This window comes from Bradyrhizobium sp. UFLA05-89 (genome assembly GCF_059803475.1).
In genome coordinates, this window is record NZ_JBANBA010000021.1 from 56358 (window position 1) to 98604 (window position 42247).

39 protein-coding genes, 1 tRNA gene and 1 pseudogene (1 of these 41 running past the window's edge) are annotated in these 42247 nt (G+C 63.4%); 20 read left to right on the forward strand and 21 right to left on the reverse strand.

The annotated features are described in order from the left end of the window. Positions 1 to 2856, reverse strand: the 5' portion of a protein-coding gene (gltB, locus tag SO139_RS14000) for a glutamate synthase large subunit (RefSeq protein ID WP_449377544.1). It extends 1872 nt beyond the left edge of the window; the window shows 2856 of its 4728 coding nt (coding positions 1-2856); its start codon is at positions 2854 to 2856; its stop codon lies beyond the left edge, outside the window. Positions 2857 to 3348: 492 nt separating this feature from the next. Here gltB and SO139_RS14005 point away from each other — a divergent pair, with 492 nt between their 5' ends. Beyond that, positions 3349 to 4113, forward strand: coding sequence for a hypothetical protein (locus SO139_RS14005; protein ID WP_449377543.1), 765 nt, complete (start codon positions 3349 to 3351; stop codon positions 4111 to 4113). A 261-nt stretch (positions 4114 to 4374) separates the two neighbouring features. Here the strand turns inward: SO139_RS14005 and SO139_RS14010 are convergent, their stop codons facing one another. Together SO139_RS14010 and SO139_RS14015 are read right to left on the reverse strand one after the other, a co-directional pair. Next, positions 4375 to 5145, reverse strand: coding sequence for an alpha/beta fold hydrolase (locus SO139_RS14010; RefSeq protein WP_449377542.1), 771 nt, complete (start codon positions 5143 to 5145; stop codon positions 4375 to 4377). Positions 5146 to 5309: 164 nt separating this feature from the next. Further along, positions 5310 to 5774: an Hsp20 family protein gene (locus tag SO139_RS14015; RefSeq protein ID WP_449377541.1), complete on the reverse strand. Its 465-nt coding sequence runs from the start codon at positions 5772 to 5774 to the stop codon at positions 5310 to 5312. A 207-nt stretch (positions 5775 to 5981) separates the two neighbouring features. Here SO139_RS14015 and SO139_RS14020 point away from each other — a divergent pair, with 207 nt between their 5' ends. Then, positions 5982 to 6929 carry an alpha/beta fold hydrolase gene (locus SO139_RS14020; RefSeq protein ID WP_449377540.1) on the forward strand — a complete coding sequence of 316 codons (948 nt, stop codon included), beginning with the start codon at positions 5982 to 5984 and terminating at the stop codon, positions 6927 to 6929. Between the two features lie 95 nt (positions 6930 to 7024). Here SO139_RS14020 and SO139_RS14025 read toward each other — a convergent pair whose 3' ends face one another. Continuing rightward, positions 7025 to 9790 carry a di-heme-cytochrome C peroxidase gene (locus SO139_RS14025; protein ID WP_449377539.1) on the reverse strand — a complete coding sequence of 922 codons (2766 nt, stop codon included), beginning with the start codon at positions 9788 to 9790 and terminating at the stop codon, positions 7025 to 7027. A gap of 182 nt (positions 9791 to 9972) precedes the next feature. After that, positions 9973 to 11769: an adenylate/guanylate cyclase domain-containing protein gene (locus SO139_RS14030; protein ID WP_449377538.1), complete on the reverse strand. Its 1797-nt coding sequence runs from the start codon at positions 11767 to 11769 to the stop codon at positions 9973 to 9975. A gap of 221 nt (positions 11770 to 11990) precedes the next feature. Here SO139_RS14030 and SO139_RS14035 point away from each other — a divergent pair, with 221 nt between their 5' ends. Next, on the forward strand, positions 11991 to 12626 hold the full coding sequence (locus SO139_RS14035) for a LysE family translocator (protein ID WP_449377537.1): 636 nt from the start codon (positions 11991 to 11993) through the stop codon (positions 12624 to 12626). A gap of 75 nt (positions 12627 to 12701) precedes the next feature. On the opposite strand, the gene SO139_RS14040 is transcribed toward SO139_RS14035, so the two are convergent. Beyond that, complete coding sequence (locus SO139_RS14040; protein WP_449377536.1) at positions 12702 to 13454, reverse strand: sulfite exporter TauE/SafE family protein; 753 nt, start codon at positions 13452 to 13454, stop codon at positions 12702 to 12704. Between the two features lie 89 nt (positions 13455 to 13543). Here SO139_RS14040 and SO139_RS14045 point away from each other — a divergent pair, with 89 nt between their 5' ends. Together SO139_RS14045 and SO139_RS14050 are read left to right on the forward strand one after the other, a co-directional pair. Continuing rightward, complete coding sequence (locus SO139_RS14045) at positions 13544 to 14443, forward strand: LysR substrate-binding domain-containing protein (protein ID WP_449377535.1); 900 nt, start codon at positions 13544 to 13546, stop codon at positions 14441 to 14443. Next, entirely contained in the window at positions 14444 to 15091 is a 648-nt protein-coding gene (locus SO139_RS14050; protein WP_449377534.1) for a glutathione S-transferase family protein, read from the forward strand. It abuts the gene before it with no gap. Positions 15092 to 15093: 2 nt separating this feature from the next. Here SO139_RS14050 and SO139_RS14055 read toward each other — a convergent pair whose 3' ends face one another. The 3 genes from SO139_RS14055 to SO139_RS14065 form a co-directional block, all read right to left on the reverse strand. After that, positions 15094 to 16071 (reverse strand): Bug family tripartite tricarboxylate transporter substrate binding protein, encoded by a 978-nt coding sequence (locus SO139_RS14055; protein ID WP_498540170.1) that lies wholly within the window; start codon positions 16069 to 16071, stop codon positions 15094 to 15096. Between the two features lie 20 nt (positions 16072 to 16091). Beyond that, on the reverse strand, positions 16092 to 16874 hold the full coding sequence (gene hisN / locus SO139_RS14060) for a histidinol-phosphatase (protein WP_449377532.1): 783 nt from the start codon (positions 16872 to 16874) through the stop codon (positions 16092 to 16094). A gap of 554 nt (positions 16875 to 17428) precedes the next feature. Continuing rightward, positions 17429 to 18319 carry an N-formylglutamate amidohydrolase gene (locus SO139_RS14065; protein WP_449377531.1) on the reverse strand — a complete coding sequence of 297 codons (891 nt, stop codon included), beginning with the start codon at positions 18317 to 18319 and terminating at the stop codon, positions 17429 to 17431. Positions 18320 to 18635: 316 nt separating this feature from the next. Here SO139_RS14065 and cpdR point away from each other — a divergent pair, with 316 nt between their 5' ends. From cpdR to SO139_RS14085, 4 genes are all read left to right on the forward strand, one after another. Next, positions 18636 to 18995, forward strand: a complete 360-nt coding sequence (gene cpdR, locus SO139_RS14070; protein WP_254105854.1) for a cell cycle two-component system response regulator CpdR — start codon at positions 18636 to 18638, stop codon at positions 18993 to 18995. A gap of 72 nt (positions 18996 to 19067) precedes the next feature. Beyond that, positions 19068 to 19142: transfer RNA gene (locus SO139_RS14075), tRNA-Val, on the forward strand. A 216-nt stretch (positions 19143 to 19358) separates the two neighbouring features. After that, positions 19359 to 19574, forward strand: a complete 216-nt coding sequence (locus SO139_RS14080) for a hypervirulence associated TUDOR domain-containing protein (protein WP_449377530.1) — start codon at positions 19359 to 19361, stop codon at positions 19572 to 19574. A 104-nt stretch (positions 19575 to 19678) separates the two neighbouring features. After that, positions 19679 to 20143: an L-2-amino-thiazoline-4-carboxylic acid hydrolase gene (locus SO139_RS14085; RefSeq protein WP_449377529.1), complete on the forward strand. Its 465-nt coding sequence runs from the start codon at positions 19679 to 19681 to the stop codon at positions 20141 to 20143. Between the two features lie 4 nt (positions 20144 to 20147). On the opposite strand, the gene SO139_RS14090 is transcribed toward SO139_RS14085, so the two are convergent. After that, the gene (locus tag SO139_RS14090; protein ID WP_449377528.1) at positions 20148 to 20333 is read right to left on the reverse strand and encodes an SANT/Myb-like DNA-binding domain-containing protein; all 186 of its coding nucleotides are present in this window, start codon (positions 20331 to 20333) and stop codon (positions 20148 to 20150) included. Between the two features lie 105 nt (positions 20334 to 20438). Here SO139_RS14090 and SO139_RS14095 point away from each other — a divergent pair, with 105 nt between their 5' ends. Both SO139_RS14095 and SO139_RS14100 read left to right on the forward strand, forming a co-directional pair. Further along, a complete protein-coding gene (locus SO139_RS14095) occupies positions 20439 to 20765 on the forward strand; it encodes a hypothetical protein (protein ID WP_449377527.1) in 327 nt (108 codons plus the stop codon). Between the two features lie 170 nt (positions 20766 to 20935). After that, positions 20936 to 21127, forward strand: coding sequence for a hypothetical protein (locus SO139_RS14100; protein ID WP_449377526.1), 192 nt, complete (start codon positions 20936 to 20938; stop codon positions 21125 to 21127). 44 nt (positions 21128 to 21171) lie between these two features. Here the strand turns inward: SO139_RS14100 and SO139_RS14105 are convergent, their stop codons facing one another. The 4 genes from SO139_RS14105 to SO139_RS14120 all read right to left on the reverse strand — a co-directional run bounded on the left by SO139_RS14105 (position 21172) and on the right by SO139_RS14120 (position 26601). Next, positions 21172 to 21879 carry an HAD hydrolase-like protein gene (locus tag SO139_RS14105; RefSeq protein ID WP_449377525.1) on the reverse strand — a complete coding sequence of 236 codons (708 nt, stop codon included), beginning with the start codon at positions 21877 to 21879 and terminating at the stop codon, positions 21172 to 21174. Positions 21880 to 21916: 37 nt separating this feature from the next. Then, positions 21917 to 22510, reverse strand: coding sequence for a DUF1349 domain-containing protein (locus SO139_RS14110; protein ID WP_449377524.1), 594 nt, complete (start codon positions 22508 to 22510; stop codon positions 21917 to 21919). 168 nt (positions 22511 to 22678) lie between these two features. Next, positions 22679 to 25213 (reverse strand): MASE1 domain-containing protein, encoded by a 2535-nt coding sequence (locus tag SO139_RS14115; RefSeq protein ID WP_449377523.1) that lies wholly within the window; start codon positions 25211 to 25213, stop codon positions 22679 to 22681. Positions 25214 to 25509: 296 nt separating this feature from the next. Continuing rightward, positions 25510 to 26601 carry an enolase C-terminal domain-like protein gene (locus SO139_RS14120; protein WP_449377522.1) on the reverse strand — a complete coding sequence of 364 codons (1092 nt, stop codon included), beginning with the start codon at positions 26599 to 26601 and terminating at the stop codon, positions 25510 to 25512. Between the two features lie 190 nt (positions 26602 to 26791). Between SO139_RS14120 and SO139_RS14125 the strand changes: the two genes are divergently transcribed. Next, the gene (locus tag SO139_RS14125) at positions 26792 to 28354 is read left to right on the forward strand and encodes an adenylate/guanylate cyclase domain-containing protein (protein ID WP_449377521.1); all 1563 of its coding nucleotides are present in this window, start codon (positions 26792 to 26794) and stop codon (positions 28352 to 28354) included. A gap of 9 nt (positions 28355 to 28363) precedes the next feature. Here the strand turns inward: SO139_RS14125 and SO139_RS14130 are convergent, their stop codons facing one another. The 4 genes from SO139_RS14130 to SO139_RS14145 all read right to left on the reverse strand — a co-directional run bounded on the left by SO139_RS14130 (position 28364) and on the right by SO139_RS14145 (position 31755). Beyond that, positions 28364 to 29584, reverse strand: a complete 1221-nt coding sequence (locus SO139_RS14130; protein WP_449377583.1) for an ABC transporter substrate-binding protein — start codon at positions 29582 to 29584, stop codon at positions 28364 to 28366. A gap of 148 nt (positions 29585 to 29732) precedes the next feature. Then, a complete protein-coding gene (locus SO139_RS14135; protein WP_449377520.1) occupies positions 29733 to 30662 on the reverse strand; it encodes an alpha/beta hydrolase in 930 nt (309 codons plus the stop codon). A gap of 192 nt (positions 30663 to 30854) precedes the next feature. Beyond that, positions 30855 to 31343: a hypothetical protein gene (locus tag SO139_RS14140; protein WP_449377519.1), complete on the reverse strand. Its 489-nt coding sequence runs from the start codon at positions 31341 to 31343 to the stop codon at positions 30855 to 30857. A 1-nt stretch (position 31344) separates the two neighbouring features. Next, positions 31345 to 31755 carry a DUF3606 domain-containing protein gene (locus tag SO139_RS14145; protein ID WP_474798427.1) on the reverse strand — a complete coding sequence of 137 codons (411 nt, stop codon included), beginning with the start codon at positions 31753 to 31755 and terminating at the stop codon, positions 31345 to 31347. A 173-nt stretch (positions 31756 to 31928) separates the two neighbouring features. Here SO139_RS14145 and SO139_RS14150 point away from each other — a divergent pair, with 173 nt between their 5' ends. Further along, on the forward strand, positions 31929 to 32075 hold the full coding sequence (locus tag SO139_RS14150; protein ID WP_254098688.1) for a hypothetical protein: 147 nt from the start codon (positions 31929 to 31931) through the stop codon (positions 32073 to 32075). A gap of 7 nt (positions 32076 to 32082) precedes the next feature. Here SO139_RS14150 and SO139_RS14155 read toward each other — a convergent pair. Next, positions 32083 to 32613: pseudogene (locus SO139_RS14155) on the reverse strand (sensor histidine kinase); the annotation flags it as partial. Between the two features lie 150 nt (positions 32614 to 32763). Next, entirely contained in the window at positions 32764 to 34218 is a 1455-nt protein-coding gene (gene hydA / locus SO139_RS14160; RefSeq protein WP_474798429.1) for a dihydropyrimidinase, read from the reverse strand. A 261-nt stretch (positions 34219 to 34479) separates the two neighbouring features. Between hydA and SO139_RS14165 the strand changes: the two genes are divergently transcribed. The 4 genes from SO139_RS14165 (at position 34480) to SO139_RS14180 (ending at position 37421) form a co-directional block, all read left to right on the forward strand. Continuing rightward, positions 34480 to 35541: an amidohydrolase family protein gene (locus tag SO139_RS14165; protein WP_449377516.1), complete on the forward strand. Its 1062-nt coding sequence runs from the start codon at positions 34480 to 34482 to the stop codon at positions 35539 to 35541. Between the two features lie 68 nt (positions 35542 to 35609). Then, positions 35610 to 36722, forward strand: coding sequence for an amidohydrolase family protein (locus tag SO139_RS14170; RefSeq protein WP_449377515.1), 1113 nt, complete (start codon positions 35610 to 35612; stop codon positions 36720 to 36722). A 7-nt stretch (positions 36723 to 36729) separates the two neighbouring features. Further along, positions 36730 to 37143: a Rieske (2Fe-2S) protein gene (locus tag SO139_RS14175; protein ID WP_449377514.1), complete on the forward strand. Its 414-nt coding sequence runs from the start codon at positions 36730 to 36732 to the stop codon at positions 37141 to 37143. A 71-nt stretch (positions 37144 to 37214) separates the two neighbouring features. Continuing rightward, positions 37215 to 37421: a hypothetical protein gene (locus SO139_RS14180; protein ID WP_449377513.1), complete on the forward strand. Its 207-nt coding sequence runs from the start codon at positions 37215 to 37217 to the stop codon at positions 37419 to 37421. 163 nt (positions 37422 to 37584) lie between these two features. Here the strand turns inward: SO139_RS14180 and SO139_RS14185 are convergent, their stop codons facing one another. Further along, a complete protein-coding gene (locus SO139_RS14185; RefSeq protein ID WP_498540171.1) occupies positions 37585 to 38436 on the reverse strand; it encodes an SDR family NAD(P)-dependent oxidoreductase in 852 nt (283 codons plus the stop codon). Positions 38437 to 38634: 198 nt separating this feature from the next. Between SO139_RS14185 and SO139_RS14190 the strand changes: the two genes are divergently transcribed. The 3 genes from SO139_RS14190 to SO139_RS14200 all read left to right on the forward strand — a co-directional run bounded on the left by SO139_RS14190 (position 38635) and on the right by SO139_RS14200 (position 42056). After that, positions 38635 to 40131, forward strand: coding sequence for an aldehyde dehydrogenase family protein (locus SO139_RS14190; RefSeq protein WP_449377512.1), 1497 nt, complete (start codon positions 38635 to 38637; stop codon positions 40129 to 40131). 119 nt (positions 40132 to 40250) lie between these two features. Next, positions 40251 to 41378 (forward strand): alkene reductase, encoded by a 1128-nt coding sequence (locus SO139_RS14195; RefSeq protein WP_498540172.1) that lies wholly within the window; start codon positions 40251 to 40253, stop codon positions 41376 to 41378. A 174-nt stretch (positions 41379 to 41552) separates the two neighbouring features. Beyond that, positions 41553 to 42056, forward strand: coding sequence for a GFA family protein (locus tag SO139_RS14200; RefSeq protein WP_449377510.1), 504 nt, complete (start codon positions 41553 to 41555; stop codon positions 42054 to 42056). Positions 42057 to 42247 lie beyond the last annotated feature (191 nt).

Below are 42247 nucleotides of genomic sequence, written 5' to 3' on the forward strand. Positions count from 1 at the left end.
TTCCTCGCCGCCTTCGCCGGTGTTCGACTTGCCGCCGATCCGGTTCATGGCGATCGCGAGCGTCGTGTGCGCCTCACGTGAGATCGAGCCGAACGACATTGCACCGGTGGCGAAACGCCTGACGATGTCCTTGGCCGGCTCGACCTGGTCGAGCGGCACGGGCTTGCGCTTCTCTTCCTCCGCGCTCTTGATCCGGAACAGGCCGCGCAGCGTCAACAGACGCTCGGACTGCTCGTTGAGGATCTTCGCGAAGGCGCGATAGCGCTCCTGCGAATTGCCGCGAGCGGCGTGCTGGAGCAGCGACACCGACTCGGCCGTCCACGCATGGTCCTCGCCGCGGGTGCGATAGGCATATTCGCCGCCGACATCGAGCGCCGTCTTGTAGACCAGTGCTTCACCGAACGCGTCGGCGTGACGGCGCACGGCCTCTTCGGCGATCTCGGCGAGACCCACGCCCTCGATGCGCGTGTGGGTGCCGGCGAAGAACTTGGACACGAAGTCCGCCTTGAGGCCGACCGCATCGAAGATCTGCGCGCCGCAATAGGACTGGTAGGTCGAGATGCCCATCTTGGACATCACCTTGAGAAGGCCCTTGCCGATCGACTTGATGTAGCGCTTGACGATCTCGTAGTCGTCGAGCGAGCCGGGGAGGCGCTCCTTCATCGCGATGATCGTCTCGAACGCGAGGTAGGGATTGATCGCTTCCGCGCCGTAGCCGGCAAGGCAGGCGAAGTGATGCACTTCGCGCGGCTCGCCCGACTCGACGACGAGGCCCACCGAGGTACGCAGACCGGTGCGGATCAGATGATGATGCACGGCGGCGCAGGCCAGCAGCGAGGGGATCGGTACGCGATCGGTGCCGACCATGCGGTCGGACAGGATGATGATGTTGACGCCTTCGCGCACCGCGGCTTCCGCACGCGCGCAGAGTTCGTCGAGCACCTGGTCCATGCCGGCCGCGCCGAGGCCGGCGTGGAAGGTGGTGTCGAGCGTGCGCGACCTGAAGTGGGAATCGCCGAGATCGGCGATGGAGCGGATCTTTTCGAGATCCGCATCGGTCAGGATCGGTTGGCGCACTTCGAGGCGCTTGGTGGTGGCGAGGCCTTGCAGGTCGAACAGGTTCGGCCGCGGTCCGATGATCGAGACCAGGCTCATCACCAGCTCCTCGCGAATCGGGTCGATCGGCGGGTTGGTGACCTGCGCAAAATTCTGCTTGAAGTAGGTGAACAGCGGCTTGGGCTTGGCCGACAACGCCGAGACCGGCGTATCGTTGCCCATCGAGCCCGTGGCTTCCTCGCCGGTCGAGGCCATCGGCGTCATCAGGATGCTGATGTCTTCCTGGCTGTAGCCGAACGCCTGCTGCCGATCGAGCAGCGACAGGTTCGAGCGCACGCCGGTGGTCGGTGCCTTCGGCAGTTCCTCCAGCACGATCTGTGTGCGGTCGAGCCACTCCTTGTAGGGATGGCTCTTGGCAAGCTCGGCCTTGATCTCGTCGTCGGGAATGAGGCGGCCCTGCTCGAGGTCGACGAGCAGCATCTTGCCCGGCTGGAGGCGCCACTTGGTGACGATCTGGTCCTCCGGAATCTTGAGCACGCCCATTTCGGACGCCATCACGATGCGGTCGTCCTTGGTCACGAGATAGCGCGCGGGCCGCAGGCCGTTGCGGTCGAGCGTGGCGCCGATCTGGCGGCCGTCGGTGAAGGCGATCGCGGCCGGACCGTCCCACGGCTCCATCAGGGCGGCGTGATATTCGTAGAACGCGCGGCGCTTCTCATCCATCAGGGGATTGCCGGCCCATGCCTCCGGAATCATCATCATGACCGCGTGCGGCAGCGAGTAGCCGCCCTGCACCAGGAATTCGAGCGCGTTGTCGAAGCAGGCGGTGTCGCTCTGCCCTTCATAGGAGATCGGCCAGAGTCGGCTGATGTCCTTGCCGTAGAGCTCGGAACTCACGGACGCCTGACGCGCCGCCATCCAGTTGACGTTGCCGCGCAGCGTGTTGATCTCGCCGTTATGCGCGATCATCCGGTAGGGATGCGCCAGCGACCAGGTCGGGAAGGTGTTGGTCGAGAAGCGCTGATGCACGAGCGCGAGCGCGCTCTCGAAGTCCTTCTCGTGCAGGTCGGGATAGTACTTGCCGAGCTGGTCGGCGAGGAACATGCCCTTGTAGATCACGGTGCGGCAGGACATCGAGCAGGGGTAATAGCCTGCTAGTCCCCGCTCACGGCGCTGGTAGATCGCCTGCGAGATCGACTTGCGCAGGATGTAGAGCTTCCGCTCGAACTCCTCGTCGGTCTTGGCGGCGCCGTTGCGGCCGATGAACACCTGCATGTGGTTCGGCTCGGTCGGCTTCACGGTGACGCCGAGTGAGGAGTTGTCGGTCGGCACGTCGCGCCAGCCGAGCAGCTTGAGGCCTTCGGCCTTGATCTGATCGGCGATGATGCTCTTGATGACGTTGCGCCAGGCGGTGTCGCGCGGCATGAACAGGGCGCCGATGGCGTACTCGCCGGGCTTGGGCAGCGAGAAGCCGAGCTCCTTGGTCTTGCGTGCGAAGAAGGCGTGCGGGATCTGCACCAGGATGCCGGCGCCGTCACCGGCGCGCGGGTCGGCGCCGACCGCGCCGCGATGTTCGAGGTTGCAGAGGATGTTGAGCGCGTCCGAAACGATCTCGTGCGACTTCTTGCCCTTGATGTTGGCGATAAAGCCGACGCCGCAGGAATCCTTTTCCATGCCGAGATCGTACAGACCTTCGGCGGGCGGGCGGAACGTGTGCTCGCGATCGGCGGTTTTCGAGGCGACCGTCGCCGACAGTTCTTCTGCCACGATGTTTGCGCGCTCGAATTGCGACCCGTTCATTGTTCCTGTCCTCTCCATGCGGCAAGCTGCCTCACCGCCATCTTCGGCGCACCTTGGGCGTTCCGCGGCACCCGCTCTTTGGGCCACCGCTCGTCCGTTGCGAGCCGCATTTTCTTAAATTCAGGCCTGGGCGTTCCACGTCCCCGAGAACGGCTTTAGCCTGCAGCTTCCTGGCGCTCGAGAGCGCCGTTTTTCGTTGCAATCCCTGTGCCGGGATTACAAGAAAATTGAGACAGGTTTCCTGTCCTAACCATCACCTTGCCAAAATTTTGTCTAGCACACAAGCACGCAAAAGTCCCGATTCCCAAGGTGTCAATCACGCGCTTTCCCGCATCGGGTCCGCCCCGGATTTGAGGCAAACGCGCCGCGATCCGGCCCTGAGTCGGTCGGAATCCCGGGGGAAGCTTCGGATCAGCCCTTCGAAAGGCGCGCCATGGCCCACAGCCGAAAGAGCGCATGCCGTCCGGGGGGCCCGACAGGAGCGTATCGACCATGAAGTTGTTCACAGGATGGGTGGCTGCCGCCGCATGTGTGCTGGCGGTATCTGCTGCCGACGCGCAGGGGCTGGCGAATGGAGGGCTGCGCGGGCCCACCACGGCGGTCTCGGATTTCGACGGCCCCTATGGTCCGCCGGAGGCACCGCCGCCGCGTCCCTATGGATACGGCTACGAGTATGAGCGCGCGCCTGCGCCTGCGCTGCTGCCGGCAACCGAGGTCTATGCCGTGCTGCGCGAAAACGGCTTTTCGCCGCTCGGCATCCCGCGTCTGCGTGGGGTCGTCTACACCATCGCGGTGGTCGACCGCCGCGGCGACGACGGCCGGCTCGTGATCGACGCCCGTGACGGGCGGATTTTGCGCTTCGTGCCGGCCTTCGGTCCTGGCTTCGGCATGGGGCCGGCCTATGAGGAAGGTGCGGTAATCCCTTACGGCCCACATGGCGCTCTGCCGCCGCCGACCGTGATCCGCAGCGCCGCGCCGAGGCCGCCGGCTCCGATCCCGCATGTCGCAAGCCGCACCGTCCCGATTCCAAAGTCGGCCCCGTCGCGCGGCGAGGCGCCCGTGGCCGCCGCCAGGCCGGCAGCATCCGAGGCCGCGCCACAGCAGGCTCGGGCCGAAGCCTCGCAGCAGGCTGCAGCCGCGCAGGCCAAGCCCAGCGAGGCCGCGCCGCAAGCAAGCGCGCCGACCGTCGGCCAGACCAAGCCCGCCCCGACCATCCTGCCGACGCAGGGCATGCCGGCCGCGCAGGGGCTCGAATAACGGCGTGAGGCGCGTTGGTAGCGACGGCGCGCATCCCACCAACGGTGTCGTCCTGGCGAAAGCCAGAACCCATACCGCGAGGTCTATCGATTGCGCGCGCCGGACGACGAGTATTCGCCGAACTCCCCCTGGGGAAACCGCGACGAGCGCAAGCGCTCGCGCGGGGGGGTTGGCGTTCGCCACGACGACTGCAGGAGAGGCGGTGCGAAACAAAAACGCTCCGGTTGTCCGGAGCATTTTTCGCGTTGAAGTCAGGCAGCCTCAACTCGGTCCATAGCCTGCCGCCTGCAGGATCAGCTTCGCCACGTCCTTCGGATGCGACACCAGTGACAAGTGGCCCGCATCGAGTTCGACCGTCGTTGCGTTCATCCGCTTGGCGAGGAAGCGCTCGAGGTCGGGATTGATGGTGTCGTCGTTGTTCGACACCGCATACCAGCTCGGCTTCGCATGCCAGGCCGCCTCCGTCGTGCGGCCGGCGAAGATCGAGGCCGCGGTCGGCCACTGCACGGCGTAGAGCTCCTTGGCCTTCTCCGGCGCGACGCCGTTGGCGAAATACTTCAAGAATGCGTCCTCTGAGAGCTTCGTGAAGCCGTCGCGCTCGACGATGCCGGCGCGCACCGGGCCGGTCGGGAATTGCTTTGACAGCGCCACGAAATCCTCGTTCGCATCTGGCGCTCGCGCGGCGATGTAGACGAGACCGGTAACCTTCGGATCGGTGCCGACCTGGCTGATGACGGTGCCGCCCCAGGAATGCGCAACCAGCACGGTCGGGCCGTCCTGTTCGGCCAGCGCGCGCTTGGTGGCCTCGACGGATTCGGAGAGCGACGTAAGCGGGTTTTGCACGGCCGTGACATGCAATCCTGCCGCCTGCAGGATCGGGATGACCTCGGACCAGCTCGAACCATCAGCCCAGGCGCCATGCACCAGCACGACATTCTTCGCCTTCACCGGGGCCGTCGATTGCGCGTGGGCAAGGGTGATGGGCGCGGCCAGCAGGCTCGCTGCGACGAACAGGGTGCGCCAGACTTTCATGTCCATTCTCCGTCTGTCTTGGTCCGATGCCGGGAAGGACGGATCGCGCTGCAGCCTCGTTACGTCTCTTCACCGCTCTGTGATGCAGTGCAGAAAAGACAAACAAAAACGCCCCGGGGCACCGGGGCGTTTTCGCAACTTGAAAGTCGAATGTGATGAACGCCTCAGGCGGCGGCCTTCTCGCCCTCGATCACCTGCGTGGCCTGCGCATTGGTGTTGATGGCGATCTGGCGCGGCTTCTTGGCCTCGGGGATTTCGCGCACGAGGTCGACATGGAGCAGGCCGTTCTCGAGCGAGGCGTTCTTCACCTGCACGAAATCGGCAAGCTGGAATGCGCGCTCGAAGGCGCGTGCGGCAATGCCGCGATAGAGCACTTCGGACTTGCTGTTCTCATTGGCGACTTTCTCGCCCTTGATCGTCAGCGTGTTTTCCTTCGCGACGATGGAAAGTTCGTCCTTGGAGAAGCCGGAGACCGCAACGGTGATGCGGTAGGCGTTCTCGCCGGTGCGCTCGATGTTGTAGGGGGGATAGCCGGGGCTGCCGTCCGAGGTCGTCTGGTCGAGCAGGTTGAAGAGACGGTCGAAACCGACGGTGGAACGGTAAAAGGGAGTAAGGTCGTAGGTACGCATGGTTAGTCCTCCATTGAGCGACTGATCTGGTAACCCGCCCGCCAATCGGGCCGGGCTTTAGTCTGTGTGCAGCCTGATGCTCGGGTTCCCGAAGCACTGGTAGCGGCCTGCACGAAAATGATATGGGTGGGATGAAACAGCGTTCAAGAGGGCGATAGCAACGCCTTTTCGGCGCTGCCGTCCCTTGAATTTCAGCATTTCCTGTCCATGACGCTGGTCTCGATTCCCGCCAATCCCGTTCCCGAAAACGTCGTCAGCGGCACCCTCAAGACGCCCGACGGTGCCGAGCTGCGCTTTGCGCGCTGGGCGCCGCCGGCAGGCCGCAAGGGCACGGTCTGCGTCTTCACGGGCCGCAGCGAATCCATCGAGAAATACTTTGAGACGGTGCGCGACCTGCGGGACCGCGGCTTTGCGGTGGCGATGATCGATTGGCGCGGGCAGGGTCATTCCGCGCGCCGGCTGCGCGATCCGCGCAAGGGCCACGTGCGCGCTTTTTCCGACTACGAGATCGACGTCGAGACGTTCGTGCAGCAGGTCGTGCTGCCGGATTGCCCGCCGCCTTTCTTCGCGCTCGCCCATTCCATGGGCGGCGCGGTGATGTTGCGGATCGCGCATGCCGGCAAACGCTGGTTCGATCGCATGGTGCTGTCGGCGCCGATGATCGATTTGCCGGGCCGCTCCACGTCATTTCCGGCGCGCGCGCTGCTCATGACGTCGCGGCTGTTGGGCCAGGGTGGCCGCTACGTTCCCGGCGGAAGCGATCGTCTCACCGGCATGGATCCCTTCATCAACAATCCGCTGACCAGCGATCCCGTGCGCTATGCGCGCAATGTCGCCATCCTCGAGGAGGATCCGACGCTCGGCCTCGCCTCGCCGACGGTCGCGTGGGCCGACACCGCGTTCCGCGCCATGCACACCTTCAAGGGCATGTCCTATCCGTCCGAAATCCGCCAGCCGATCCTGATGCTGGCGGCCTCCAACGACACCATCGTCTCGACCGCTGCAATCGAGGAGTTCGCGTATCACTTGCGTGCCGGCTCACACCTCGTGATCGCCGGCGCCAAGCACGAGATCCTCCAGGAGCAGGACCGCTACCGCGCCCAGTTCTGGGCAGCTTTTGATGCCTTTGTGCCCGGCACGCCGTTGTTTGGGTGACCAGCGGGCACTTCTGACATTATTGTGTCATCCCTCGAGACGCCCCTTCCGGCGGGCTCCTCAAGGTAAGGGCGGAACGCCTGTGAGAGAGCGAACTACAGCGTCTTCAGATATTCGATCAAATCGAAGCGCTCTTCGTCGTTCTTGAATATACGGCCGATCACGCCGGGGCGCTTCGGTTCGCCTTCCTTGAGCTCGAAGGAATGGCCGAGCACGCTGTTGCCCTGGATAGGATCCTTCTCCGACCCCGCCGAGAATTGCGTTTCGCCCGTCTCGCAGCGCTCGTCGGCGGTGACCGCAAAACCGACGGTCACGGGATCATAGTCGCGGCGGCCCATGCAGAACTTCGTCGGGCGCTCGCCTTGCGGCTTCAGCAGCCAATACAGCGAAGGCACCGAACCGTTATGCAGATAAGGCGCCGTCGCCCAGATGCCGTTGAGCGGCCGCGCGCGATAGCGTGGCCCGGGCGCCGGATTGAGACAATTCTTGCGCGCGAGATTCCACAATTTCGCCCGCTCGGCTTCCGGGGTCTTGTCGTCGTCCATCCACTTGCGGGCGACGAGGTCGACCACCGTCATGAGGCCGAGCGCATACACCATCTCGGTCGGCGAGCTCGCGGTCGGGATGTCGCATTGCCACCACGTCTTGAGGTCGGCCGTATTGACCTTCAGGAAGCCGGGCACATCGACAATCCTGTTGGTGAGCACGAGGGACTGTTCGGGATCCGTCTTGATTTCGTCGAGGGGAATCGTCACCGCGTTCAGCACCTTGCTGTCGCCGCTTGCCTCCCAATGCCCCGAGGACCAGAAGGCCGGGGTGTCGGCGGCTGGCAGGTGGCATCCGGAGCACATCTCGGCGTAGATCTTGCGGCCATTGTCGATCTTCTTCTGATCGAGCCGCCATGCATCGCCGAGAATCTGCGAGGGCCATTTCGGTGCCAGAAGGCCTCCGAATCTCGGGCCGCCAGAGGGATCGGATGGCTTGAATGGATCGGGGCCCCTGAGCAGGTCCTCGATCCAGCCGAGGGTCTTGATGTGAGCCGAGGACCGCCAAAGCGTGTCCTCCGGATAGGCATCGGATAGATTGAGCAGCGCCGTCACGCCGAGGGCTTCGCCGGCATTGCGGATCAGCGGCTGCTCGATCGAGGCGTCGTATTGGGCGAATTTGAACCACGGTACGGTCCAGATCGCGGGATAGCTGACGGGCGCGTCCTGGGCGTGCAGATTCTTCTCGAAGCCGCTGACCCCGCTCAACGCGAGATCCTGCGAGAAAACCTGGTTGCCGATGCGATTGAGCGCGTCGAGACGGCCGAACCCTTCCTCGGTGTCCTGCTGCTTCTTCTTGTCCCAGGTCAGCTTGTGCTCGATCGTGTCGTTGTACTTGTTCTGCCAATCGATCAGAAACTTGCCGATTGCGCTGAGCTTCTGCTTGAGCGCGTCGCGCTCCGCCTTGCTGGCTTCGGGCCCGAGCACGCGATCGGCAAAGCGCTGGAAGCGGAACGGGACGTACAGGGTGTAGGCGATCGACAGGCCGGTGGAGAGCTCGAGCTTCTTCAAATCGGTCATGGCCGGGCCGCCATCGAAGCGCACGTCCACGCCTTTGTAGTGGATCTGGCCTGTATGGCAGGCCGCGCAGGTCAGCCCGATCTTGTCCTCTTCGCGACGGCCCGTCGCAGGATCGACGACACCGGTCATCCGTGCAAAGCCGACCGGCAGGCCGTCGACGTTCTCCGCCGGCGTCCATCTGGTCGACCAGTCCGCCACCTGCGTCGTCTCATACACATTGGCGTAACCGAAGCGGCGCAGCGTTGTCACGTCGGTCTGGATCGACTGCGGACTGGGGATGAAGCCGAAGCGCTCGAGATAGGCGCTGTCCTTCATCATGCCCGGCCGCGAGAACAGATGGAGTCGCGGCTGCTCGAGTGCCATGAACCAGGTATAAGGCACCGGAAACGTCGCGGTGCCCTGGCTGGCGTGGTGGAACCAGTGCCGGTCCTTCAGCGACCAGTTTTGCTCGAGCCAATAGGCTGCCGTCGTCTCCGGGAGCGTGGGCAAGGGCGGCGGCAGAAGCTGCGCGAGTACTCCCTTCTGCGGCAGCATGGCGCGGACCTGGTTGGGGAATTCGGCGACCGCGACGAAGCCGGCGAGGCCGAGCGCAGCGATGAGCGCTCCGAGCGCGAACGCCCAGCGAAACCTGAGCTGGCAGGCCGACAGCAGCGGCTGCGTCAGGATGCGCTGGTTGATCCGGTTCGGAAATTTGCGCTCGTTGAACAGCGTGCGCACGTCGTCCACGCTGAGATAGCGGTCCTCGCCCTTGCCCTTACCCATGATCTTCAGGAGGATGGGCCATTCGAACTTCATCAACAGGGGGTAGTACCAGCGTGCGGCGCTGCCGGCGCGCTTGAGGTTGTCGCGCATGAAGGTTTTGATTTCCGACGCGTTGAGACCTCGCTCGGTATTGCCGCCGTCGGGATCGGTGTAGGTACGGCCGAAGCTCTCAAGCCGTGTGATCTCATCCTCGTTGACCTTGCCGTCGACGCTGAGGATGCGCGAGCCGGCGCCGAGCTTGTCCAGCGGGCTACCACGCAGCGCGTCGAGCTGCGCGCCCGACCAGATGCTCTTCAGGATGTGGCGGAAGCCGTTGGCCATGAGTGCCACCCCGCGGACCTGGATGCGGGCCGAGACCTTCTTCAGCCCCGTTTCGCCGCTCGCATTCGCAACGGTCTGCGACAGCGGGATGAGCGGCACAGTCCCGCCGTCGACGAAGCCTTCGCCGACGAGGCCGCGCAGGAACGGACAGGGATTGTTCGGCGAGACCTGGATCGAGGGGTCGAAGGGGGGCTTCGAAGCGGAGTCATCCATGGCCCAAATCCTGAAAACAACGAATCGTGAAAAGCAACGCGCCGATAGAGCGCGCAAAGTCCTAACAAACCGACAGCACGCTATACTACTTCAGCGTGTGACGAAGTGTGTCTGAATTCACTGTCGTGTCAACAAGAGCAGGCGGGAGGTCGAAGAACTGCAGAGGGAGGGTGGCCTGCCCTTCAGGAATCTGCGGCGCGTTTGACGTCGCTCTGGACGAGGCTGAGCTTGACGAGCGGGACGCCCGCTTTCAGGAGCCCTTCGCGGTAATGGGCGAGGTCCGGAGCCTGCTTCCAGTGAAAATTCCTCAGATGCCGTTCGACTGTCAGGCTCGGGTAGTTGCTCATCAGCACCTCGGCAGCCTCAGTGGCTTCCTCGGTCCGTCCGAGCTGCGCCAGTGCCGCGGCTCGGATCGCGAGCGCCTGCATGTGGTTCGGATTGATGTAGAGCTGCTCCCGGGCCCACGACAACGTCGCGTCATATTGGCCCAGCATGTAATGGCTGAATGCGTTCAGCGCCGCCCATTGATAGCGCGGATCGCTGTTGCCGCGCTGCGCCGCCATCGAGAACAGCTCGATCGCCTGGCGATGCTCGCCGATGACGAAGTGGCAGATGCCGAGCACGCCGCGTGCACCCATGTCGTAGGGATTGAGCGTGACCGCGCGCTTGGCAGCGTCCATCGCAGCCTCATAATGCCCGTCCTGTGCATGGACCCAGGACAGGATCGAGAATGCGAAGGAGGAGCGCGGGTCGAGCCGGACGCTGGTCTCAGCCAGATACATCGCCGCGACCCACATCTCGCGCGAGCCCTTGACCCAGCCGAACTGGATGCTCTGGAGCTGGATCGTCGCGAGATAGGCGTGCGCGATCGACAGCTTGGGATCGAGCGAGATCGCCTCCTTGAACAGCGCGATGGCCGTGTCGAAGTCCTCCTTGGTCTGCCGGTAGTAATGTGACAGCCCCTTCAGGAAGCGGTCCCAGGCGGTCACGTCGTTGGTCTGGCGCGCCGGGGCGGAGGCTTCCGCGCGGAAGATCTCGGTCGCGATCGCAGCCGACAGGCTGGTCGTGATCTCGTCCTGCATGGCGAAGAGGTCGCCGATGTCGCGGTCGTAGCGGCCGGTCCAGAGCTGCTCGCCGGTCTCCGGCGCGATCAGCTCGGCCGTGACGCGGATCTTGCTGCCGCCGCGCCGCACCGAACCCTGAATCAAGTAGGTCGCGTCGATCTCCCGCGCGATCAGGCGCGTCGAGATGTTCTTGCCTTTGAACGCGAAGGTCGAATTGCGGCTGAGGACGCGATAGAAGGATTGCAGGGCAAGCGCGTGGATCAGATCCTCGGTGAGGCCGTCGGAGAAATATTCGTCGCCGGCGTCGCTCAAATTGGCAAAGGGCAGCACGCCCACGATCGCGGTGCGATATTGCTGCGGCAGTGCGGAGACCTCTTTGGTCTGCATCGCCTGCGCGGACGTCCCGTCCGGCGTCCAGGTGAAGACGCCGACCGGCTCCTTGATGTTCTTGAAGCGGTGCGTGCCGGCATTGGCCAGTGGCACGTTGAGGTGCCGGCCTGCTTCGCCATAGGCCTTGGCCGAGATCGCGAAGCCCCCTGGGCTTGCCACGGATTCGAGGCGGACGGCGATGTTGACGTCGTCGCCAAACACCTCGTCCTCGTCTGCGATCACGTCGCCCATGTGGATCCCGAGCCGGAACTGCATGGCGCGGTCGGCGGGCAGGTGGTCGTTGCGCTCCGCCATCAGCATCTGCATCGCGATCGCGGCCTCAGTGGCGCCGACGATGCTGGGGAATTCGAGCAGGAAGCCGTCGCCGGTGTTCTTCACGACGCGGCCGCCATGATTGAGGATGATGGGATGGATCGCGCTGCGGTGGGCCTTGAAGGCGGCATGGGTGCCGGCCTCGTCGGTGCCCATCATGCGCGAATAGCCAGCGACGTCGGCGCAGACGATGGCGGCCAGGCGTCTTTCCATATCGTCGCGGGCTCCAAGGGATCGGGCACCAGCCACCGGCGTGGCCGTCTTCCGCGAATCCGTGCATTTCCAGAACCTAACCCTTATAGAGCACGCGCAGGCAAGCGGAAGTGTGATCCGCATTGCAATTTCGTCGCAAATCCTACGCAAATCCGGTGGTGGACGCAGCTCGGCGAACCAACTAAGCCAGCCGCTTGGGGTGGCGGTGAGGGACGCGAGACATGCTCGGCATTCACGAACTCTTGCTCTTCGTTCTCTCCGGCGTGCTGCTCAACATCACGCCGGGACCGGATACCGTCTACGTCATCGGGCGCAGCATGCAATTGGGCTGGCGCGCCGGTGCGTTGGCTACGCTCGGCATCAGTTGCGGCTGCTTATTCCACGTCACGGGCGCGGCAATCGGTCTCTCGGCGCTCTTGATGGCTTCGTCCACCGCATTCTCGATTGTAAAGCTGGTTGGTGCGGCCTATCTCGTGCTGACCGGCTTGCAGATGCTGTGGTCGCGGCCGGTGCTCGCGGGGTCCCTGACGCGCGAAGATGGGCGGACGCCGCTCCGGCGGGTTTTCCTCCAGGGCGTCTTCACCAACGCGCTCAATCCCAAGGTCGCGCTGTTCTTCCTGGCCTTCCTGCCGCAATTCGTCGCAGCCGATGCCCCGCAAAAGCCACTCGCCTTCCTGACACTTGGCCTGATCTTCATCTGCACGGGCACGCTGTGGTGCCTGTTCGTGGCGGCGTTCGCAGCGCGAGCGGCGCACCGGCTGCGGCAGTCCGAAGGCGTCATCGCATGGATCAACCGGTCGCTCGGTGGGCTCTTCGTCTATCTCGGCTTCCGCGTCGCGATGCTGGAAGCCCGTTAGAGCATCATCCGAAACCAGCGGCTTTCCCTCGCGACAAACGCGGTACGCGTTTGCGCGGAGATGCTCTACTGAGAATCAGGCAAACTCCTTCGCAAGCGCGCTACCGATGAGGTAGAGGCCGAGCAGGATCATCGCGATCAAGAACCAGCGGCGAAATGTCTCGGCCGGCATCTTCGAGCGCAGCGACTGGCCGATGAACATGCCGGCAAAGGCGCAGGCCATGGCGACGATGCCTGGCACGGCGTTGGCCGACGTCAGCAGCCCGCCCGCGGTGAGGTTGAAGGCGAGCGCGAGCGTTGCCACCGTGAAGAACACGCCGAGCGCCTGCACCAGCTCGTCCTTCTCCATCCCGATCGCCTGCATGAACGGCATCGATGGAATCACCTGCACGCCAGTCGAGGCCGAGATCACGCCGGTGACGACGCCCACCGCTCCGCCGACCCATTTCTCGTTCCTCGGCGCGACACGAAACTGGAACTTGTTCAGCCCGATGATCGCATAGATCACGAGGAGCAGGCCGAGCACCACCGTGCCGTAGCGCGAATAGGGGCCGGTCAGCGCGCCGGCATTGAGCCAGCTTCCGATTACGGTGCCGAGCATCAGCGGCCACAGCCGTCTGAGGATGTCGAGCAAATAAGGGCCGACGAAGGTCTGCCAGATGTTGGTGATGATTGCCGGCACGATGACAATGGCAATTGCCCGGCCGGGCGCCATGGTCACCGCGAGCAGGCCCATCGACACGGTCGGCAGGCCGAGCCCGATCACGCCCTTGACGAATCCAGCGAGCAGGAAGACGGCGGCAATCAGAACGATAAGCGGGTCGATCATGCCGGCAGATTGACCAATCGGCCGGGAAGACACAATCTGGAGGTTACGGAGTTAGCCTTCGTTCAACGCGAAGGCTGAAGGAGATGCCCGTGCGATTCGACCTTGTCGACCTCCAGCTCTTCATCGCGGTGGCGGATCAGCGCAGCATCACCCGCGGCGCCGAGCGCTCGCACCTGGCGCTGGCCTCGGCCAGCGCCAGGATCAAGGGCCTCGAGGACGCGTTCGGCGTCGCACTCTTGAAGCGTGGCCGGCGCGGCGTTGAGTTGACCGCCGCGGGTGAAAGCCTGCTCGATCATGCGCGCCTCGTCATCCACAATGTCGAGGCACTCCAGGGCGATCTCGCCGCCTATGCCAGTGGCGTGCGTGCGAGCGTGCTGTTGCTCGCCAACACATCGGGGCTGTCCGAGCACCTGCCGCGGGCGCTCGCGGCCTTCCTGCGCGAGCATCCCGACATCAATGTCGACGTCGAAGAGCGCGAGAGCGCCGATATCGCGACCGCGATCGCGAGCGGCGCTGCCGATCTCGGCTTCGCGGCCGAGCACGCTTTGCCCGACAGCATCGAGCGATTTCTGTTCAGCGAGGACCGGTTGACCCTGGTGGCCGCCCGGCGCAGCGAGCTCGGTAGTCGCCGTCAGATCGATTTCCAGGAGGTGACGGATCGCGATTTCGTCGGGCTCACGGCCTCGACCGCATTGCAGGTTCATATTTCCCGGCATGCGGCGAAGCTCGGCGCGCGTCTGCGTGTCCGGGCCCGCTTGCGCGATTTCGACGCGATCTGCCAGATGGTTGCCGCCGATGTCGGGGTCGCCGTCGTTCCGGAGACTGCGGCGAAGCGCTGCGCGCGGTCGATGCCGATCGTGCCGATCCGAATCCGCGATGGCTGGGCCAATCGGAGGTTGACGATCTGCGCCCGAAGCTTCAAGGCATTGCCGCGCCCCGCCAAGCAACTGGTGGAGTACTTGCGCGCCGCAGTTCGGAGCGGAGATTAGATGTTGAAGGTGTGGGGACGACGCAGCTCGTTCAATGTGCAGAAGGTGATGTGGCTAATCGGCGAACTCGGTCTCGCCCACGAGCACATCGATGCCGGGGGCTCGTTTGGCGGCCTCGATGCGCCGGAGTTTCTGGCGATGAATCCCCACGGCCGGGTTCCGGTCATCGATGATGGCGGGACTATCGTCTGGGAATCGCATGCGATCCTTCGCTATCTCGCGGCACGCCACGGAGCGGAGCGCTTTTGGTCGGAGGATCACGCTGTGCGGGCGCGCGTCGACGGCTGGATGGACTGGTCGCAGACGGCGCTCCAGCCTGATTTCCTGACCGGCGTATTCTGGGGGTTCTTCCGCACGCCCGAAGATCAGCGCAATTGGCCCGCGATCCGCACGGCCCTTGCCCGCTGCGCGGAGCATTTTGCCAAGCTGGACCGGCTCCTCGAACAGCGGCCGTTCCTGCTCGGTGCGGAGCTATCGCTTGCCGACATCACGGCCGGTACGTCGCTCTACCGCTATTTCGAGCTCGAGATCGAGCGGCCCGCATTGCCGGCGGTCGAGCGCTGGTACCGCACGCTGCGGGGGCGCGAGGCGTTTCGCACCCATGTGATGATCCCGTTCGGCGAATTGCGCGGCCGGCTTGCTTATTAGAGTCACTTCGCCGTCTCGACGCCGGCGTCCTTGATCACCTTGGCCCATTTCGCAGTCTCGTCTGCGATGAACTGTCGAAAATGCTCGGGGCTATCGCCGATCAGCGTCGCGCCTTGCGCGGCGAGCTTCTCCTTCACAGTCGCATCGGTCATCGCTTGCGTCGCGAGGCGGTGCAGCTTGTCGACGATCTCTTTCGGCGTACCCTTCGGCGCCACCATGCCGTACCAGTTCTCGATGCGTAGGGCCGGGAAGCCTGCTTCCGCGGTGGTCGGCACATCGGGCGCGGTCGGCGCGCGGTCGGGCGAGCCGACGGCGATCGGCCGGAGGCTGCCTGCTTTGATCTGCGGCAGCAGCACGGGAAGATCGAGGAAGGTCATTTGCACCTGCTGGCCCAGGAGATCGTTCACCGCGGGCGCAGCTCCGCGATAGGGCACGTGCACGATGTCGATCTTTGCGGTCAGCTTGAACAATTCGCCGGCAAGATGTGGCAGGCTGCCGGGTCCTGAGGACGCGAAGTTGAGCTTGCCCGCTTGAGCCTTCGCGAGCGCGACCAGCTCGCTCATGTCTTTCGCCGGCACGTTGGTTGCGACGACCAGCATCTCCGGCACGGTTGCGATCAGCGTGACCGGCGTCAGATCGGCGAGCGTATCATAGACCACCTTCTCCATGCTCGGGCTGATCGCGAGCGCCCCGGCGCTGGAGATCGCGATCGTATAACCGTCGGGAGCGGCCTTTGCGACCGCATCGGTGCCGAGCACGCCGCCCTGGCCGCCGCGATTGTCGATCAAGACCGGCTGGCCCGCTATCTCGGACATGCGCTGGCCGATCACGCGCGCGATGATGTCGTTGGGGCCGCCGGCCGGGAACGGCACGATCAGCTTGATCGGCTTGGCGGGGAAATCGCCGGCCATCGCCAGCGACGGCAGGAGCAGCAGCAAACCCAGTAGCAATTCAAGGAGAAGCCTGCGTGAGACGGTCATGCAAGCCCTCCGCTCGCTTGTTATTGGTTGAGGAGTTTCAGCGCTTCTTCGTGCACGCGGGGATCACCGGCGGCGATGATGCGGCCGCCGCCTTGAGCCGGCTTGCCTTCCCAGGTCGTGACGATGCCGCCGGCACCGGTGACGATCGGAATCAGCGCAGCAATGTCGTAAGGCTTCAACTCGGTCTCGACCACGAGGTCGACGTGGCCGGCCGCCAGCATGCAATAGGAGTAGCAGTCGCCGCCATAGCGCGACAGCCGCGCGCCCTTCTCGATGCGGCCGAAGATGGCGCGGTCGCGCTCGTTCATCAGAAGCGGGCTCGTGGTGTAGGTCGTCGCTTCGGCAAGCGAGGCGCAGCGGCGGACCTGCAGACGACGCTCGCCGGAGGGGCCTTTATAATTGGCCGAGCCGTTGTCGCCGGAAAACCGCTCGCCGATGAAGGGCTGGTGCATCATGCCGAACACCGGCGCGCCCCGGTACAAGAGCGCGATCAGCGTGCCCCAGATCGGGAAGCCGCCGATGAAGGACTTTGTGCCGTCGATCGGATCCAGCACCCACACATAATCGGCGTCCTCCCGCTCATTGCCGAACTCCTCTCCGACAATGCCGTGCTGGGGGAAGTTAGCCTTGATCAGCCGCCGCATCACCGCCTCCGCGGCGCGGTCGGCCTCGGTGACGGGGTCGAAATCCTTGGTCTTGCTCTTGTCGTCGATGGACAGCGAGGTGCGGAAGAACGGCAAAATGGTTTCGCCGGACGCGGTGGCAAGCCGTCCAATGAAGGCTGAGAAATCGATCACCGTCACAGGGCCTGTCCCTTGAACCCGAAAGCCAAACGAATGCTGGCTATTGCCTAGCTCAAATCGAGACGCTCGGGCAGCGCTCTCTTGAATTGCACCCTGGTATTTTGGATCCAGTCCCCCGGCGCCTCCTGTCGAGCCATCCGCTGACCAAATATCGATCATGAGTTTGAGAGTTTAGTTCCGGGCATGCCTCGTTGGTATGCAAACGATAATCAACCCATTGAAATTCCTTATTAAAGAAACTGAATCCGGGTTTCTGCGGGGGCATTGGAGCTCTGTGTTTTTTGCATGGGAAATGGCTCAAAAGCCCTTGCACTTTGTGCAGCGCAGTCGCATATTGTTGCGGTGCGGTAGCGCCTCGCGTTACCGCTGCCCTCCTTGGGCGTTTCCTCCCTAGACTTGGGCCGCTTGCTCATAACAAGCGGCCCTTTTTTCTTGCCCGCGTGCAGTGTCGATGGTTTTCATTTCGATGCGCGCATCGACGCGAAGCGAAAATCGGATCGCGTGTCGATGCGGCCGCCGTCGCGACCTGCGACAGGTACGAGAAAGACTGCCGCTTATTCGGCCGCGGCCTGGAACGGGCCGAGATCGCCGAACCGGATGGTCGTGGCGAGCACGTCCGACAGTATCGCGAAATCCGCTGCAACCTGGTCGAAGCGCGGGCCGCGCTCGCGCCGCCGCTCGTCCATATAGATCGCGCGGTTGAGCTCGAGCTGCACCGCGTGCAGGCCGCTCGCCGGGTTGCCGTAGTGCTCGGTGATGAAGCCGCCGGCATAGGGCTTGTTGCGCCCGACCGAATAGCCGAGCCCGCTCAGGGTCTCCTCGACCCGGTCGGGAAGCAGCGGCGTGCAGCTCGTGCCGTAGCGGTCGCCGATTACGACGTCGGGCCGGCGCGGCTCATCGCGGGAAACGCCGACCGAGGGCATGGAGTGGCAGTCGACTACCACCACGGTGCCGAACATCTGGTGCACCTTGTTGATCAGCCGCCTCAGCGCGCGGTGATACGGCTTGTAGAGCGTCTCGATTCGCGCCAGCGCGTCGTCGACCGCGATGCGCTCGCGATAGATCTCCTGGCCGTCGCCGACGACGCGCGGGATGGTGCCGAGCCCGCCCGCAACCCGCATCGAGCGGGTATTGGCAAAGCTCGGCAGCCGGCCCGAGAACATCCGCGGGTCGAGCTCATAGGGCTCTCTGTTCACGTCGACATAGGAGCGCGGGAAATTGACGCGCACGACCGGAAAGCCGCGGGCGCTCAAATGCCCGATCAGCTCGTCCATGAAGGAATCTTCCGAGCGGCGGAGCGTCGGCAGGTCGATGCGCGAGGCCGCCAAAAAATCGTCCGGATAGACCGAGCCGGAATGGGGCGAGTTGAAGATGATCGGCGCCCGCCACTCAGTGGGCTCGATAATCTCGAACGGTGGCGACAAGTCGCCGTCAAACCGGGTCATCTTGGTCAGTTTCGTCCCTCTGTATCCGCGACAATCCGGATTGGACTCGAACAGGCCGGCAAAGCGAGGCTCTTATGTGCGGTCATTGTCAGGAATCGCAACCATTCTGCCAAGTGAAAAGTACGGGTGCGGCGTTGGAACGTGTCTTAACCGTGCAGGCATGGCGGATGAGGGGCTCGATTGATTCGTGCCCCATTCCGGTTCACAAAGGGCGCACTGTGTGCGGCCGAGGGGCGCATTTTTCACCCGAAATTTACCCTCTGTCAGGCTTACTGAACTCTAGTAGTGTGTATCCGGGGATTCGACGTTTCCTGCCATGCCAAAAATCCTGCTCGCCGAAGATGACAACGACATGCGCCGCTTCCTGGTCAAGGCGCTGGAAAACGCCGGCTTTCAGGTCTCCTCCCACGACAATGGCATGTCGGCCTATCAGCGGCTGCGGGAAGAGCCGTTCGAGATGCTGCTGACCGACATCGTGATGCCGGAGATGGACGGCATCGAGCTCGCCCGCCGGGCATCGGAACTCGACCCCGACATCAAGATCATGTTCATCACCGGCTTCGCTGCCGTGGCGCTGAACTCGGATTCGGAGGCCCCCAAGAACGCCAAGGTCCTGTCCAAACCGGTCCATTTGCGGGAATTGGTGAGCGAAGTGAACAAGATGCTGGCGGCCTAAATCGGCCGCCTTCCGTCCTTGCGCGCGCTCCCCTGAGCCGTTATAGGGACCCCACCCGACTTTGGACATCTAGGGCACGTAGCTCAGCGGGAGAGCACTACCTTGACATGGTAGGGGTCACAGGTTCGATCCCTGTCGTGCCCACCATCCTTCGCTCGCGAAGCGAGAGAAGGATGCCGCGCCGAAGCCCATCGGGCGGAGGCGGGCTTTTGTCGCGAGCTACGGCTCGGCAAGCCACGATGTTACCTTGGGGTAAGCCAATTCCATCAGTGCGAAGTGTGTCCGGCGCAGCTTGAGCGAAGCGAAAGCGCAGACGGACTGGGGCCGCTGGAACAGGCCGACGGCAACCGGCATTGGTTCACCATGCCGAAAACCTTCAAGACGGGCGATCACGTGAGCTGGAATTCCGAGGCCGGCCGGGTGCGCGGCCACATCCTGCGGGTGCACCGAAAGGATGTGACCTGCAAGGGCTACGTCCATCACGCGAGCCCGGACGATCCGCAATACGAGATCAGGAGCGACAAGACTGATCACGTCGCCCTCCACAAGGGCCGCGCGCTGCGATTGTTGCGCAGCTGATGGCGCGTTCCTGCGCGCAGCCCGGATAGGTTTCGTAGCCCGGATTACGCTGCGCTCCATCTGGGCTACGCTCGCTTCTCCTTCATCTCGGACGCGAGGCCGCCATGAGCGTTTCCGTCATTGAGCAGGCAAAAATCCAGGCCCAGGTCCTGATCCCCCTCGTGAAGGCGCTCCAGCTGGAATTGGGCGAAGCACGAGCGAACGCGCTGGTGCGCAACACGCTCGGCGATCTCTATCGCCGCTACGGCGAGGAGTTCTGGCGGGCGAAGAACGAGCCGGATCTCGGCAAGGCCGTGTCGTCCGCGTTCAGGAGCTACGCCCGCGACGACGCGCTCGAGCTCGAAATCATCGAGCGGTCACACGATGCGTTCGCCTTCGACGTGACGCGATGCGCTTATGCGGAGTTCTACAAGGCGCTTGGCGAGCCCGAGCTCGGCTTCCTCCTCGTGTGCACTGCCGACTTTGCGACCGCGGAAGGGTTCGGCCCCGACATCAGCCTCACGCGCACGCAGACCATCATGCAGGGCGCCGGTCATTGCGACTTCCGTTATCGGCGAATGCGCCGGTAGCGGACTAGTTGGCCGACGTCACCTCGTCCGTCCGGTGCCTGATGGAAATGTTCTGCTCCACGGCCTTTGCGAGTACCGTTCCCGTCGTGCGACCCAGCTCCTTTGCAATCATCGTCACGGGCATTGTGCCTGCGAGCGTCTTAAGTTTCTTGATGTCTTCCTCGTTCCAGGACTTTTTCCAGCTCGGCATCGTCCCCAATCCCGCTCATGACTGCTCCCCCGACTCACCCGTACACATTATGGTAGAAGCCGATAGGGAATGCATCTGATGTGGCTGCCGCGGGGTGTTCGTCCGATGATACGGGGTGTTCCGTCAGTGCGCGACGGTCTGGCACAAACTGCACTTGTCATCTCCACGACGCGCGTCGGCGAACGATCAACGAAGGCGATATGCCTTGCGATGGCGATGCTGGTGCTGATCGCGTCGGGCGCCGAGGCGCGAATCATCGACTGGCAGGCCGAGCTCGAACGCTGCCGCGCGCTGCGCGAGAACATGGCGCCGCTGCTGCTGGCCGGCGAGGGGACGTCGGGCGTTGCGCGTTCAGGCCGAGCCGCCCGCCGCTGCATGTGGATCGAGCACAGGGCGGCGCGCAAGGGGATCACGGGGGTGGATACGCGGTAGCGCCGGCTGCGATGCCTGCTCTGGCGCGATGCCGGTACATCCCGTCATGGACCGATCATCGCCCATGTTCGTCTACGTTCCCCTGTACTAAAGACCGATGGCACAAGGTACACTTGTCGCACGTAGGGGTTGCGTTTTGAAATCAGAGCTCACACCGGCAGGGTTGAGTGATGGCTGAGGAAACACAGGAATTGCCTCCCGAGATCACCGAGTTGTTCGTGGCGGCGGAAAAGCTGCCGTTGGGCAAGAAGCGCGATGAATTGCTTTGGAAGGCGCTGGAATTGGAAGCCAAGTTTAAAATGGAGCGCTGGGTCAATTCATCAGGGTTGCGCCCGCCGCGCAATGTCGGAAGTGGGGACTGATTGACTGCATTGTCCCAGCGCTCCCAAACGCCGCGCTAAGCGCCTCATTCACGTAGACCGGCTGCGTGCAACGCACTGAGTGGGGTAGACCCGTTCAACATCGATAAGATCGTGCGCGCGAGATCAGATGTCCGTTCCACCAACCGGTCGGCGCCGGCCGCTTCAAGTTCGTCCCGGCTGCCATATCCCCAAAGCACGCCAAGACAGCGCATATTGACCGCGCGCGCCCCGACGATGTCATGCCTGCGATCGCCGACCATCAGGCCGTGCGAAGCGACGACATCCTGGTCAGATAGGATATGGGCGAGGAGCTCAGGCTTATGATCCAGCCTGCCGCCGGGCACCGAGCCGTAGATGCCGTCGAAGTACGTTGCCAGTTTCAGATTGTCCAGGATGCGCCGGGCAAAGACTTCACGCTTCGATGTAGCGAGGTAGAGCCGCAATCCGGCTCGCCGCATGTCCTGGAGTGCGCAGCAGATTCCGGGATAAGGCTCGCTTCCGAGCAGGCCGCTTTCGCCGTAATGCTGCCGATAGGCCACCACGGCTTGATCGACCCGGTCGTCGCCGCGCGCCCTTAACAAAGCTTGTAGCATCTCTTCGAGCGGAGGTCCGATGGCGCGCTTGATGTCGAGCGCTGCGCCGGGATCGTGTCCGAGCGCGCGCAGTGTGGCTACGCAGCTTGCGAAAATGCCCGGCTGCGAATCAACCAGCGTTCCGTCGAGATCCAGGAGTACGTAGCGGGCTGGAGTCATACTTCGAAATCCTGCTCTCGGCGCGATGGGCCAGCCTTCAGCTGAGATCGTGGAGATCCTTGCCGAGCGGCGGTGTCAGCTGGAAAGTCGAGAAAGCGACCTTCAATCCGGACCGCTCGGGCGTGCAGGCCATCGGTCCCACCAGGTAGGAGTTCGCCCTGGGAAACGGCGCCAGACGCATCAGTGGCCAAAGCTTGCCATCGGCCGAAACCTGGAGGCGAACGACCCCGTTCTCGACGGTCGCGCGCAGGCGGAAGTCACGGGCATCCTGCTCATAGGGCGCGGTCGCCCAATCGGATCGCCCGTCGGTCAGCACGCTCGCAAGCATGGCGCGGCCGTCTGAAAACTCGATCCCGGCCTTGACCCAATGCTCCGCGTCGATGCGGACCATCATGCCCGCCTGGTCGTAGAGGGCCTGGAAGTCGCCCTGCACACGCAGCTCGGCAGTGAACGCCGCGCCGGTCGGAAAGCCCAGGAAATGCCCGCTGTCGCGGTTGAAGCCGTAGTGGGTTTCCCGCCAGAAATCGGTGGCGTTATCGGTGACGATCTGCAGGCCGTCGCCGTGCGCAGTCCATCGTTCCGGCTCATTGAGCCAGATACCGTCGCTTCTGCGAAAGATTGGATCGCTCATGTTGGACCTCGATTGGCAGCGCTGGCCAGTCTTGCGCGATCCCGATGCCGGCATCGCATGATGTGATCAGTCTGACCATGGGTCAGAATCGGATTCGCATGTAAACGCAGAAGGCCATTCAATCACCGCGCAGGCACTACCGAGCAATGCCTTCAATGGCGCGGCGGGTCAACTTCTGCGCAAGGCGTCAGCGGTGTTTGACGCCAAAGACAGGCCGGATGATTTCATTAATCTCGGCGACGCAATCTCCTGGATAAACTCTCTTAGTGCCTCGGTATCGAACGGCTTACGCAGTATTCTTAGATTTGGGGGAACTGCTTTTGCCGCGTCGCTGTATCCGGTCGTAAGGGCTACAGGTAAGTTCGGATAACGCGACCGAATTTCTCTCGCGAGTCCGACGCCATCGATGGTGCCCGGCATGACGATATCGCTGAAGACGAGATCGATCTTTGTGCCGGCTTCGAGCAGTTCTAATGCCGTTTCGGCCGAATCTCGGTAGATGGTCTCATAGCCCAGATGCTCGAACAGTGAGGATGTCACATCCGCCACATCAGCGCTGTCGTCGACGACGAGAACAGTCGGACGCTGCGAATGACGTGATCTTGCTTTGGCAGCGGAGAGCTCCTTGTCGGCGATTTGCTCGTCTGCACGCGACGGCAAATAGACTGTAATCGTCGTTCCTCGTCCGACCTTGCTGTCTGCCGCCACCGTGCCGCCGGCTTGGTGTGCAAAACCATAAACTTGGGACAAGCCGAGTCCGGTTCCTTTGCCGACCTCCTTGGTTGTGAAAAATGGATCAAACATCTTGGACAGAAGATTGGGCGGAATACCAGTACCCGTATCGCTAAAGGCTATCGCGTAGAAGGTCTCTCCCGGTCGACTGTCGCCAATCTCCTGATCCACGGTCACGCTGTTCAAGGACAATGTGAACGTGCCGCCGTTTGGCATTGCGTCGCGAGCGTTAACGGCGATGTTCACAATCGCAAGTTCCAATTCGGCGAGGTCCACCTTAACCGGCGAAACGCCCTCGCCAATGCTTTCCTTGTACACAATGTTCCCGCGCAATGAGCTCTCAATCATCGTGCGCATGTTCTTTATGGAAGCATTTAGATCAACGACCGTCGGGCTAAGATGCTGATGACGAGAGAAAGTCAACAATTGGCGCGTGAGACTCTCTCCGCGCTTGGCTGCGCTCTGTATCGCTTCGATTGCTTTTGGTAATTTCGGATCAAGCAGGCGAGCAAAGATCTGAGCACTGCCTCCAATGATCATCAATAGATTGTTGAAGTCGTGTGCAATCCCGCCGGTCAGTTTGCCGATTGCCTCCATTTTCTGCGACATCGCGAGCTGTTCGCGCGCCTGAAACAGTTTTTCCTCCGCGTCGCGTCGCTCGGTTGCATCCCGGAGTATGTTGATAAATCCGATCAGATTTCCTGCGTCGTCAACACTTGCTGACACCGAGCCGGTAATGAAGAACGGCGTGCCGTTTTTCCTGATCCGCCAACCCTCAACGTCGTGCTTGCCTTCTTGGAAAGCCGACTCCAATGCGCGGGCTGGCGCGCCGGCGCGGCGTTCATCCGGTCGGTAAAATATCCCAAAATGCTTGCCGATAATTTCTTCCGGGGCGTAGCCGATGATCTTTTGTGCGGTGCTGTTCCAACTTGTGACGTGCCCCTCTCTATCAAGGGCAAAAATGGCGTAGTCGACAACGCCTTCGATAAGAATTTGGAAGTGGCGTCTAACGCTGTCGAGTGCCAAACTTTTCCGCTCAATCTGACGGCTCAGTTGATGCTGAAGGGAAAGCAAATGGGCTTCAGTGTCTTGGCGTTTCGCTATTGCTGCGGCCAAAGCAAGGGGCGGCACTGATACGCTGATCGAAAGCACGAATAGCGCTAATAGCGATCCCTCCGGATCCGTCTTCGGAAACGGATCGTTACCCGCCGAGAAGCCCCACACGGCCATGCCGAGGAAAATGAGCGCAGCGGTCGCCACGCCGCATCGATTGCCGCGCAAACCAGCCCACATCAGGGGCAGCAAAACCAGAAAGCCTAGAAAGCTCCGATACGGCAGCGGCACATTGAGGGCGCTGCTGATGAGGTCGCTACCGACGAGCGGGCTGTAAGCAATGATCCCGATGATGCTCACGAGAGCAGATACCGCGATCGATTCCAACAGATTCCACTTCGAAGAACTACGCAGGCGCTCCATCGCCCAAAGCACGACGACCGGCGCAATTACTAAGGTCCCCACCGCGTCTGCAAGCCACCAGGTTAACCAGGTGACGACGGAATCGGAAGGATTCAATGTGTTGGCGAGAATGAAACCTGCCACGACGATGGCTGAACTCATCACCGTGGTCGGCACAAAGGAAATGATTGTAAATCTTGCGATACCGGAAGAGGAGCTGAACGTCTGGCGACCATTCGACCAGCGGCGAATCAGCCATGTCCCGACAAACGCAGCGAGGAGAGGGCCGATCCCGACGGAGCCAGACTCCAAGAGCGAGCGGCCGGTCATGAGATAAGGAGAAACGGACCCCACCAAAATCGCCGGCCAAATCCGGTAGCCGCGCAGCAGGACCAGTGCGAGCGCAAACCCGGTCGGTGGCCACAACGGTGTGGCGGTGGGGTTTATCGTGGGTAGTAGCAGCGCGGACTCGGCAAGGCCAAGATAAATCGCGGCGACCAGTAATAGCTCGACCAAATAAGATGCAGCACTCCGAGTGCTACCGGCTCTGCCGAACGTTGCCCTTTCCATCACAAGCCTTTTGCGGTGGGCGCCTCAAAGTGCGGTGACGGGACCTGGCCCGCGGTCCAATGTCACCCGAAACAGGGCGGTCGCAGTTCCTCGGCTTCGGCGACCTGCCAAGCACTCAATGCAGTTTTGACCAAAGCATGGCCGCACGATGGTGAGTAGAGGATCGCTTGGCAACTTTCGGAACTCGGGTCCCTGGGGCAGCACCATTGACCTAATAGCGGAGAGGCAGACTAAGCGGACAATCAAACCAAAACGTATTTCTTCACGGCCGCTTCGTCCCACGCGATGCCGTTGCCGGGGTCCTCGCTCGGCAAGGCAAAGCCGTCCTTGATGGTCAGCCGCGTCGCCAGCACGGCGTCGGCCCAGTCGACATATTCCAGCCAGTGCGCCGTCGGCGTGACGCAGAGCAGATGCGCGCTTACCTCCGAGAACAGGTGCGTCGACGTCTCGATGCCGGCGGCATGCGCAAGCGAGGCGGCGCGCAACCAGCCGGTGACGCCGCCGATGCGCTGCACGTCAGGCATCACGAAGTCGCAGGCCTCCGCGGAAAGCGCGGATTGCATCGAAAAGGCACCGTCGAAATTCTCGCCGATCTGGATCGGGGTGCGGAGCGCGTCCGCGACGCGCGCGCAGCCGGCATAGTCGTCATGCCGGATCGGCTCCTCGATCCAGAGCAGGCCCTCGTCGTCGAGCATTTCGCCGCGGCGAATGGCTTCCGCCACGGTGAGTGCCTGGTTGAAGTCGCACATCAGCGTCACCTGGTCGCCAACCGCCTTGCGTACCGCGCGCACGACGTTGAGGTCTTCCCGCGCATCAGGACGGCCGACGCGGATCTTTGCGGCATGAAAGCCTTCGGCGAGCAGTTTTTGCGCCTCGTCCACGGCGGCACCGGCGGGCATGATGCCGAGCCCCTTCGAGTTGTAGGCGCGGACCGGCTTCGGTGCGCCGCCGAGCTGGCGCGCGAGCGGCAGGCCATGTGTGCGGGCGAGCGCGTCCCAAGCCGCCATGTCGATGCCGGATTGCGCCAGGCATTGCAGGCCGGCGAGCCCAAGCAGCGTGAAACGCTGGGTCAGCTTGCGCTCGATCTCGAACGGCAAGAGCTCGTCGCCGGTGATCATCTCGGCCATCTCGCGGACCATCGCGGTCAATGGCCCCAAGGCGGCCGGCGTGATCGAGAACAGATAGGCGTGGCCCCGTACGCCCTGGTCGGTCTCGCAGTCGATCAGCACGAGCGGCGCTTTCGCGACCGCGCCGGTCGAGGTCTGAAGCGGCAGGTTCATTGGCACGATCACGGGGCGCGCGACAAAGCGCTTGATACGGATGGTTTCGGTCATGGGCACTGGCTCCGGATCAATCAATGCAGGCTGATGCCGATCTTAAGCATTCGTCATGAAACGAAAAGGTGCCTGCCGCGACCACCACAAAATGGGGTTGCGCTGGCCTGCGTTTACGGGCTCTGTGCCGCCGCATGTTGCGTCGCGGACGCCGATATCGCGACAAGAACGCACACAACGGAGCCACAGAGTGAAACAGGCGATCTCCGAAGAGCAGCGCAAGAACGGCATTTTGACCGGCGTGGTGATCGCCTTCCTCTTGCTCGCCCTGCCGCTTGCGGTGTGGCTCGACCTGACCGAGCTCAGCAAGGCCGCGCTGCGCCGGCAGGCCGCCGACCTCAATTCGGTGATCACGAGCGTGCGCAGCTACTACGCCACCAATGTGGTCGGGCGGATCCTGGCCAATCCCAACGGCACCACCAAAGTCGTGCACAATTACGAAGCCGTGCCGGGTGCGATCCCGATCCCGGCGACGTTGTCGCTTGAGCTCGGGCGCGTGATCGGCGCCCAGCAGGAGAACATCACTTACCGCTTCGTCTCGGACTTTCCGTTCCAGAACCGGGCGCCGCACCAGCTCGACAAGTTCGAGAGGGATGCGCTGGAAGCCTTGCGCACGGACCCCGAGAAGAAAATCGTCGAGACGGAAACTTCACTCTTCAACGACAAGGTCCGGCTGGTGGCTCCCGTGACGATGGGTCCGGCCTGCGTGAGCTGCCACAACAGCCATCCCGAAAGCCCGAAAAAGGATTGGAAGGTCGGCGACGTCAGAGGCATCCAGGAGGTGATCATCGCACAGCCGATCGCGGCCAACATCTTCTCGTTCAAATTCCTGCTCGCATACCTCTTCATCGCGGCCGGCAGCGGGCTCTCCTTCCTCTCCATGCAGCGCCGCCAGGCCAACCGCATCAAGTCGATGAACAAGGAGCTCGAATCCGCCAACGACTTCCTCGCCTCGCTCTCGATGAAGATCTCGCGCTACATCCCGCCGCAAGTCTACAAGAGCATCTTCAGCGGGCAGAAGGACGTCACCATCCACACCGAGCGCAAGAAGCTCACCATCTTCTTCTCCGACATCCAGAATTTCACCGCGACCGCCGAGCGGCTCCAGCCGGAGCTTCTGACCCAGCTCCTCAACGAATATTTCACCGAGATGTCGGCGATCGCGCATGAATATGGCGGAACCATCGACAAGTTCATCGGGGACGCCATGCTGATTTTCTTCGGCGATCCCGAGACCAAGGGCGACCGCGCCGATGCGCAGGCTTGCCTGCGGATGGCCTGGCGCATGCAGCAGCGGCTGGCCGAGCTCAATGCCAAATGGCGCGCCTCCGGCATCGAGCAGCCGTTCAAGTCGCGCATGGGCATCAATTCCGGCTATTGCAATGTCGGCAATTTCGGCAGCAGCGATCGCATGGACTACACGATCATCGGCGCCGAGGCGAACCTCGCCGCGCGCCTGCAATCGATCGCCGAGCCCGGCGGCATCGTGCTCAGCTACGAGACCTTCGCGCTGGTCAGCGACGTCGTCACGGCGCACGCGCTGCCGGCCATCACCATGAAGGGCATCAGCCGCGAGGTCATTCCCTATTCGGTCGATGCGCTCAGCGATGGGGGCGCCGCAAAAGGCGGCGTCATCACCGAGCGGGTTCCGGGCCTGGAGCTCTATCTCGACCCCTCGGTCCTGAAATCGAGCGATGCGGCGCGGGTGCGCTCACTCCTGGAAAACGCGCTGGCCTCGCTCAAACCGGCGTGAGATGCGCGATCAGCGCTTCAGCCCTTCCGTGAACGCGGTCTCGATCACGTCGCCGAACGACTGCCAGGAGCGGCCGTCGAACTGTTCGAGCCGCATCTGCTTGATCGGCAGGTAGTTGTCCGGTGAGGTGTTCATCTTGATGCCGGGCAACGCGACCGAAGGCTGAAAATCCCGAAGCGATGCTGCCTGCCGCATGACGTTGTCGCGGGAGAGGTCGTCGCCGCATTGCTTCAGCACCTGCGCCAAGGCTTCCGCCGCCGCATAACCGTACAGCGCGGCGCTGTTGTTGCGGCTTTCGGGATGGTTGTACTTGTCCATGAAGGCGAGCCAGTCCTTCATGCCGGGATCGTCGATCCAGGCCGGATCGCTCGGGTCCTTGAGGAAGGCCGCCGAGATCACGCCAGCCGAATTCTCCGTTCCTGCCGGCGTCAGCGCATTGGCGATCGAGGCGGCGGCATCGTTCAGGATGATGACCGGATGCCAGTTGAAGCCGGCCGCCAGCTTGATGACGCGGGCGGCGGTGCTTGGCACGCCGGCGAAGACGAACACCTCCGCGCCGGACTGTTTCAGGACCGAGACATGCGTGTCGAGATGCTCGTCGGCGATGTCGAAGGCGATATCGACGACCACGAAGCGGTTGAGGTCACCCAGTCCTTCCTCAATACCCTTGAACAGGTCGCGCCCGAACTGGTCATTCTGCCAGAGCACAACGATCTTGCGTCGGGGATAATAGGCCTGGATGTAGTTGGCATAGATGCGCCCCTCCGCCTTGAAGGAGGGCTGCCAGCCCATCGTCCAGGGAAACGCCCGGGGCCGGCTCAGCTCCTCGTCGCCGGACGCGACGAAGAGCTGGGGGATCTTCCGCTCATTGAGATACCAGCGCGTGGCGAGATTGCCGGGGGTACCGAACGAGCCGAACATCAACAGCACGTCGTCCTTCTCGACCAGTCCGCGCGTCAGCTCCATGGTAGTCGCGGGATCGGAATTGTCGTCGCGCGTGATGAAGCGGACCTTGCGGCCGTTGATTCCGCCGCGCTCGTTGACCATGTCGAAATAGGCGGCCTCCGCCTTGCCGATCGCCCCGAATTCCGAAAGCGGGCCCGAATAGGGCATGACGTTGCCGATGCGAATCTCGGAGACGGTCGCCGAGTCCTCTCGCTGCTGCGACATGGCGCCCAGCGAGGCGACAGCGACCACCAACGCGAACAGCATCTTGCCGGTCACACGCATGTTCGACACCTTGATCTTGGACCCCTTCGTGGAGGTCGGCGCAATCGGCATCAGGAGCGCTTGATCTAGGTCAAGGGTTTGTCATTCCTGTGTCCCGAACGCTGTCGATCCAAGCGGCAGCCGTGCTGACACGTCGAAAACCGGCCGGCTATGGCAAGCCGCGCGCCTCGAGCTGGCGGACGAGCAGCAGCGTCGGCTCGGCGAGGCTGTCGGCGGAGCCATCGAGCCCGAACACGGAGGCGATGCCGTCGCGGGTGTGCAGGACGGTCGTGCGCGGGCAATGGCCGGCGCCGCAAAGCGCCTGCTTCAGTGCTTCGCCCTGCGTCACCAGGCCTGCAGGATCGGCCGCGGCCCAGGCCAGCACGATCGGTTCCTCGACTTTCAGGATGCCCGGAAAGGCGGAGCGCTCGTCATATTGGGCGGCGTCAGAGCCGAAATAGGCCATCTCGCTGTCGCTCGCGTCGTTGCCCGGGCGATAAATGCCTGAGATCAGCACGACGCCGGCGACATCGGTGTCGGTGCCCTGCAACTCCTGATGCGCGAGCAGGCTCGCGACGTGGAAGGCGCCGGCGGCATAGCCGACCGCGACAATCTCGCGGGAATCGCCGTTGAAGAGATCGACGTTCTGGTGGATCCAGGACAGGGCGGCCGCGACGTCGCGTGCGCCGGAAGGCCAAGGGGCCGCCGGTGCAAGGCGGTAGTTCACGCGCACGCCGACCATGCCGTTGCGCGCGGCAAAGCATATTGCCTCGTCCTGGAGCTCGCGCGCCGTGTCGGGTGCGGCGCTATCGCCAGTGAAGCTGTCGCCGGCCACGAACAGCAGGATCGGCTGCGGCGTTGCCGCCTTGGTCTCGCTGGTCGCGACGTCAAGGACGTTCTGCTCGCTATCGCCATACCGCAGGCGCCGCGAGAACGAGACCTGATCGCACAGCCGGGCCGTGCCTCCGGCAGCCGTGTCAGTGTCGGTGAGGCCTGTGCGCGCCAAATCGGACGGAGGTTGCGGCCGGACTGGAAATGGCCCGTGCGCGGAGGCGGTCGTGATCGTCAGCAAGAGGAAAAATGCGAGATAGTTTTTCATTGTTATGTGCCGTGCTGAGTGCTCAAGCGCCGGCTCGCGTTCCGGCTTGGCCCGTCAATTAGCCTTATTGGTTGCCGTTGGGGCGATTTGACGGCGCCCCCAAAGCACGCGTTTTAGGTTGTTGTTTGAGCATGATCTCCGCGCAAACGCGTTCCGCGTTTGTGGCGAGGGAACACTTTTCCGGATCATGCCCTAATTCCCCGGCTGGAACTTGCAGCTCGCGCCGCTGCCGTCCTTCTGGCGGATGGCGTTTGGATCGATCGTGCAGCTCAGCTTCGACAGACTCTCGAAGTTCGATCCCGCCGCGCCGTCCGCCGCCACGCCGGCGAGCGCCTCGGTGGCATAGATCTCGTTGGCCGTGGAGCCGTTCACGGTCTTGACCTTTTTATCAAATGTCACCTCGCAGCTGCGCACGGTGATGTCGACATTGCCGGTGCGGCAGACGATGCGGTCGGCGGTCACGACGATCGGTTTCTTGTAGGGAACGTCGCTGTTGGCGGCGAACAGCATCGCGATCGCCTTTTTCTCGGCCGATGCCAGGATCGGCGACAGCGGCGCGATGACGCCGGCGAGCGCCAGCGCCGTCGAGCCGGAGATCGTCGAGTTGGTGTCGGCAGCCCGCACGGCTGACCCGCCGCCCAACGCGAGCGACGCCGCAAGGATCAGCTTCCCGAGCTTCATCTCAGGCCGCCTTCCTGCGCTTGGACGCCTTCTTCGCGGCTCTTCTTTTCTTGACCGCCTTCTTCTTCGTGGCTTTCTGGCCAACGAGATAGGCCTCGACCTTCGTCGAAGAATGGCCGGCGGCGGCCACGGCGGCCTTCAGCCTGGCCGGGGAGATCTTGAATTTCTTCGACCAGTAGCGGACCTCGTAGGGCTCGTTGAGCGCGATCCGCATCCTGTCGCCAGCGCGGTGCTTCTGGACCTTGATGTAGGCCTCGACCTTCTTGGCGGAGTGGCCGACCTTCTTGACGGCGTATTTCAGCTTGGCCGGCGTGATCTTGAACTTTTTCGACCAGTAGGCGACCTCGTAGCGTTCGCCGAGCGCGATCAGGGCACGATCGGCCCCGCCCCGTTTGGACTTGCTGTCGGCCATGCGTCCCTCCTGCCGCGGAAATGCGCTCGCGCAGTCTAGCATGCCACCGGCGGTAGGAAAGCAGTCCTGCTACGCGCCGCGCGGGCGCGTACGATCCCTCGCATTTCCGTGATGGAACCAAATTGCCCCTCGCGCGACTTAATAAGACAAGCACAGAAACGTGCGAGGCTGTCATGGCAGAGCATTGGAAGCACACCGCCGATCCGAACGAGATCATGCGGGCGACCGGCCATCCCGAGCTGGAATATGCCGCGGGCTGGACCATCGCAGGCTTGGTCACGCTCGGCACCATCGTCGCCGCCTGGGTGTTCGCGATCTGAGGTCATCTTAGGTCGCCGGAAACTGCAGCTCGAAGGCCGCGCCTTCGTCGGTCGGCTTCAGCTCGATCGAGCCGCCATGGCTCGCCATTACCGCGCGCGCAATCGCAAGCCCCATTCCGGTACCGCCCGACTCCCGCCGGGTGGTCAAAAACGCATCAAAGATTCTGTCGCGGTTCGGCGCTGAGATCGGCTCACCGTCGTTGCTCACGGTCAGCCGAACCGCCGTGCGCTCGTCGACCGCTTCCAGCCTGATGTGTCTGGCGCGATGCCGCATCGCATTGTCGGCGAGGTGCGACTGCACGATCAGCGCCTTCTCGCTGGACATGCCGCTTGGCCGGTCGAGGCTGCCCGTGGCGGAGATAGTGCCTGCCGGAAAACGGCTTTTGAGGTCGTCGATGACGGGCGCCAGCTCGGTGCGCTCGTTCTGCGGCAGGCTTTCGGCCCGTGCCAGCTCACGCAGCCGCTGCGCCATCGCTTCCAGCCGCTCGGCATCGGACAGGATGTTGGCGACGAACGTCTTCTGCTCGGCCGGTGGAAGCGTCCGACTGGCGCTCCCCCGCGCAGTTTCATCGGGTTTTTGACTGCGCGCCGGAGGGATCGCGACGGGGCGGGGTCGACGTTGCCGCGCTCCGCGCAAGTGAAGTGCGCCTCGGGCGTGCTCGCCTGACGACTGAACCTTAAGGCAGCGCTACGGCGTCACCGCCCCGCGCTCCACGCCGCGCGGTGCGGTCAGCTCCTTCCAGGTCGAATTGGCGACATGCACCGGCGAGAACGCCGGACGTTCGACATAGCGGCCGTCGCCGGCTTCGGCACGCAGGTTGCCATCCTTCCAGACGATCCGGCCACGCGAGACCGTCACCGCAGGTCCACCGGTGCAGGAAAACCCTTCGAAGACGTTGTAGTCGATGCGGCTCATCTGGCGTTTGGCAGTGATCGTCTTGTGCGCTTTGGGATCCCACACGACGAGGTCGGCATCCGAACCGACGGCGACCGCGCCCTTGCGTGGGTAGATGTTGAGGATGCGGGCGATGTTGGCCGAGGTCACCGCGACGAACTCTTCCTTCGTCAATCGCCCCGTGGAGACGCCTGCCGTCCACAGCAGGGCCAAGCGGTCTTCGAGCCCGCCGGTGCCGTTGGGGATCTTGCGGAAGTCGTCGCGGCCGAACCGTTTCTGCTCGGTCGTGAAGGCGCAGTGGTCGGTCGCGACCACTTGGAGCGAGCCGGATTGCAGGCCGGCCCACAGGCTGTCCTGGTGCGACTTGTCGCGGAACGGCGGCGACATCACGCGCTGCGCGGAATGGTCCCAGTCCTTGCTCGCATATTCGCCGGCATCCAGCAGCAGATGCTGGATCAGCGGCTCGCCATAGACGCGCTTTCCCGCCGCGCGCGCCCGCGCGATCGCCTCGTGCGCCTCGCGGCAACTCGTGTGCACGATATAGACCGGCGTTCCCGTCATGTCGGCGATCATGATGGCGCGGTTGGTGGCCTCGCCCTCCACCTCCGGCGGCCGCGAATAGGCGTGGCCTTCGGGGCCGGTGATGCCGCGCGCAATCAACGCCTCCTGCATCAGCGCCACGACGTCGCCGTTCTCGGCGTGCACCACCGGCATGGCGCCGAGATGGGCGCAGCGCGCGAACGAGTTGTACAGCTCGTCGTCGTTCACCATCAGCGCGCCCTTGTAGGCCATGAAATGCTTGAAGGTGTTGATGCCGTAGGTTTTGACCACGGTCTCCATCTCGTCGAAGATCTGCTTCGACCATGACGTCACCGCCATGTGGAAGCCGTAGTCGCTTGCCGCCTTCTCGGATTTGTGCCGCCACTCCTGATAGGCCGCGAGCATCGACTGACCGGGATCGGGCAGGCAGAAATCCACCACCATGGTGGTGCCGCCGGTCAGCGCCGCCTTGGTGCCGGATTCGAAATCATCGGCCGTGACCGTGCCCATGAATGGCATTTCGAGATGAGTGTGCGGATCGATGCCGCCCGGGATCACGAAGCAGCCGCCGGCGTCGATCATTTCGGTGCCCGCCGGCGCATCGATCGATGCGCCAACCGCGACGACGGTGTCTCCGTCGATCAGCACGTCCGCACGTCGCGAATGATCATGATTGACGACAGTGCCGCCGCGGATGAGGAGGGACATGGGAACTCCGGGGAAGGGAGGGGGCGGATGCTACGTGAAGGCTAAGCTCATGGGGCGCCATGCGACAGGCGAAATTTTAGCCATTGGCTGGAGCGTTGTTGAGCGTGCAGATGTACTCGGGGACGTGTTGCAGGTGCGAACACGCATCGGAGGCATGTCTAACGCTCCGGCCACGTGCCTTGCGATTCCTGCCTCGGCGGAGCAGTCTGAGGACGCGGTGTGAACAACGCCGCCAATAAAGATTGCCCGAGGAAGCTTTCCATGGCGGCGACGCGCATCGATTGCGATGTCCACCCGGCGGTCGGGGGCACCCGCACCACGCTGCTCCCCTATCTCAGCGATCATTGGAAAGAGCAGGTGGTGAGCCGCGCGATCGACGGGCTCGATCTCACCAGCTATCCGCCGAGCATGCCGCTCTCCGGCCGCGCCGACTGGCGCCCCTCGAGCGGCGCAAGGCCGGGCTCTGACCTTGCGATGGTGCAGAAGGGCACGTTCGATCAACTCGGCGCCAGCCACGCCATCCTCAACGTGCTCTATGGCGCGCAGGCCGTCTACGATCCCTACATGGCTGCGGACTTCTGCAAGGCGATCAATGACTGGATCGCTGCCGAATGGCTGTCGCGCGATCCGCGCCTGCGGGCGTCCATCGTCGTGCCGATGCAGGCGCCGGATCTCGCCATGGAGGAGATCGAGCGGCGTGCCGGCGACAACCGCTTTGTGTCCATCCTTGTGCTGGCGCAGGGCGAGACGCTGCTCGGCCGCCGCCACTTCTGGCCAGTCTATCGGCTTGCCGAGAAGTACAGCCTGCCGCTCGCGATCCACGCCGGCACGCAATATCGCTACGCGCCGAGTTCGGCCGGTTGGCCGTCGCATCGCTACGAATATTACTTCGTCGAGGCGCAGGCCTTTCAGGCCCAGCTCCTCAGCCTGATCTATGAAGGCGTGTTCGGCAAATTCCCAGATCTCAAGGTCGTGCTGATGGAATCGGGCGTGAGCTGGCTGCCCGCCTTCATGTGGCGCGCCAACAAGACCTGGCGTGGCGTGCGTGTCGAGGTGCCCTGGGTCGAGCGCGAGCCGGCAGCGATCATTCGCGACAACGTCCGCGTCACCATGCAGCCGTTTGATGCGCCGGCGGATGCCAGAAGCGTCGAGGAGATCATCGATCAGATCGGCTCCGAGAAGATGTTCCTGTTCGCGTCGGACTATCCGCATTGGCAGTTTGACGGCGACGATCCGATCCCGCCGAACCTGCCAAAGAGCATCATCGCGAAAATGTGCGTTGACAATCCGCTGGAGACATTTCGGCGGTTGCAACTGAACTAGCATGATCCGGAAAAATGGGAGCCGGTTTTCCGATAGGATCATGCGCAAAATAATATCCGGAGGATCGCATGAGCGACGTCATCGACCGCCCGCAGCTGGAGGGAGACAAGTCCGCCGCGACGCGGCTGAAGATCATCGATTGCGACGTTCATCCAAGCCTTCGCTCGGCTGACGATCTCAACGAGTTTCTGCCGAAACGCTGGCAGCAGCATCTCCGGGAATATGGCAGTCATCTGCGTACGCCCTATCTCTTCACGACGCCCTATCCACGTTCCTCACCCCTGATCGCGCGGCGTGATGCCTGGCCGCCGACCGGCGGGCCGCCGGGCTCCGATCTCGCCTTCATGCGCAAGCAGCATCTCGATCCGCTCGACGTCGAGTTCGGGATCCTGCAGGTGCTCGATCTCTTCATCTTCTCGCAGCAGAATCTCGAATTCGGCGCCGCGATCCAGCGTGCCATCAACGACTGGCAGCTTGCCTTCTGGTCGCATCGCGATCCCCGATTGAAGGCATCGATCCTGGTCGGGCAGGACGGCACCGACCTTGCGGTCGCTGAAATCGATCGCTGCGCTAAGGTCGGCGAATACATCCAGATCAACGTCTCTCCGCGTGCCAACGAGCCGCTCGGGCGCCGTCGCTACTGGCCGATCTACGAACGTGCACAGGAGCTCGACCTGCCGCTCGGCATCCATGTCGGCGGCTATGGCGGGCACGCGCCGACGGGTGGCGGCTGGCCCTCTTATTACGTCGAGGAGCACCAGTCGAATGCGCACACCGTCGCGGCACAGCTTGCAAGCCTCGTCATCGAGGGCGTGCCCGAACGATTTCCCAAGCTGAAGATCGTCTTCATCGAAGGCGGCTTTGGCTGGATCCCGTCGGCGGTGTGGCGCATGGACCAGCACTTCGAGCGCTTCCGCCGCGAGGTGCCGCATCTGAGGCGCAAGCCGTCGGAATATGTGCGCGAGCATTTCTGGTTCACGACGCAGCCGATCGACGAGCCCGACGAGGCGCGGCATTTGCGATCGCTGATCGAATGGGTCGGCATCGATCGCTTGCTGTTCTCGTCGGACTATCCGCACTGGGACTTCGACGATCCGCGCTTCGCCTTCAAGGCGCCGCTCTCCGAGGCCGAGCGGCGGAAGATCTTCAACGCCAACGCTCGCGCGGTCTACAAATTCTGAGACCAGCATGGCCCGTCACATCGTCGCCCGCACCTCGGAGATCCCACCCGGCGGCAACAAGGTCGTCGATATCGCGGGCCGCGACATCGTCGTGTTCCACGTCAATGGCGAGTTCTTCGCGCTGTTGAACCGCTGCCCTCATGAAGGCGCGCCGCTCGACAAGGCGGCTTGCGTCGCGCGTCTCACCTCCCCGGAGCCAGGCGTCTACCAGCGCTCACGCGTCGGCGAGCTCCTGCGCTGCCCCTGGCACGGCTGGGAATTCGACATGCGCAATGGCCAGTCCTGGTTCGACCCGACGCGGGTAAAGGTGCGGTCTTATCCGGTCGCGGTGGAGCGCGGCGAGGAGTTGCAGAAGGGCCCGTATGTCGCTGAGACCTTTCCGGTACATATTGAAGACAGCTATGTGATCGTCGAGGTGTGAGGCCGCTTTGCCGATTGTGATTTCGACGCAACTGCGATAAGGCTCGCCCGTATTCATGGCGGAGATGAGCTTTGTCGAAACAATCCTTGCGCGAGGAGGCCGAACGCCTGATCCGCGAGACGATGGAAAAGAAGAACATCGTCGTCAAGCAGGGCACGACCCGCATCGAGACGCTCTGCGGCAAGTGCGGCGCACCGAACCGGGTGCAGGCCCCCAAGGGCCAGACCCGCGTCAAGTTCGCCTGCAAGCAATGCGGGCAGCAGCAAGAGACGCTGTAGTCGACCCCGCGCGATCAATGCTCGGCCCCTCATCCTAGGAGCTCGCGAGAAGCGGGCGTCTCGAAGGATGTTGGCCACGGTCGGGCCTCATGGTTCGCCCGGCGATGCGTCCGGAGACGCGTTTCGCGCTCCTCACCATGAGGGTCTTATGGTGAGGCGAGGCCTAGTTGCCTTTCACGAACTTTGCAAACGCCTCCGCATAGTCCGGATGCCAGCGCGAGAGCGCCGGGCGGTTCTCGACGATGTCGCCGGCGGCCCACAGCATGCGCTTCTCGTCGAGTTCGCGCGGCACGTCATTGTCCGGGCAGAGAATGTAGAAGTCGCCGGCTTCGAGCCGAGCAATCATGAAATCGACTGTCTGCTCCGGCGTCCAGGCGCCCGCCGGTTTTTCGGTGCGGCCGCGCGCGGTGAGCCCGGTGAAGGCGAAGCCGGGGATCAGGAGATGTGCCGTGATGCGGCAATCGCTGGTGTTTCGCAGTTCGTGTTGGAGCGCCTCGGTGAACGCCTTCACGCCGGCCTTCGAGACGTTGTAGGCGGGATCGCCTGGCGGCGTGGTGATGCCTTGCTTCGATCCGGTGTTGATGATGAGGCCGGCCTTGCCGCGTGCGGCCATGCTGGGCGCAAAGATGCGCGCACTGTTGATGATGCCCCACATGTTGACGTCGACGACGCGCTGCCAGGTGTCGGGCTCGCCGAACATCGTGCTGCCCGGCTGGATGCCGGCATTGTTCATCAGCACGTCCGTTCCGCCGAAGCGTTTCTGCACAGCGGCTTCCAGTTCCGTCAGGCTCTCCGGCCGGCTGACATCAACCACGGCAGCCATCACGTGATCGGCGCCGCCGGGCGCGATCGATGACAGCTTTGTTTCGGCCTGCGTCAGCCGTACCGAGTCGACGTCGGCGATGCAGACATTCATGCCGCGCCTTGCAAATTGTTCCGCGGCGGCGAGACCGATGCCGGACGCACCACCCGTTATCACGGCAACGTTATTGGCTGACAGGGCAGGGTGCGGCATGGGAATACTCCGGATCACGGCGCGCAGATGAGAGGACGAGCGACCTATAGCACGGCAATCCTGCGACCATGCACAAGTCGGCATGGGAGGTCTTCGTTCCGCGCCGGCTTTACGCCCATTCGGCACCGCTGTATTTTGGCCGATCTAACGATCCCGCCCAGATCGAACCCAATCAAGTCAGTCAGAGGGAGTGCAGCCATGGCTGTGTCGCAGGCTATTCCGATCACGCGCCATCCGTTCGCCAACGGGTCGTACAAGCAGATGCTGATCGACGGAAAATGGGTCGATGCGGCCTCGGGCAAGCGCTTCGAGACCCGCAACCCCGCGACCGGCGAGCTGCTCGCAACCGTCGCCGAGGGCGACAAGGAAGACATCGACCGTGCGGTTGCGGCCGCGCGCCGAGCCTTCGAGGGACAGTGGGGCAAGGTCAAGCCGTTCGAGCGGCAGAACCTGCTGCTCAAGCTCGCCGACCTCATCGAGAAGAATTTCGACGAATTGGCGCAGCTCGATACGCTCGACATGGGCGCGCCCGTTAGCCGCACCCGCTCCTACAAGCTGCGCGTGCTCGGCATGCTCCGCTACTATGCGGGGCAGACGACCGCGATCCATGGCGAGACCATCGAGAACTCGCTGCCCGGCGCGATATTCTCCTACACGCTGAAGGAACCGGTCGGCGTCGTCGGCGCCATCATTCCCTGGAACGGCCCATTCACCGCGACGATCTGGAAGATCGGGCCGGCGATTGCGACCGGCTGCACCGTGGTGCTGAAGCCAGCCGAGGAAGCGCCGCTGACCTCGCTGCGCATCGCCGAGCTCGCGCTCGAAGCCGGCGTGCCGCCCGGCGTCATCAATGTCGTGCCGGGCTATGGCGAGACCGCCGGCGCGGCGCTTGCCTCGCACCACGATGTCGACAAGGTCGCCTTCACCGGCTCGCACATCACGGGCCAATCGATCATCCGCGCCTCGGCCGGCAACCTCAAGCGCGTCTCGCTCGAGCTGGGCGGCAAGTCGCCGGACATCGTGTTTGCGGACGCCGATCTCGACGCGGCCGTGCCGGGCGCGGCGATGGCGGTGTTCGCCAATTCCGGGCAGATCTGCAGCGCCGGCACGCGGCTGTTCGTCGAGCAGGCGATCTACGACGAGTTCGTCGGCCGCGTCGCCGAGTTCGGCAAGAAGCTGCAGGTCGGCAACGGTCTCGATCCCAACACCCAGATCGGCCCGCTGGTCTCCGAGCAGCAGCTCGAGCGCGTCACCGGCTATCTCGATGTCGGCCAGAAGGAAGGCGCCAAGGCGCTTGCCGGCGGCGGCCGCGTCACCGAAGGCGCGCTCGCCAAGGGCTACTTCGTCTCGCCGACGGTATTCGCAGGTGTCCAGGACAACATGCGCATCGCGCAGGAGGAGATCTTTGGCCCCGTGATCTCTGCGATCGCCTTCAAGGACATGGATGAGCTCGTCAAGCGCGCCAATGCGACGATGTTCGGCCTCGGCTCGGGTCTGTGGACGCGTGACGTCAGCAAGGCGCATCACGTTGCAAAGTCGCTGCGCGCCGGCTCGGTGTGGGTGAATTGCTATCAGGCGATGGATCCGGCCGTTCCGTTCGGTGGGTACAAGATGAGCGGCTATGGCCGGGAGTCCGGCAAGCAGCACGTCGAGGAATATCTCAACGTGAAGGCCGTCTGGATCAAGACGGCGTAATGCCCGTTTCCGTCCCACATCTCGTGGGACGGAAAATTCCGTTTGCAGGGGCGGCACCTTTTCTGGTGGCCGCCCCTCGCTATATGATCCCTATCCTTCCATAGCCATTCGGGGCCAGCATGAAATTCCCGGCGTTGTTTCAACCGTTGCAAGTCGGTCCATGCAAGCTTGCGCATCGTGTCGCGATGGCGCCGTTGACACGCATGCGGGCCGAGCGCGAGAGCTTTGCGCCGCGCAACCTCAATGCCGAATATTATGGCCAGCGCGCCACGCCGGGCGGCCTTATCATCGCCGAAGCCTCGCCCGTGCTCTCGCGCGGCCGCGGCAACCCCGCCACGCCGGGCATCTATTCAGATGCGCAGATCGCGGGCTGGCGCAAGGTCGTCGACGCCGTGCACGCCAAGGGCGGCATCATCTTCCTCCAGCTCTGGCACGTTGGCCGCGTCTCGCATTCCTCCTTCCACGGCGGGGAGCTGCCTGTTGCGCCATCTGCGCTTCCGATCAAGGCCGAGGGCATGAAGGCGATGACCGCCGACGGCAAGATCGCCGACTATGAGACGCCGCGCGCGCTCGAAACCGAGGAGGTCAAGGGCATCGTTGAGGCATTCCGGCAGGCTGCGAAGAACGCGCTCGCTGCCGGATTCGACGGCGTCGAGATCCATGGCGCCAACGGCTATCTGCTCGAGCAGTTTTTGCAGTCGCGCAGCAACCAGCGCACCGATGAATATGGCGGCTCGATCGAAAATCGCGCGCGCCTGCTGCTCGAGGTCACGCAGGCCGCGATCGACGTCTGGGGTGCGAACCGCGTCGGCGTACGGCTCTCGCCGTACGGCATCGCCAATGATTCCGGCGAGCCGGACCCGATGCCGCTCTACACGCTTGTCGTGAAAGCGCTGGACAAGCTCGGCCTTGCCTACCTGCATGTCATCGAGCCGCGTTCCAGCGGCGCGGGCCGCGCCGACGTCAATTGGCAGAATGTGCCATCGGCGATGGTGCTGTTGCGGCCGCTCTATAGCGGCCTCCTGATCGCTGCCGGAGGCTTCACCGGCGAAACGGCGAATGCCGCGATCGCCGACGGCCACGCCGACATCGTCGCGTTCGGTCGCATCTTCATCTCCAACCCGGATCTGCCGCGCCGCCTCCAGCACGACTATCCGATCACACCCTACAATCGCGCGACGTTCTACGGCGGCGAGGAGAAGGGGTACACGGATTATCCGGTGTATGACGAGCTGACGCCGGCTTGACGCTGACATGCCCGGATTGCGCTTCGCTCCTCCGGGGTAACGGGTCTACATTGATTGCTCCCACGGAAAACCCAATCTCCGTCATTGCGAGCGTAGCGAAGCAATCCAGAGTCTTTCCGCGGATGCGTTTCTGGATTGCTTCGCTGCCCTCGCAATGACGATGAGGGACGCACCATGGCCAAAGCCGCAGTCGCCGCAGGAACCGCCACCGGACAATGCCTGTGCGGCAAGGTCACCTTCGAGATCGACATCCCTGCGCGCTGGGCCTGGCACGATCACTCCGCAGCCAGCCGCCGCGCCCATGGCGCGGCCTATGCGACCTACGTCGGAAGCTGGAAGAAGCGCTTTCGCATCACCTCCGGAAAAGCCGCGATCACACGCTATGAGGACAAGGCGACCAGGACTGCGCGCAGCTTCTGTTCGCATTGCGGCACGCCGATCGCTTATGAGCGCCCGCGCGGCCCGCACATGGTCAACATTCCCCGCGCACTGTTCAACGAGCGCACCGGCCGCCAGCCGCTCTATCACATCGCGATCGACGAGCTCCAGGAATGGGCCTATACCGGCGAGCCGCTGGTGCCGCTGAAGGGCTTTCCCGGCGTGGTCTGGCAGCGCTCGAAAAAGAAGAAGCGCGCTAGCGGCGAGGACCCGTTCGAACTCGGGCGCGAGGAGATGTAGCCCCGCTTTCGTGCCCTGGACGCAGTGCGGCGCGAAGTGCCGCACTGCCGAGCCGGGGCCTATGCAACAGCGGTGCGCGAGGGGGCCCGGCTCAGCGTCGCATCACCATAGCGTCGAAGATGCGCGTAAACGCGCTCATGATGCTGCGCCGCGTCCGGGACACGCGAGCGAAAGTTTGCCGCTTCCATGCA

Bases quoted from the DNA above. Each gene is read 5' to 3' on its own strand.
- SO139_RS14005 (WP_449377543.1), top strand. From the start codon at position 3,349: ATGAAGTTGTTCACAGGATGGGTGGCTGCCGCCGCATGTGTGCTGGCG.
- SO139_RS14010 (WP_449377542.1), bottom strand. From the start codon at position 5,145: ATGAAAGTCTGGCGCACCCTGTTCGTCGCAGCGAGCCTGCTGGCCGCG.
- SO139_RS14015 (WP_449377541.1), bottom strand. From the start codon at position 5,774: ATGCGTACCTACGACCTTACTCCCTTTTACCGTTCCACCGTCGGTTTC.
- SO139_RS14020 (WP_449377540.1), top strand. From the start codon at position 5,982: ATGACGCTGGTCTCGATTCCCGCCAATCCCGTTCCCGAAAACGTCGTC.
- SO139_RS14025 (WP_449377539.1), bottom strand. From the start codon at position 9,790: ATGGATGACTCCGCTTCGAAGCCCCCCTTCGACCCCTCGATCCAGGTC.
- SO139_RS14030 (WP_449377538.1), bottom strand. From the start codon at position 11,769: ATGGAAAGACGCCTGGCCGCCATCGTCTGCGCCGACGTCGCTGGCTAT.
- SO139_RS14035 (WP_449377537.1), top strand. From the start codon at position 11,991: ATGCTCGGCATTCACGAACTCTTGCTCTTCGTTCTCTCCGGCGTGCTG.
- SO139_RS14040 (WP_449377536.1), bottom strand. From the start codon at position 13,454: ATGATCGACCCGCTTATCGTTCTGATTGCCGCCGTCTTCCTGCTCGCT.
- SO139_RS14050 (WP_449377534.1), top strand. From the start codon at position 14,444: ATGTTGAAGGTGTGGGGACGACGCAGCTCGTTCAATGTGCAGAAGGTG.
- SO139_RS14055 (WP_498540170.1), bottom strand. From the start codon at position 16,071: ATGACCGTCTCACGCAGGCTTCTCCTTGAATTGCTACTGGGTTTGCTG.
- SO139_RS14065 (WP_449377531.1), bottom strand. From the start codon at position 18,319: ATGACCCGGTTTGACGGCGACTTGTCGCCACCGTTCGAGATTATCGAG.
- cpdR (WP_254105854.1), top strand. From the start codon at position 18,636: ATGCCAAAAATCCTGCTCGCCGAAGATGACAACGACATGCGCCGCTTC.
- SO139_RS14080 (WP_449377530.1), top strand. From the start codon at position 19,359: ATGCCGAAAACCTTCAAGACGGGCGATCACGTGAGCTGGAATTCCGAG.
- SO139_RS14085 (WP_449377529.1), top strand. From the start codon at position 19,679: ATGAGCGTTTCCGTCATTGAGCAGGCAAAAATCCAGGCCCAGGTCCTG.
- SO139_RS14090 (WP_449377528.1), bottom strand. From the start codon at position 20,333: ATGCCGAGCTGGAAAAAGTCCTGGAACGAGGAAGACATCAAGAAACTT.
- SO139_RS14095 (WP_449377527.1), top strand. From the start codon at position 20,439: ATGATACGGGGTGTTCCGTCAGTGCGCGACGGTCTGGCACAAACTGCA.
- SO139_RS14100 (WP_449377526.1), top strand. From the start codon at position 20,936: ATGGCTGAGGAAACACAGGAATTGCCTCCCGAGATCACCGAGTTGTTC.
- SO139_RS14105 (WP_449377525.1), bottom strand. From the start codon at position 21,879: ATGACTCCAGCCCGCTACGTACTCCTGGATCTCGACGGAACGCTGGTT.
- SO139_RS14110 (WP_449377524.1), bottom strand. From the start codon at position 22,510: ATGAGCGATCCAATCTTTCGCAGAAGCGACGGTATCTGGCTCAATGAG.
- SO139_RS14120 (WP_449377522.1), bottom strand. From the start codon at position 26,601: ATGACCGAAACCATCCGTATCAAGCGCTTTGTCGCGCGCCCCGTGATC.
- SO139_RS14130 (WP_449377583.1), bottom strand. From the start codon at position 29,584: ATGCGTGTGACCGGCAAGATGCTGTTCGCGTTGGTGGTCGCTGTCGCC.
- SO139_RS14135 (WP_449377520.1), bottom strand. From the start codon at position 30,662: ATGAAAAACTATCTCGCATTTTTCCTCTTGCTGACGATCACGACCGCC.
- SO139_RS14140 (WP_449377519.1), bottom strand. From the start codon at position 31,343: ATGAAGCTCGGGAAGCTGATCCTTGCGGCGTCGCTCGCGTTGGGCGGC.
- SO139_RS14145 (WP_474798427.1), bottom strand. From the start codon at position 31,755: ATGGCCGACAGCAAGTCCAAACGGGGCGGGGCCGATCGTGCCCTGATC.
- SO139_RS14150 (WP_254098688.1), top strand. From the start codon at position 31,929: ATGGCAGAGCATTGGAAGCACACCGCCGATCCGAACGAGATCATGCGG.
- hydA (WP_474798429.1), bottom strand. From the start codon at position 34,218: ATGTCCCTCCTCATCCGCGGCGGCACTGTCGTCAATCATGATCATTCG.
- SO139_RS14165 (WP_449377516.1), top strand. From the start codon at position 34,480: ATGGCGGCGACGCGCATCGATTGCGATGTCCACCCGGCGGTCGGGGGC.
- SO139_RS14170 (WP_449377515.1), top strand. From the start codon at position 35,610: ATGAGCGACGTCATCGACCGCCCGCAGCTGGAGGGAGACAAGTCCGCC.
- SO139_RS14175 (WP_449377514.1), top strand. From the start codon at position 36,730: ATGGCCCGTCACATCGTCGCCCGCACCTCGGAGATCCCACCCGGCGGC.
- SO139_RS14185 (WP_498540171.1), bottom strand. From the start codon at position 38,436: ATGCCGCACCCTGCCCTGTCAGCCAATAACGTTGCCGTGATAACGGGT.
- SO139_RS14190 (WP_449377512.1), top strand. From the start codon at position 38,635: ATGGCTGTGTCGCAGGCTATTCCGATCACGCGCCATCCGTTCGCCAAC.
- SO139_RS14195 (WP_498540172.1), top strand. From the start codon at position 40,251: ATGAAATTCCCGGCGTTGTTTCAACCGTTGCAAGTCGGTCCATGCAAG.
- SO139_RS14200 (WP_449377510.1), top strand. From the start codon at position 41,553: ATGGCCAAAGCCGCAGTCGCCGCAGGAACCGCCACCGGACAATGCCTG.